This window comes from Burkholderia sp. MSh2, assembly GCF_000731655.1.
GTDB lineage: Bacteria > Pseudomonadota > Gammaproteobacteria > Burkholderiales > Burkholderiaceae > Burkholderia > Burkholderia paludis.
Genome location: NZ_JPGM01000073.1, coordinates 1 through 51767 on the forward strand (window position 1 = coordinate 1; position 51767 = coordinate 51767).

Below are 51767 nucleotides of genomic sequence, written 5' to 3' on the forward strand. Positions count from 1 at the left end.
GGGCGGCGTGACGGCGGGCGCGCATGCGTGCGCCGCGTGTCGTCGACGCGGGAGCGTATCCGCATCGTCGACGAAGGGCTTGGGGGGCGAGCGCCCCCCGGGATCTCAGGCGGAGACGAACTCGTGCACGAAGCGGTTGAACACGGCGGGGCTCGCCGCATTCATCCCGTGCGACGCGCCGGCAACGGTTTGCCGTTGCGCATTGCCGATCCACTGCGACAGCGTGTCGACGTTGTTGCGGAACATCTTCGGGCTGCGCTGGCCGTCGATCAGCAGCGTGCGGCAAGCGATGTCGCCGGCCGTGTGCTGCGAGTACGCGGGCAGCGGGTCGCGCAACTGCTTCGGCAGCGTGCTCGCGTTATCGATCGCCATCGTGCGGAAGCGCGACGTGCTTTTCTTCCATGCGCCGGGCAGGCTCACCGAATCGACGAACATCTCGAGGCCCGATTCGACGTCACCTTGCCCGATCAGGCTCACGGCCTTCGTGCGCAGCGCGATCGCGGCGGCCGGCAGCGCGGCTTCGCGCACGCCCGGCTGCTGCAGCGGGCCGCCCGGATCGGCGAGCGTCAGCGACTCGACGAGGTGCGGATGCTGGCGCGCGACGTTGAACGCGACGCTGCCGCCGCGCGAATGGCCGACCAGATGCACGGGGCCGAGATCGAGCGCATCGATGAATTCGGCGAGTTCGTCGACATGATTCTGCCAGCTGAAATCGTCCTGGATGCCCGCTTCGACGGCCGGCCAGTAGTGGCTGAGGCTCGGCGCGATGCAGCGGTAGTGGGCGGACAGCGCCGCGAGCTGCGGATCCCAGTAGCGGTAGTCGCACAGCGAGCCGTGCACGAACACCATCGGCGCACCGCTGCCCCGCTCGACATACGGCAGGCTGATGCCTGACGAAAGCGTCGCAAATTGCAGGTCGGGGTTCGCGAGCACGGACGGCTCGATTCGCATGTTCATGACTGAAAGACTCAAAGGTGCGTCAACACGACGCAACTATGCATCACGGCGACCTGCAAGGAAAACGCATAATTTTCATCGCGACGATCAATTTTATTGATGGATCGGCCGCAAACCCTTGTCGCGTGGGGGTGGGTGTCGATGCTTTCAATCGTCTGACGGTGGGGCGCGATGCCGGAAAGGCCAGGAAAGTGCGAGCGACGGCGCGTGCACGGGTGCATTTCCGGGGAAGAAAACGGACCGTGCGCGCGCCGCGCGGGCGGCCCGCGCGTCAGCGCGCCGTCGAGGCGGGCGCGGTCTGAAGCTCGACGGGGAGGTCGTTGTCGGCCGCGAACCGCATCGCGAAGTCGAATGCGTCCGCACACACGGTGCGCAATTCGTCCGACACGATCAGGCATTTGGCGCCGCCGTCGACGACCGGCATCGCGAGCCGCGACAGCGCGCACGGATAGCCGGGCCGCCGTTCGCCGACGAACAGCGTGATGACGCCCGCGAGGCGCTCGGGCCAGTCGCTCGGGCGGAAGGTCTTTTGCGCGCGCGTGACGCCGCGGATCAGGTGGCCGTCGACGCGGCCGTGGTCGGGGTGTTCGATGCGATCCATGCTGGTGTGCGTGTCCTCGTTCGCGTCATTCGCCGCCGTCGGCCGTCGCGTCGCCGCGCGCGGGAATCCGCAGGTTGCGCAGCTTGTGATAGAGCGTCTTCTTCGGCATGCCGAGCGCTTCGCTCGCGTCCGCGACGTTGCCGTGGTGACGCTGCAGCATGTCCTCGATCAGCATCCGCTCGAAATACGCGAGCTGCTCCGCGAGCGTGACGCCCGCGGCCGGCGCGCCGCCGGACGACAGCAAGCTGTCGCCGGTGAGCCCGAGCACGAAGCGGTCGGCCACGTTCTGCAGCTCGCGCACGTTGCCGGGCCACGCGTGCGTCATCAGTTCGGATACCTGCGCAGCCGTGACGACCGGCGCCGGCTGCCCGAAGCGCCGCGCGGCCGCGAGCACGAAATGCTCGAACAGCAGCGGCACGTCCTCGCGCCGCTCGCGCAGCGGCGGCAGCTCGATCTGCGCGACGTTGAGGCGGTACAGCAGATCGGCGCGAAAGCGTCCGTCGGCCGCAAGCCCGGCAAGATCGGCTTTCGATGCGGCGACCACGCGGCAGTCGACCGGAATCAGCTCGTTCGCGCCGAGCCGCTCGACCACGCGCTCCTGCAGCACGCGCAGCATCTTGATCTGCAGCGCGACCGGCATCGTCTCGATCTCGTCGAGGAACAGCGTGCCGCCGTCGGCCCATTCGATCTTGCCGATGCGTTTCTTGATCGCGCCGGTGAACGCGCCGGCTTCGTGGCCGAACAGCTCGCTCTCGAACACCTGCTCGGGCAGGCCGCCGCAGTTCAGCGCGACGAAATGCGCGTCGCGCCGGCCGCCGAAGTCGTGCAGGCTGCGCGCGATCAGCTCCTTGCCGGTGCCCGTTTCGCCGGTGATCAGCACCGACACGGCGGTGTCGGCGAGGCGCAGGATCTTCTTGCGCACGTCGGCCATCGCGGGCGACTTGCCGAGCACGAACGCCTCGATGCCCTGCCAGTTGTTCAGCGCCGCGCGCAGCCCCTGCACCTCGAGCGTCAGGCGGCGCTTCTCGACCGCGCGCGCGACGCGGCCCGCGATCAGGTCCGACGAGAACGGCTTCTCGATGAAGTCGTACGCGCCCACCTGCATCGCGCCGACGGCCGTCGAGATATCGGCATGGCCGCTGATCAGCACCACCGGAATCTGCGCGTCGATCGCCATCACGCGGTCGAGCAACTGCAGCCCGTCGATGCCCGGCATCCGCACGTCCGACACGATCACGACCGGCGCGCCGGGCGCGACGCGATGCAGCGCGTCGGCCGCCGACGCGAACGCGTCGACCGCGAAGCCGGCGAGCGCGACCGCCTGCTCCACGCCGATCCGGACGTTTTCATCGTCCTCGACGACCAGCACCCGAATCTCATCTTCCATGCTCTGTCCTTTGCAGCGTCGCCGCCGCGAATTCGATACTGAACTGCGCGCCGCCTTCGTCGCGGTTCGTCGCGGCGATCTTCGCGCCGAACGCCTCGACGATGCGCGACGTGATCGCGAGGCCGAGCCCGAGGCCCTGGCCGCGCGGCTTGGTCGTGACGAACGGCTCGAACAGGTGCGGCAGCACCTCGGGCGCGATGCCCGGGCCGCTGTCGGCGACCGTGAAGCGCACGCGGCCGGCTTCGTCCGGCCCGGCGGCCTCGATGACGATGCGGCGCACCGGCGCATCGTGCAGCGCGTCGAGCGCGTTGCCGAGGAGGTTCACGATCACCTGCTGCAACTGGCTCGATTCGGCCGATACCGCGGTGCCGGGCGCGATGTTCACGTCGAGCCGCACGCCTTCGTCGCGGATCCGGGCGTCGTAGATCAGGCGCGCATGCGCGACGGCCTCGTTCAGCGAGACCGCGACGCGCTCGACGTCGGGCTTGCGTGCGAAAGTCTTCAGCTCGCCGGTGAGCACGGCCATGCCGTCGACGAGCTTGCCGATCCGTTCGAGATTGGCGAGCGCCGGCGCCGGCTGGCCGCGCTCGAAGAAGGTGCGCGCGTTGTCGCACAGCGTGCGGATCGCGACGAGGGGCTGGTTCAGCTCGTGCGTGAGGCCGGCGGCCATCTGCCCGAGCACCGCGAGCTTGCCCGCGTGCACGACTTCCTGCTGCGACGCGCGCAGCCGCTGCTCGGTGCGCTCGCGCTCGACGATCTCGCGCTGCATCTGCTCGTTCGCGGCCGTCAGTGCGGCCGTGCGCTGCGCGACCGTCAGCTCGAGCCGGTCGTTCGCGCGGCGCAGCGCGTCCTGCGCGTTCAGCCGCGCGACGATCGCCCGGCGGCGCTGGATCGCGTAGCCGGCCAGCAGCGCGGCGATCAGGAACGCGCCGGTGACGAACACGAAGGCCGTCTGCTGCTGGCGCCGCGCGCCCGCGATGTCGAGCAGCACCATCAGCGAATCGCCTGCCTGCGGCGCGGGGCGCGACATCACGAGATAGCGGGTGGTGCGGCCGGCGTGGCGCGGATCCGGAAAGGTGCCGAACCACGCGGCCGAGCTGCGGTCGCCCATGCGGCGGTACGGCAGCGCGTCGACGGTGCGGCCCGCGTATTGGCGCGACGCCTGGATGTCGCGCTGCTGCTGCGCGGTGATCGGGCGCAGCGCGGTGAATTTCCACGCGGGCTCGGTCGAGATCACGACCACGCCGTTGCCGTCGACGACCATCGCGGCAACGCCCGGCGCGCGCCATGCCGATTCCAGCGAATCGACGCTGATCTTGACGGCGGCCACGCCGATCGGCGCGCCGTTGTCGCGCACCGCGCTGGCGAAATAGACGCCCGGCACGCCGGTGTTGGTGCCGATGCCGAAGAAGCGGCCGCCGCCGTGCGCGAGCGCGTCCTTGAAATACGGCCGGTACGACACGTTGGTGCCGATGAAGCTGAGCGCTTCGTTCCAGTTGCTGGCGGCGATCACGTCGCCCTGCAGGTCGATCACGTCGACCGCGCCGCTGCCCGCGTCGCGGTTCACCGCTTCGAGGTAGGCGTTCACCGTGTGCGTGAGCTCGGGCGCGTCGTGCGGCGCGGCTTTCAGCATCGCGCGCACGCCGTCCTGCCGTGCGACCAGGCCGGGCAGGATTTCGAAGCGGCCGAGCTCGCTCTTCAGGCTCGACGCATACAGGTCGAGGCGGTGCGTGCCGGTTTCCTCGAGCGCGTCGATCGCGCGCTCCCACGCGAAATCGACGGCCGCGGCCGCCACGCACCCGTACAGCACGGCGGCGGCCGCCCAGCCCCACCACGGAATACCCTTGAAGCTCTTCTGCACGTTCGCCCTCATCGAAGCCAGCTACCGGACGCCCGGAACGACACGCGCCGCGCGCCGGCGAGGCCGGCGGCGGCGCGTGCGATGCGGCCGGCGCGGCGGCGCGCGCGGCGGCGCGTCATCCGAAGTGCGCGACCAGGATCAGCGTCACCGTGACGACGATCGCGCCGCCGATGCGCGTCGCGATCTGCGCGAACGGCATCAGCTGCATCCGGTTCGCGGCGGTCAGGATCGCGACGTCGCCGGTGCCGCCTTGCCCGCTGTGGCAGGCGTTCACGATCGCGGTGTCGATAGGGTACATCTTCAGCAGGCGGCCGACCACGAAACCGGTGCCCATCAGCGTCGCGACGGTCGACACGATCGTCACGACGTTGACGACCGTAAACGCGGCGGTCAGCTTGTCCCACGGCGTCATCGCGACGCCGATCGCGAACAGCAGCGGATACGTGACGGCGGTCGAGAAGAACTTGTAGACGACGAACGCGCCTTCCTGCAGCGGCGGCGACACCGCGCGCGCGAGCTTCACGAGCACCGCGAGGAACAGCATCGCGACCGGCGCGGGCAGGCCGAACAGCTTGTGCGCCATCAGGCCGACCAGGTACAGCGTGATGGCCGTGATGCCTGCGCCGGCGATGTGCGAGACGTCGACGTGGCCGCGGATTTCCTCGTTCTCGGGCGTCATGTCGCCCGTTTCGCCGACCTGCAGGCGGCCGTTGCCGGTCAGGTGCGGCAGGCGCTTGCCGAGCATGTCGAGCGCGCCCGACAGGATGATCGCGGTCAGGCTGCCGAGCATCACCGGCGGCAGCACCATCGCGAACATCTCGCCCTGCGGCAGGTGCATCAGCTCCGAATAGCCGATCGACAGCGGAATCGCGCCTTCGCCGACGCCGCCCGCCATGATCGGCACGACGATGTACAGCAGCGTATGGCGCGCGCCCAGGCCGAGCGCGGTGCCGACCGCCGTGCCGACGATCGCCGCCGCCACCGAGCCGGCCGCGAGCGGGACGAAGATCTTCACGAAGCCCTGGATCAGCACGCGGCGATCCATGCTCAGGATGCTGCCGACGATGATCGACGCGATGAACAGGTACAGGAAGTTGGTCGACTTGGTGAATTCGACCGTGAGGTTCAGCACGGGCTTCGGCAGCACGTGGTAGTAGGTGAGCGCCGACGGCACGAAGGTCGCGAAGATCGCGGCCGCGCCGATGTTGCGCAGCAGCGGCAGACGCTTGCCGAGTTCCGCGCAGGTGAAGCCGAAGAACGCGAGCACCGCGATGGCCATCGAGATCTCGCCGGGCACCTTGCCGGTCACCGAGAAGCCGACGATCAGCGCGAGCAGGATGAAATAGACGGGCAGCGGAATGATGCCGATGCGGATTTCCATCAGTTTCCACCAGCCTTGCGGCCAGAAGCGTTCGCGCGGCGCGGCGACGCCGTCGGAAACCGGCTCCGGATGGGACGGGGTATGGATAGAGGTCTGCAAGACGTGTCTCCTGATGTTGGAATGTCCGCATGCGGCGCGGCATCGTGTGTCGGCTATTACGCAACCTCCGTGCCAGCCGCCCGGCCGCCGGGCGGATATGCAGGTCGTTGATTCGTAAGGGATTCGTTTCGTCTGCGGAAAGGCGCGCGCGCCGGCCGTTCCGAGATTTCGGAATTCGCGCGGCGCGCAGGCCGGGATTTCGGCCAACGGCCGGGCGGGCGCGTTCGCGCGCCATATCGCCGCGCGCGATTTTCTTCCCACAATCGCTTCGTAGACCGTCCGCGCGCCGCTCTCTATCATCGGCTGATCCTTTTCCGACGCGATGCCCACTGTCCGGAGAACGCCTGCGCGTTCGCCGCGCCGTCGCTCATCCGTCGATACCGTCTTTGGACAGGAGAGTGGTTCCCATGCTGCATGCCGTTTTTTCCGCCCGCTTTTCCTCCGGCCGTGTCGTCCGCCTGCTGGCGGCCGCGCTGCTCGGCGTCGCGCTCATGAACGGCGCGCGTGCCGACACCGCGCCGCTGAAGGTCGGCATTTCGACCAGCCCGCAGATCGAGGCGCTGAAGATCGCCGCGAAGGAGGCGAAGGCGCAGGGGCTCGACGTGAAGATCATCGAGTTCACCGACTGGAATACGCCGAACGCGGCGCTCGCGAACAAGGACATCGACGTCAATTACTTCCAGCACATCCCGTTCCTCGAGAACGCGAACAAGCAGGGCGGCTACAACTTCGTGTCGATCGCGCCCGGCACGATCATGAAGATCGGCCTCTATTCGAAGAAGGTGAAAAGCTTCAGCGAACTGAAGGACGGCGCGCGCGTCGCGATCGCGAGCGATCCGGTGAACGGCGGGCGCGGACTGCTGCTGCTGCAGCGCGCCGGCCTGATCACGCTGAAGCCGGGCGCCGACTACCGCGCGACGACGCACGACATCGTGTCGAATCCGAAGCACCTGAAGATCGTCCCGCTCGAGGCGTCGCAGCTCGCGCGTTCGCTCGACGACGTCGACCTGGCGCAGGGCTACCCGAGCTTCATCAAGCTCGCCGGCACGACCGACCCGAACAGCGCGCTGCTGTTCGACGGCACCGAGAACAAGATCTTCGCGATCCAGTGGGTCGTGCGGCCCGACAGCGTGAACGATCCGCGCATCCGCAAGTTCATCTCGATCTACCAGCACTCGCCGGCCGTGCGCCGTGCGCTCGACAACGCGTTCGGCTCGCTGTACGCGATCGCGTGGTGACGGAGGCGGCATGACGACGGCGAACCGCAAGAAGATCCTGCTCAACGCGTTCAACATGAACTGCGTCGGGCACATCAACCACGGGCTGTGGACGCATCCGCGCGACCGCTCCGCGCACTACACCGATCTCGACTACTGGGCCGACCTCGCGCGCACGCTCGAACGCGGCAAGTTCGACGGGATCTTCCTCGCGGACATCGTCGGCGTGTACGACGTGTTCGGCGGCGGGCCCGATGCCGCGCTGCGCGAATCGGTGCAGGTGCCCGTCAACGATCCGCTGCTGCTGGTGCCCGCGATGGCGCAGGTCACGCGGCATCTCGGCTTCGGCGTGACCGCGAACCTGACCTACGAGCCGCCTTACCTGTTCGCGCGCCGCATGTCGACGCTCGATCACCTGACGAAAGGGCGCGTGGGCTGGAACATCGTCACCGGCTATCTCGACAGCGCCGCGCGCGGCATGGGCCTCGCGCAGCAGATCGGCCACGACGACCGCTACGAACGCGCCGACGACTACATGGACGTCGTCTACAAGCTGTGGGAGCAGAGCTGGGACGACGACGCGGTGATCCGCGACGCGCAGGCGCGCGTGTTCGCGCAGCCGGGCAAGGTGCGGCGCGTGAAGCACGACGGGCCGTTCTACTCGGTCGATGCGATCCACCTGAGCGAGCCGTCGCTGCAGCGCACGCCGGTGCTTTACCAGGCCGGCTCGTCCGCGCGCGGCGTCGAGTTCGCGGGCCGTCACGCGGAATGCGTGTTCGTGAACGGGCAGAGCAAGGCCGCCGCCCGCGCCGCCGTACTCGATATCCGCGCGGCCGCCGCGCGCCAGGGGCGCGACCCGGCGTCGATCCGGATCTTCGCGGGCGTGAGCGTCGTGACGGCCGGGACCGAGCGGCTCGCGCGCGAGAAATTCGACGAATACCGGCGCTACGCGAGCCCCGAGGCCGGCCTCGCGCATTTCGCGAGCTCGACCGGCATCGACTTCGCGAAGTACGGCCTCGACGAGCCGATCTCGTACGTGAAGACCGATTCGATCCAGTCGGCTGTCGACGCGATCTCGCGCAAGAGCACGACCGGCACGTGGACCGTGCGGAGGATGCTCGAACAGATGTCGCTCGGCGGCCGCTATGCGCCGATCGTCGGCTCGCCGTCGCAGGTCGCCGACGAGCTGCAGTCGTGGATCGACGAGACCGGCATCGACGGCTTCAACCTGACGCGCACCGTGATGCCCGAGTCGTTCGAGGATTTCGTCGACTGGGTCGTGCCCGAACTGCAGAACCGCGGCGTCTACAAGGAAGACTACGATCCCGCGCCGACGCTGCGCGAGAAGCTGTTCGGCGCGGGCCCGCGCCTGCCCGCGTGGCACGCGGGCGCGCAGCACCGGCCGGCCGTCCGGCCCGAACCCGCGCATCCCGCGCATGCCTGAACGTGACGGAGCGAAGCGATGACGCAATTGTTCGATACGCTGGGTTTCATCGACGCGTCGGCCGCACGGGCCGGCACCGCCGCCGCGACGCATGACGACGCGGCCGCGCCGGCCGCCGGCGGCATCGCCGTGTCGCTGGAGCAGGTCGGCAAGGTGTTCGCGACGCCGCGCGGCCACGCCGCCGCGTTGCGCGACGTGACGCTCGACGTGCGGCGCGGCGAGGTCTTCGGGATCATCGGCCGCAGCGGCGCCGGGAAATCGACGCTGCTGCGGCTCGTGAACGGGCTCGAACGGCCGAGCTCGGGCCGCGTGCGCGTGCAGGGCGTCGACGTCGGCGCGCTCGACGAGGACGGGCTCGTCGCACTGCGGCGCCGCACCGGCATGGTGTTCCAGCATTTCAACCTGCTGTCCGCGAAGACGGTGTTCGAGAACGTCGCGCTGCCGCTGAAGATCGCCGGCGTGCCGAAGGCCGAGCGCGTGCGCAAGGTCGAGGCGCTGCTCGAGCTCGTCGGGCTCGCCGCGAAGCGCGACGCGTATCCGGCGAGCCTGTCGGGCGGACAGAAGCAGCGTGTCGGCATTGCGCGGGCGCTCGTCCACGATCCCGAGGTGCTGCTGTGCGACGAGGCGACCTCGGCGCTCGATCCCGAGACGACGCAGTCGATCCTCGCGCTGCTCGCCGACATCAACCGCCGCCTCGGGCTGACGATCGTGCTGATCACGCACGAGATGGAAGTGATCCGCGCGGTGTGCGATACGGTCGCGGTGATCGAACAGGGCGAAGTCGTCGAAACGGGCGCCGTGTGGCGCGTGTTCGGCGATCCGCGCCACGGCGCGACACGCGCGTTGCTCAGCACGCTCGTGCACGACCTGCCGGCCGAGCTGGCCGCGCGCGTGCGGCCGCTGCCCGAGCAGGCCGCGTTGCCCGACGGCGCACAGGTCGTGCTCGACGTCCGCTATACGGGCGAGAGCGGCGGCGAGCCGGACGTCGGCGCGCTTGCGGCGGCGCTCGGCGGCTCCGTGCGCTTCCTGCACGGCGGGATCGAGCGGATCCAGGGGCATGCGCAAGGGCGGCTCGTGATCGCGGCGGCGCCGCACGCGGACGACGCCGGCCGGCCGCCGGCACGCGGCGGCGCGGTGGCCGCGCTGCTCGAACGCGCGCGCCGCCATGCGAACCATGCGGAGGTGCTCGGCTATGTTTGACCTCTGGTGGCCCGAACTGCTCGACGCGATCCGCGACACGCTGTTGATGGTCGCCGCGTCGGCCGCGATCGCCGCGCTGATCGGCATTCCGCTCGCGGTGATCCTCGTGACGACCGCGCCCGGCGGGATCTACGAACGGCGCGGCGTCAATGCGGTGCTCGGCGCGCTCGTCAACGTGTTCCGCTCGACGCCGTTCATCATCCTGCTCGTCGCGCTGCTGCCGTTCACGCGCGTGCTGATCGGCACGACGATCGGCGTGTGGGCGGCCGTCGTGCCGCTGTCGATCGCCGCGATCCCGTTCTTCGCGCGGATCGCCGAGGTGAGCCTGCGCGAAGTCGATCGCGGGCTGATCGAGGCCGCGCTCGCGATGGGCGCGAAACGCCGCCACATCGTCTGGCACGTGCTGTTGCCCGAAGCGCTGCCCGGCATGCTCGGCGGCTTCACGATCACCGTCGTCGCGCTGATCGGCTCGACCGCGATGGCGGGCGCCGTCGGCGCGGGCGGGCTCGGCGATCTCGCGATCCGCTATGGCTATCAGCGATTCGACACGACCGTCATGGCGACCGTGATCGTGATCCTGATCGCACTCGTTTCGGCCGTGCAAATCACGGGCGACCGCCTGGTCCGACGCGTGACCCAGCGCACCTGAGCGACGCCACGAGCGTCCGCTCGCTTCATCAACGATCCTGAGAGACCGAACACATGACCTTGCCCATCGGCGCACCGCGCGAATGGAACGGACAATTCGAGGAGGCGCTGTTTCTCGACGTGGTGCGGCGCCATCGTCCGGATTTCCCGGACAAGCTGGCCACGCCGCCGCGCGAGCCGCGCGACGACGACGAACGGGCCGCCGTCGCCGACTACTACACGAAGATGGCGTCGCACGACCTGTTCATCGTGCAGGTGGTCGCGAAGGCGATCGACACGCTGTTTCGCGACGATCCGCATTTCCAGCTGATCCTGTCGCGCCAGCTCGGCGACGACGGCGCGCATGCGGTGATCGGCCGCGAGCGCGTGACCGAACTGACGGGGCGCGATCCGCTGCCGGAAGTCGACCGGCTCGTCGCTGCACACTGGGCGCGCATCGGCGACATCGCGGTGCGCGACGTCGCGGGCTTTCTCGCGTTCGAATGGCACTACGAGCTGCACATCCTCGCGAAGCTGTGGATCCAGCGCAAGACCGGCCGCATCGGCGACGGCGCGATGCGCGAGCACGGCGAGAACCGGATCCGGCCGGACGAGGAATGGCATCGCGTGCAGATCGTCCAGTGGTGGTTCGAGACGCTGAACGCGCTGCCGGCGGCCGAGCGCGACGCCCTGATCGATCGCGTGATCGCGGCCGACGAGGAAACGCAGGCGCGGCTCGACGGCTATCTGCACGACGAGTACGCGCATACCGCCCACGTGTTCGGCGCGGACATCGCCGAGTACCGCGCGATCTACGACGACTGGCGGCGCGAGATCCTGTCGCGGCTGACCGGCCGCCGGCTCGGTGCGCTCGTGCCGCTGTCCGGCGAAGCCGTGCTGCAGGAAGCCGTCGCATGAACGATCCGCGTGGCCCGGCGGCCTTCGCGCCGGAAACCGATGCGCCCGCCTTCGATCGCGCCGCGCTGGCGCGCGCGATCGACGCGTTGCGCACGACGGCCGCCGCGCGCGACCGCGCCGGCGGTCACGCGGCGCACGAAAAACAGTGGCTCGCCGATGCGGGCCTGCTGACGCTCGCGGTGCCGCGCGCGTTCGGCGGGCAGGAAGCCGCGTGGCCCGACATCTACGAGGCGATCCGGCAGATCGCGCGGGTCGACAGCGCGCTTGCGCATCTCGTCGGGTTCCAATGCCTGCAGGTGGTGAGCGTCGACGTCTGGGGCAGCGCCGAGCAGCGCGAGCGCTATCTGCGCGGCACGGTCGAGCAGCGCTGGTGGTGGGGCAATGCGGTCAATCCGCTCGACACGCGGCTCGTGGCGACCGCGACGCTGGACGGCGGCTACCGGCTCGACGGCGTGAAGGGCTTCTGCTCGGGCACGCGCGGCTCGCAGCGGATGACGGTGTCCGCGCACGATCCGGCCACCGGCCGCAGCGTGTTCGGCGTGGTGCCGACCGGGCGTGCGGGGATCACGGTCAACGAAGACTGGGATCCGATCGGCCAGCGCCAGACCGACAGCGGCAGCGTGCGCTTCGACGGCGTGACGCTCGCGGCGGACGAGGTGCTGCATCGTTCCGAGGCGCCGCCGACGCCGCGCGCGACGCTGCGCACGCTCGTGTCGCAACTGGTGCTGACCAATCTGTTCGTCGGGCTCGCGGAGGGTGCGCTGGCCGAGGCGCGCGACTACGTGCTGCAGCACGGCAGGCCGTGGATACAGTCGGATGTCGCGCAGGCGGGCGACGATCCGTACACGCTGCAGCGCTTCGGCGACATGCGCGTGCGGGCGCTTGCCGCGGCCGCGCTGGCCGATCGCGCGGCCGGCGCGTTGCAGCGCGCCTGGGCGCGGCAGGATGCGCTGACGGCGGACGAGCGCGCCGACGCGGCGCTGGCGGTATCGGAAGCGAAGATCGTCGCGCAGCGCGCGGCGCTCGAGAACGGCGAGGCGCTGTTCGACGCGTGCGGCGCACGCGCGACGGCCGCGTCGCTCGGGCTCGACCGCTTCTGGCGGAACGCGCGCACGCATACGTTGCACGATCCGCTCGACTACCGGCTGCGCGACGTGGGACGGTTCGCGCTGAGCGGGGAACGGCCGGCCGCGTCGCTCTATACGTAAGTGAGCGTGCGCTCCGTCATTGCTCGACGGAGGGCGGGCCTTCCGTCGGCGCGGGCCCGGGCGTCGGCGCCGGCGCCGGCGCCGGCGTGCCCGCCAGCGGGGTGCCGGCTTCGGTCCCGGCGCGCTGGTACGACGCCAGTTCGTTCGAATAGCGCGCCGTTCGCGTCCCGTTCACGTCGTAGTACTCCTCGACCGACTTGACCCAGCGGCCCACGGCCGGCACGTACCAGAACGCCTTGTAGGTCTTGCCGGTCTGTTCCGCCGTGCCGTTGTTGCGGCTCTGCATCACGATCGTCGAGCCGCCCGCGTTGCGCGATACGCCGGAGGTGATCGACTGTCCCGGCGCGGTCTCGGCCTTCCACGTGCCTTCGGCCTCGATCTTGATCGCATCGAACTTGCCGCCGGCCACGGTGACGGTGTCGGGGCCGACGACCTTGTAGTGCGTGTCGTACGCCTCCGATGCATGTTGCGGATTCGGATGCGACTCGCTGTAGCTCACCGTCCACGTCTTGCCGGCCTTCAGCGGAAACGCCAGCGGACGGTTCACCACGATTTCCGTGCCGTTGACGCTGCGCGAACGGCTCCAGTCCGTATCGACGATCAGTTCGCGCGGCGCCTGCGTCGTGCCGCTCTGCCGGGTCTCGACATAGAGGTGCTCGGCCGTCGCGCGCTGCACCGAAATCTGGTCGCGGGTCTGGCGCCAGCCGTTCGGGCCGATTTCGACGGTGTTGATGTAGGTCCAGGTATCGCCCGGCTTCAGCGTCGGGGCTGCGATCGACTGGGCGAGCGCGACGCCGGGCAGCGCGGCGCAGAGTGACAACGCGACAAGTATTTTCGTTTTCATGGTGGGAAGAGGGCCATCGGTCTCGCCGGCAAGCTTATCAACCCGACCTTTCAATCGGCATGCCATGCGCGGCGCCGCCGCACCGTGAATCGCCGCCGGACGACCGGCCTGCTGGACGTCCGAAATGATATGTTATATCGTTGCGATACAATATATCATTCGATCCTCAACGTTCTCTTCCGGAATCGCCCGATGAGCACCGCCCCCCCTCCGTCCACGCGGCTTCCCGTGACCGTCCTGTCCGGCTTTCTCGGCGCCGGCAAGACGACGCTGCTCAACCACATCCTCAACAATCGCGAGGGCCGTCGCGTCGCGGTGATCGTCAACGACATGTCCGAGGTCAACATCGACGCGGCGCTCGTCCGTGACGGCGGCGCGGGGCTGTCGCGCACCGACGAGAAGCTGGTCGAGATGAGCAACGGCTGCATCTGCTGCACGCTGCGCGAGGATCTGCTGATCGAGGTCGACCGGCTCGCGCGCGAAGGACGCTTCGACCAGCTCGTGATCGAGTCGACCGGCATCTCGGAGCCGCTGCCGGTGGCCGAGACGTTCACGTTCGAAGGCGAGGACGGCCGCAGCCTCGGAGAAGTCGCGCGGCTCGACACGATGGTGACGGTGGTCGACGCGTTCAACTTCCTGCGCGACTACGCGTCGCGCGACAGCCTGCGGTCGCGCGGCGAATCGATGGGCGACGAGGATGCGCGCACGGTGGTCGACCTGCTGATCGACCAGATCGAGTTCTGCGACGTGATCGTGATCAACAAGATCGACCTGATCGACGACGACGGCGCGCGCGAGCGGCTGGTCGCGCTGCTGCGCGGGCTGAACCCGCGGGCGCGGATCGAGATCGCCGCATTCGGCAAGGTGCCGCTCGAACGCGTGCTCGACACGGGCCTGTTCGATTTCGACGCGGCGTCGCGCGCGCCGGGCTGGCTGCAGGAGATGCGCGGCACGCACACGCCTGAAACCGACGAATACGGAATCCGCAGCTTCGTCTACCGCGCGCGGCGGCCGTTCCATCCGCAACGCTTCTTCGATCTCGTCGAAAGCGAATGGCCGGGCGTCGTCCGCTCGAAGGGGTTTTTCTGGCTGGCCACGCACCCGACCGTCGCAGGCTCGTGGTCGCAGGCCGGCGCGGTCGCGCGGCACGGGCCGGCCGGCCACTGGTGGGCGGCCGTGCCGCCCGAGCGCTGGCCGCAGGACGCCGAAGCCGTCGCGCAGATCCGCGCGCGCTGGGACGAGCGCGTCGGCGACGCGCGGCAGGAACTCGTGCTGATCGGCATGGACATGGACGAGCCCGCGCTGCGTACGCGCTTCGACGCGTGTCTGCTGACCGACGCCGAGATGGCCGTCGGCCCCGAACACTGGACCACGTGGGACAACCCGTTTCGCGACTGGTCCTGACCTGAACGCGCGCTGCCTGCTTCGATCCGGACGCAGACGGCGCGCCACCGGATTCCGAGCATGAATGCAGCCCTTCCCGACGTATCCCTGACCGATGCCGCACCGGGCCACCGCCCGCTCGAATGGGTCGGCATGCAGGGCATCGACCTGCCTGTCGCGGTGGCCGAGCCCGGCTGCCGGCGCGACGTGCACGCGCGCGCCGACGTACAGATCGACCTGCCCGAGCCGCACGTGAAAGGCATCCACATGTCGCGGCTGTACCGGCTGCTCGACTGGCTCGCGCAGGATGAGGCGCTGTCGCCCGCCGCGCTGCAGCGCGTGCTGCGCGCGATGGTCGACAGCCACCGCGATTGCGACACGCGCAGCGCGCGCGTGCGGTTGCGCTTCGACCTGCTGGCGCGCCGCGCGGCGCTCGTGACCGAGGGGCTGGCCGGGTGGAAGGCTTATCCGGTCCGGATCGATGCGATGCTGGCCGGCGACGCGCTCGAGCTGCGCGCGCAGGTGACGGTCGCCTATTCGTCGACGTGCCCGTGCTCGGCGGCGCTGTCGCGGCACTGGGTCGAGCAGGCGTTCCTGACGGCATTCGGCCGCGAGGACCGCGTGGACCCGGCCGCGGTTGCCGCATGGCTGAAACGGCATGCGACGGCCGCCACGCCGCACAGCCAGCGCAGCGAGGCCGTCGTGAGCGTCGGGTTGCCCGCCGACGGCGCGGCGCTGGGGCTGATCGACCTGGTCGACCGCGTCGAACGCGCGCTCGGCACGCCGGTGCAGACGGCCGTCAAGCGTGCGGACGAACAGGCGTTCGCGGTGCTGAACGGCGAGAACCTGATGTTCGTCGAGGATGCCGCGCGCCGCGTGCAGGCCGCGCTCGACGGCCGCCATGCGAGCCCGCGCGTTCGCGTGCGTCATCTGGAAAGCCTGCATCCGCACGATGCGGTGGCCTGGGCCGCACCGGTTCGCGAAGGCGCGCACGCATGCTGATCCGCAAGCTGTTCCGGTTCGAGAATGCGCACGTCGTGCGAGGCTGCAGCACGCGGCGCTGCTCGCATTCGATCCACGGCCATTCGTACCGTGTCGAGCTGCTGCTCGAGGCGCATGCGCTGGACCACGGCCAGATGGTCTACGACTTCGGGCTGCTCAAGGGCGACGTGCGCGACCTGATCGACGCATTCGATCATGCGGTGACGCTGTGGTCGGATGACGATCCGCGCTATGTCGAGGACATGCGCCGTCATTCGGAGCGCTGGGTGCTGCTGCCCGTGTCGCCGAGCGCGGAGCAGTTCTCGCGCGTGTTCTTCCGGCTCGTCGACGCGGCGCTGGGCGGTACACGCATGACGAACGGCGAAGCCGGCGTGCGGCTGCATTCGGTCATCGTGCACGAGACCGAGACCGGCTACGCGCAGTGCTTTCGCGGCGACGCATTCAATCCGCGCATGGGCCGCATCGAGCTCGACGCGATCGCGTTCGCGCCGGCCATTGCCGCGCAGTGGCGCGATCCGGGCCTGTTCGACCGGCTCAGGCGCATCGACTCCCTTTCCACGCAGGAATCCTCATGATCCGGAAGAACCCGCGCGGCGACCTGCCGCAGATTCACCCGAATGCATTCGTCGATCCGACCGCCATCCTGTGCGGGCTGGTGGTCGTCGAGGAAAACGTGTTCATCGGCCCGTACGCGGTGATCCGCGCGGACGAAACGGACGCGGACGGCCGGATCGCGCCGATCGTGATCGGCGCGCATTCGAACATCCAGGACGGCGTCGTGATTCATTCCAAGTCGGGCGCGAGCGTCACGATCGGCCGGCATACGTCGATCGCGCATCGCGCCATCGTCCACGGGCCGTGCAAGGTCGGCGACGGCGTGTTCGTCGGATTCAACAGCGTGCTGTTCAACTGCACGATCGACGACGGTTGCGTCGTGCGCTACAACGCGGTCGTCGACGGCTGCCACCTGCCGCCGGGCTTCTACGTGCGCTCGACCGAACGCATCGGGCCGGAAACCGATCTTGCCGCGTTGCCGCAGGTGACGGCCGACGCGAGCGATTTCTCCGAGGACGTCGCGCGCACGAACAATGCGCTGGTGCTCGGCTACAAGCACATCCAGAACGAGTTCTGAGCGATGGGCGAGTGGCTGCGATGTGAAGCGGACGACCGGGCGACGCGACGCCATGCCGACCTGCTCGTGCACGGCGGCACCGTGATGACGCCCGGCGGCGCGGAACGGCTCGACGTTGCGTGCGCGGAGGGCCGGGTGGTCGCGCTCGGCGCGCTGCGCGGCGCCTGGAGCGCCGACACGCTGCTCGATGCGGGCGGGCTGCATGTCCTGCCGGGCGTCGTCGACAGCCAGGTGCATTTTCGCGAACCGGGGCTGACGCACAAGGAAACCATCGAGGCGGGGACGCGCGGCGCGGTGCTCGGCGGCGTCACGACGATCTTCGAGATGCCCAATACGCATCCGCTGACACTCGGCGAGCAGGATCTGCAGGCGAAGCTGGATCTGGCGCGCGGGCGGGCGTGGTGCGACTACGCGTTCTATCTCGGCGGCTCGGCCGTGAACGCCGAACGGCTTCCGGCGCTCGAGCGCCTGCCCGGCTGTGCGGGCGTGAAGGTCTTCATGGGCAGTTCGTTCGGCGATCTGCTGGCCGACGACGAAACCGTATTGCGGCGGATCCTGCGCAACGGGCGGCGGCGCATGGCCGTGCATGCGGAGGACGAGGCGCGGCTGCGCGAACGTCGCGCGCTCGTGGAGGCGAGCGGCGACGTGCGCGACCATCCGCGCTGGCGCGACGAGGAAAGCGCGCTGGCCGCGACGCGGCGCATCGTCGGGCTGGCCGCGCAGGCGGGGCGCCGGCTGCACGTCTTGCACGTGTCGACGGCCGGCGAAATGGCGCTGCTTGCGCAGCACCGGCGGCACGTGACGGTCGAGGTCACCCCGCATCACCTGAGCCTGCATGCGCCCGATTGCTACGAGCGGCTGGGCACGCTGGCGCAGATGAATCCGCCGGTGCGCGAGCGGCATCACCAGCAGGCGCTGTGGCAGGCCGTGCGCGACGGCGTGGTCGACGTGATCGGCAGCGATCACGCACCGCATACGCGCGACGAAAAGCGCCGGCCCTATCCGCAGTCGCCGAGCGGGATGACCGGCGTGCAGACGCTGTTGCCGCTGATGCTCGATCACGTGCAGGCGGGCCGCCTGAGCCTCGAACGGCTGGTCGACCTGACCAGCGCCGGGCCGGCGCGCGTGTTCGGCATCGCGGGCAAGGGGCGCATCGCGGCGGGTTACGACGCCGATTTCAGCATCGTCGACCTGCGCGCGCGGCGGATCATCCGCGACGAATGGATCGCCAGCGTCAGCGGCTGGACGCCGTACGACGGATGCGCGGTCACGGGCTGGCCCGTGCATACGGTCGTGCGCGGGCACGTCGCCGTGCGCGACGGCGCGCTGAACGGCCGGCCGGCGGGGCAGGCCGTCACGTTCCTGGATGCCTGGCCTGCATAGGGAGCGCATGCGCGTGCCCCATGCAGCCCGACCCTAGATCGGCAGGCGAACCGTCTGCTTGATGCGCTTCAGCGGAATTTCGGTCTCGACGTTGCGCACGCCTTCGATCTGCGTGAGCGTTTCCATCTGGAAACGCTGGTAGTCGTCGAGATCCCGGGCGATCACGCGCAGCAGGTAATCGTAGCTGCCGGCCATCAGGTGACATTCGAGCACCTCGGGCGCCTGCTCGATCTCGCGCGCGAAGCGTTCGACGGTCGCCTTGTCCTGGCGCTCCAGCGTGACGCGCACGAACGCGGTGAACCGGAGGTCGACCGACGCGGGGTTCAGCAGCGCCACATAGGCGTCGATCACGCCCTGTTCCTCGAGCAGGTGAACGCGGCGCAGGCACGGCGTGGCCGACAGCCCGGCCTGCTGCGCGAGTTCGGCGTTCGTCTGGTTCGAATTCTGTTGCAACGCACGCAGGATGCGCCGGTCGATCGCGTCCAGTTTGATTGACATCTTTGACTACCGGTTGTGTGATTTGTAGAGAATAGCGCCAAATCACGCCGTCGAAATAGCCAAATACGCATCCAATCTCCATCCGAGGACGTCGATAATCTGACGACCGGCCGGCCCGTACGCCACGCTGCCGTTGCATCGGGCTTGCCATTCCCGCCCGCCGGCCTGTCCCTTTTCCGGAGCTTTCCCATGTCGCACGTATCCTGGTTGCCCTTCATCGCCACGTCGCTCCTGATCATCGTCACGCCGGGCCAGGACATGCTGCTGGTGATGTCGCGCACGCTGTCCGGCGGTACACGCGCGGGGCTCGTCACGGCCGCGGGCGTCAGCGTCGGGCTGCTCGTCCACACGACGCTCGCGACCCTCGGGCTGGGCGCGCTTCTTCAGGCATCCGAATGGCTGTTCACGGCGTTGAAGGTCGTCGGCGCGCTGTACCTGCTGTACCTCGGCATCGCGCTGCTGCGCTCGTCGGGAGAGTTGACGCTCGCGAGCGGCAGCGGCGGCGCGCGGGCCTCGCGGCTTCGCACGTTCGCGCAAGGCGCGTTGTCCAACGTCTCGAATCCGAAGGTCGCGCTCTTCTATCTGGCGTTCCTGCCGCAGTTCGTCCCGGCGGGCGCCGCGCATCCGATGCTGTCGCTGTTCGTGCTGGGTGCGACCTTTGCCGGCCTGACGTTCCTGGTCAAGGGGCCGGTCGCGCTGTTCGCCGGCCTGCTGTCGGCGTCGATCCGCCGCAACCCGCGCATCCTGACGCGCATGCACCGCGTCAGCGGCGTGGTGTTGCTGGCGCTCGGCGTGAAGCTCGCGTTCGAGCGCCGCTGACCGCGCATCGGGCCGGGCAGGTGTGGCGTCGAATGCGGCGCCGCGCCGTTCCCGGGCGCGTCGCGACACTGCGTTACCATAGCCCCCGTGCCAACTGAGAGACGACGCCGGACCCGCGCCTGAAGCGCACGGGCCGGTGCCGTGCATATTTACGACAAGGCATTCCAGGGGAATCCAACAATGAAAAAGCTTGCCGTCCGGCTCGCCTGCATGGCGACGCTCGCGTTCGCCGCGACCACCGGCCACGCGCAGACCGAAGCTGCGCAGGTGGAGATGAGGGCCGCCGCCGCGGCCGCCAACGAGGCGGTCGTGAAAGGCCCGACCGACATCGACGTGAAACACGAAGCCGTGCTGAAGCTGAAGGCCGGCGAATCGTTCGTGCCGGCCGCCGAAGCCGGCCGCTACCTGCGCTCGATGGGCAACTCGATCGACGAATCGAAGCTGGTCGGCCTCGTGCTGCCCGACGATCCCGACGCCGACTGGATCTCGGTCGTGTCGTTCGAGCCGAGCGGCTACATCCGCGACGACGACGCGAAGGACTGGAAACCCGACGAACTGCTGAAGAACCTGCAGGCCGGCACCGAGGAAGACAACCCCGGACGCAAGGAACGCGGGCTGCCCGAGACCGAGGTGGTCGGCTGGGCGAAGGCGCCCGCCTACGACGCGGCCACGCACCGGCTCGTCTGGTCCGCGATCATCCGCGACAAGGGCGCGGCGCCGAACGCCGAGAACGACGGCGTGAACTACCGGACGCTCGTGCTGGGCCGCGACGGCTACCTGTCGCTGACGATGGCGTCGACGCTCGCCGATCTGCCGAAATACAAGGCGTCGGCCGACGATCTGCTGTCGAGCATCAGCTTCAACGGCGGCAAGCGCTACGCCGATTTCAACCAGTCGACGGACCACGTCGCCGAGTATGGCCTCGCCGCGCTGATCGTCGGCGTCGGCGCGAAGAAGCTCGGCCTGCTCGCGCTGATCGGCGCGTTCGCGGTGAAGTTCTTCAAGGTCGGCGCGGTCGCGCTGCTGGCGGGCGGCGCGGCGCTGAAGCGCTTCTTCGGACGCAAGCCGAAGGCGGCCGCGGTGCCGGCCGTCGCGGATGCATCGGACGCGTCCGCCGCGGAGCGCAAGGAATGACGAAGCTGCTGCTGCTGATTTTCGGCGGCCTCAAGCTTGGCAAGGTGCTCCTGTCGGCGGGCACCATGCTGGCGTCGATCGCGGTCTACGCGCTGTTCTACGGCTGGCGGTTCGCGGCCGGCTTCGTCGCGCTGCTGCTGGTGCACGAGGCCGGCCACTACGTCGCCGCGCAGCGGCGCGGGCTCGATGTCGGGTTGCCGACCTTCATCCCGTTCGTCGGCGCGTGGATTCAACTGAAGGAGATGCCGCACGACGCGGAGACCGAGGCGTACGTCGGGCTTGCCGGGCCGTTCGTCGGCACGCTCGGCGCGCTCGCCTGCTATGCGGCCGCGCGCCATTACGACAGCAACCTGCTGCTCGCGCTGTCGTACACCGGCTTCTTCCTGAACCTGTTCAACATGATTCCGCTGTCGCCGTTCGACGGCGGCCGGATCACCGCGGTGCTGTCGCCGCGGATCTGGTTCGCGGGCGTCCCGGTGCTGATCGCGCTGTTCGTGTATCGCCCGAGCCCGCTGCTGATCGTGATGGCGCTCCTCGCGCTGCCGCAGTTGAAGCGCGCGTGGCGCTACGATCCGGACGCTCCGGAGAACCGCGTGTACTACGCGACGTCGATCGAGACGAAGACGACGTATGCGCTCTGCTACGTCGGCCTGCTCGCGTTCCTCGCGCTGATGACGTCCGGCGTGCACGACATGCTGCGCGTCGCGCATTCCGCGGCCTGACCCGTTGCCGCCGGGACGCGATGCAAGAACGGCGGCCGCCCGCGCGCGGCCGCCGTCGTTCCGTGCCGAAGCCGGCCGTCAGGCGTCGCGATGCCGCAGTTCGACGCGCCGGATGTCCTTCACGATCACGAGATAGCTGAACACGGTGACGAGCGCGTTGAGCCCGACGAACACGAGCGCGCCGTTGAACGAGCCGCTCGCGCCGACGAGGTAGCCGATCGCGATCGGCGCGACGATGCCGGCCGTGTTGCCGAACATGTTGAACAGGCTGCCCGACAGGCCGATCGCCTCCTTCGGCGCGGTATCGGCGACGACCGCCCAGCCGAGCGAACCGATGCCCTTGCCGAAGAACGACACGGCCATCAGCACGATCACCAGCGCCTCGCTGTCGACGTAGTTGCAGCCGATGATGACCATCGACAGCGCCATCCCGCCGACGATCGGGATCTTGCGCGCGAGCGTTAGCGACACGCCGCGGCGGATCAGCCCGTCCGACAGCATGCCGCCGAGCACGCCGCCCAGGAACCCGCAGATCGCGGGCAGCGAGGTCATGAAGCCGGCCTTCAGCAGCGACATCCCGCGCGCCTGCACGAGGTAGATCGGGAACCACGTGAGGAAGAAGTAGGTGAGCACGTTCACGCAGTACTGGCCGAGGTATACGCCGATCAGCATTCGGTTCGACAGCAACTGGCGCACGTAGTACCAGCCGGCCACGCGGCTGCCCCCGGACGCCGCGCCGGCGCCGTGCGGCGCGGATCGCACCAGCCCGCCGCCCTGCTCGATATGTTCGAGTTCCGCGCGGTTCACGGCCGGATGGTCGGCCGGGTCCTTCACGACCCGCAGCCACAGGAGCGCGAGCGCGATGCCCGCGAGACCGAGCCACAGGTACACGTGGTGCCAGCCGTACGCGTGCGTCAGCCACGCCATCAGCGGCGCGAACACCACGGCCGCGAAGTATTGCGCGGCGTTGAAGATCGCCGACGCCGTGCCGCGCTCGGCGGTCGGAAACCAGCTCGCGACGACTTTCGCGTTGGCGGGAAAGGCGGGCGCCTCGGCGATGCCGACAGCGAAGCGCATCGCGAACAGCGCGGCGACCGCGAACGCGGCGCTGCCGCCCAGGCCGATCGTGCTCTGCAGCAGCGTGAACGCCGACCACAGGAAGATGCTTGCCGCGTACACGCGCCGTGCGCCGAAGCGGTCGAGCAGCCAGCCGCTCGGCAGTTGCGCGAGCACGTACGCCCAACTGAACGCCGAGAAGATGTAGCCCATCGTCACCGGATCGATGCCGAACGCCTTGCGGATCGGCGTGCCGGTGATCGACAGCGTCGCGCGGTCCGCATAGTTGAGCGTCGTGACGACGAACAGCATCGCCAGGATCCAGTAGCGCATGGCGGTTCGCCGCGCGGTGTGCGCGAGGTCGTACGGAAGATCGCGAGGGGAGGTCTGATTCGGCACTTTAATGTACGTCGTCGTATGACATGTCGGCAGTTTATTGGCATTGCCTGGCCGCAGAAACCTCGGGTTTTCCCTTTGCGTGATCCTGTGAGAGGGTAATAAATACGGGGATATGCCGGATGCGAAAGGGTTTTGTGCGGGTCGGAACGAGCCCGGATGAGGATGTGAAATTTGATGTTTAGTGGGCGGACATCATATCTGTTGGGCTACAATGGGCGATCCATTCCCGAACCACGGAGCACACCCCATGCAACTGACAGGAGAGATGCTGATCGGCGCCGAAGCGGTGGCCGGCTCGGCCGGTACCTTGCGCGCGTTCGACCCGACGAAGGGCGAGCCGATCGATGCGCCGGCATTCGGCGTCGCGACGCAGGCCGACGTCGAGCGCGCGTGCGAACTCGCGCGCGATGCGTTCGATGCGTACCGCGCGCAGCCGCTCGCGGCCCGCGCGGCGTTTCTCGACGCGATCGCGGATGAAATCGTCGCGCTCGGCGACACGCTGATCGAACGCGCGCATGCCGAAACGGGCCTGCCCGTCGCGCGGCTGCAGGGCGAGCGCGGCCGCACCGTCGGCCAGCTCCGGCTGTTCGCGCGGGTCGTGCGCGACGGGCGCTTTCTCGCGGCGTCGATCGATCCCGCGCAGCCCGCGCGCACGCCGCTGCCGCGTGCGGACCTGCGGCTGCAGAAGGTCGCGCTCGGGCCCGTCGTCGTGTTCGGCGCGAGCAACTTCCCGCTCGCGTTCTCGGTGGCCGGCGGCGATACGGCGTCGGCGCTCGCGGCCGGCTGCCCGGTGATCGTGAAGGCGCACGAGGCGCATCTCGGCACGTCCGAGCTGGTCGGCCGCGCGATCCGCGCCGCCGTCGCGAAAACCGGGATGCCGGCCGGCGTGTTCTCGCTGCTGGTCGGTCCCGGCCGCGTGATCGGCGCGGCGCTGGTCAGCCATCCGGCGATCCAGGCCGTCGGCTTCACGGGGTCGCGGCAGGGCGGCATGGCGCTCGTGCAGCTCGCGAACGCGCGCCCGCAGCCGATTCCCGTCTACGCGGAAATGAGCAGCATCAACCCGGTCGTGCTGTTCCCGGCGGCGCTCGCCGCGCGCGGCGACGCGATCGCGACGGGCTTCGTCGATTCGCTGACGCTCGGCGTCGGCCAGTTCTGTACCAACCCGGGCCTCGTGCTCGCGATCGACGGCCCCGACCTCGACCGCTTCGAGGCCGTCGCCGCGCAGGCGCTCGCGACGAAGCCGGCCGGCGTGATGCTCACGCGCGGCATTGCCGATGCGTATCGCAACGGCCGCGGCACGCTGGCCGAACTGCCGGGCGTGCGCGAAATCGGCGCGGGCGAGGCGGCGCGGACCGAATGCCAGGCGGGCGGTGCGCTGTACGAGGTCGGTGCGCAGGCGTTCCTGGCCGAGCCGGCGTTCAGCCACGAGGTGTTCGGGCCGGCGTCGCTGATCGTGCGCTGCCGCGATCTCGACGAAGTCGCGCGCGTGCTCGACGCGCTCGAAGGCCAGTTGACGGCCACGCTGCAGATGGACGCCGACGACAAGCCGCTCGCGCGCCGGCTGCTGCCGATCCTCGAGCGCAAGGCCGGCCGCCTGCTCGTGAACGGCTACCCGACCGGCGTCGAGGTGTGCGACGCGATGGTGCACGGCGGGCCGTTCCCCGCTACCTCGAACCCGGCCGTCACGTCGGTCGGCGCGACGGCGATCGACCGGTTCCTGCGGCCCGTGTGCTACCAGGATTTCCCGGACGATCTGCTGCCGGAAGGGTTGCAGGAGAGGAATCCGCTCGGGATTCCGCGGCTGCGGGACGGGCGCGCGGAGTGACGGGCCGGATCGGCTGAAGGCGCGATACCCGGCGTCTGCGGAGGTGCGAGGGCACCGGCAGATGTCGGGACGCAAAAAGGCGGAAGGGGCGAGTGAGCCGCTTCCGCCTTTTTGCATCTCCCAGGCGTAGCGCAGTCGATTTCGACGGTGTTTCGATGCGCTTGTCGACCACGACACGTCCGGGCAGATCCTCGACGGCGAATCGAATGCGCGCACTTGTGCACGCACGCAAGGCCGGATCGAGGCTGGGTCAGGTCGGGATCGGGAACGTGCGCCACCGGATCGTCGGGATCATCGCGCGGATGTGACGAGGCCGGACGGCATGCGAGGCGAGGCGGCGTCGCGCACCGCGCTGCGCCGGAGGCGGCACGCATCGCGACGGATGCGTGCGCGGATACCGCGAACGATCGCGACACCGTCGAACCGGCGCGCGACGCGACAACCGGCCGGCGCGGCGCCGTGCCGCGCCGGCCGCGCCCGCTTACTGCGGGCCCATCTGCTTGATCAGCGCGTCGAGCTGCGCGACTTCGTCGTCGGCGAGATCGACGAGCGGCGCGCGCACCGGGCCCGCGTCGTGGCCGACGAGCTTCGCGCCCGCCTTCACGATGCTGACCGCATAGCCCGCGCGGCGATTGCGGATCTTCAGGTACGGCAGGAAGAACGTGTCGATCAGGCGGCCGACCGTAGCGTGGTCGTCCTTCGCGATCGCTTCGTAGAATTCCATTGCCGTCTTCGGGATGAAGTTGAACACGGCCGACGAATACACCGGCACGCCGAGCGCCTTGTAGGCGGCGGCATAGACTTCGGCCGTCGGCAGGCCGCCGAGGTACGCGAAGCGGTCGCCGAGGCGGCGGCGGATCGTGACCATGCTCTCGATTTCGCCGACGCCGTCCTTGAAGCCGATCAGGTTCGGGCAGCGGTCGGCGAGGCGCTCGAGCATGTCGGCGTTCAGCTTCGAATTCGCGCGGTTGTACACCACGACGCCGATCTTCAGCGCGCGGCACACCTGCTCGACGTGCTCGGCGATCCCTTCCTGGCTCGCTTCGGTCAGGTAATGCGGCATCAGCAGCACGCCGCTCGCACCGAGGCGCTCGGCTTCCTGCGCATATTCGATCGCGACGCGCGTCGCGCCGCCCGCGCCGGCGAGGATCGGCACCTTGCCCTTGCAGGTTTCCGTCGCCACGCGGATCACGTCCGAATACTCGCGCTGCGTGAGCGAGAAGAATTCACCGGTGCCGCCCGCCGCGAACAGCGCGCTCGCGCCGTACGGCGCAAGCCATTCCAGGCGCTCGGCATAGGTGGTCGGGCGGAAATTGCCGTCGGCGTCGAAATCCGTGAGCGGAAACGACAGCAGGCCGTGGGAGATGATCTGTTTGAGTTCTTGCGGTGAGGTCATGGTTGGGTCGTCCGTCTAGCGCGAGTGCTGGGTTCGTCGGGAACGGCATACGAGCCACATTGGCGATGTCGTTGTATGTCATCGTACAACGAGGGGAAAGGTGACGCAAGCGGTTTGCTGGTCGCTCGGGAGTAGGGTCTTTCCGGATAAGGGTTTACGCAGCATCGCGGGCGCAGGTTGAATGTCGTATGATGACTAACAATACGGCCGATAGCCTCAGGAATTCCGATGACTGCTTCCCCGCTTTATATCCGCGTGCACCCGAACGACAACGTCGCGATCGTCGTCAACGACGGCGGCCTGCCCGAAGGGGCGACGTTCGCCGACGGGCTGACGCTGCGCGAAGGCGTGCCGCAGGGGCACAAGGTCGCGCTCGCCGATCTGGCGGCCGGCGACCCGGTCGTCCGCTACAACGTGGTGATCGGTTACGCGCTGGCCGACCTGCCGCGCGGCAGCTGGGTCAACGAGCGCACGATGCGCATGCCCGAGCCGCCGGGGCTCGACGACCTGCCGCTCGCGACCCGCGCCGCGCCGCCGCTGGCGCCGCTCGACGGCTATACGTTCGAGGGCTTCCGCAACGCGGACGGCTCGGTCGGCACGCGCAACATCCTTGCGATCACGACCACCGTGCAGTGCGTGTCGGGCGTCGTCGAGCATGCGGTGAAGCGCATCAAGGCCGAGCTGCTGCCGCGCTATCCGAACGTCGACGACGTGGTCGGGCTCGAGCACACGTACGGCTGCGGCGTCGCGATCGATGCGCCCGACGCCGACATCCCGATCCGCACGCTGCGCAACATCAGCCTGAATCCGAACTTCGGCGGCGAGGTGATGACCGTGAGCCTCGGCTGCGAGAAGCTGCAGCCCGAGCGCCTGCTGCCGCCCGGCGCGATTCCGGTCGCGGCCGACGGCGCGACGGACAACGGCGGCGTCGTGTGCCTGCAGGACGCCGCGCATGTCGGTTTCAACTCGATGATCGACTCGATCATGAAGATGGCCGAATCGCACCTCGAGCGGCTCGACCGCCGCCGCCGCGAGACGTGTCCGGCGTCGGATCTCGTCGTCGGCGTGCAGTGCGGCGGCAGCGACGCGTTCTCGGGGCTCACCGCGAACCCGGCCGTCGGCTTCGCGGCCGACCTGCTGGTGCGGGCGGGCGCGACGATCATGTTCTCCGAGGTGACCGAAGTGCGCGACGGCGTCGCGCAGCTCACGTCGCGCGCGGCGAACGAGACGGTTGCGCGCGAGATCATCCGCGAGATGGACTGGTACGACCGCTACCTGCAGCGCGGCCGCGTCGACCGCAGCGCGAACACGACGCCCGGCAACAAGAAGGGCGGCCTGTCGAACATCGTCGAGAAGGCGATGGGGTCGATCGTGAAGTCGGGCAGCGCGCCGATCGCCGGCGTCGTGCGCCCCGGCGACCGCGCGCGGCAGAAGGGGCTGCTGTATGCGGCGACGCCCGCGAGCGACTTCATCTGCGGCACGCTGCAACTGGCGGCGGGGATGAACCTGCACGTGTTCACGACCGGCCGCGGCACGCCGTACGGCCTCGCTCAGGTGCCGGTGATCAAGGTCGCGACGCGCAGCGATCTCGCGCGCCGCTGGCACGACTTGATGGATCTCGACGCGGGGCGGATCGCCACCGGCGCGGCCACGATCGAGGAGACGGGCTGGGAGCTGTTCCGGCTGATGCTCGACGTCGCGAGCGGCAAGCGCCGCACGTGGGCCGAGCAATGGAAGCTGGCGAACGCGCTGACGCTGTTCAATCCGGCGCCGGTGACCTGACGCACGCGGTGGCGGCGGCAGACGACGCGGGCGCCTTCGGGCGCCCGTTTGCATGGCGGGGCGCGTAAGCGCGACGGACGGCCGTCACTCGATGCCGAGCGGCAGCGACAACCCGACCTTCACGCGCGACATCACGACCATCGTCTCGAAGTGGCGGATGTTGTGGTGCTGCCGGAACACGCGCGTCGAGAATTCCTCGTAGTGGTCGATGTCGCGCATCGCGATCATCAGCACGAAATCGGCGCGGCCCGTCACCACATAGCATTGCATGACTTCCGGCAGCGATTTCAGGAACCGCTTGAATTCGTCGAGCAGGTCGACCCGTTCGCGCTCGACCTGCACGAGCACGAGCATCGTCAACGGCAGGCCGACCTTGTTGGGATCGACGACGGCGACGTCCTGCTGGATATAGCGCTCGTCGCGCAGCCGCTTAACGCGGCGCAGGCACGCGGGCGGGCTCAGGCCGATCTCGGCGGCGAGCGCCTGGTTGGTGATCTGGTTGTCGTGCTGGAGGCGCGCGAGGATGCGCAGATCGAAGTCGTCGAGCGGCGCGGCAGTGGAATTCATCGGATTTCCTTGCGGAAGAAAAAACGAAACAAATTCACGAATCGATCCGCCCAATGTTTATCGGATTTCGCGATGGCTGTCGATAATCGTAGCATCCGTCAACGACAAAGCTGCGAGGAAATCGTCATGCGTTCCCGATGTCTGCTGCTGGCGCTTGCGCCGTTCGTACTGGCCGTTCCCGCGTTCGGCGCGGACACGGTCGTCGTGGGTTATGCCGGCGCGCTCACGGGCGCGCAGACGCATTTCGGCGAGGACAGCGCGCGCGGCATCCGGCTCGCGATCGACGAAATCAACGCCGGCCATCCGGAAATCGCCGGGCATCCGGTCACGTTCGCGCTCGACGCACAGGACGACCAGGCCGACCCGAAGGTCGCGACGACGGTCGCGCAGCGCTTCGTCGACACGCACGTCAGCGCCGTGATCGGCCATCAGAATTCGGGGACGTCGATCGCCGTCGCGCGGCTCTACGCGACGGCGAACATCGCGGAGCTCACGCCGTCGGCAACCAATCCGGCGTTCACGCGGCTCGGCTATCGCACCACGTTCCGCCTGCTCGCGAACGACGATTTCCTCGGGCAGGCCGTCGCCCGCTATGCGCTCGGGCAACTGCACGCGCGCCGCATCGGCGTCGTCGACGATCGCACGGCGTACGGGCAGGGCATCGCGGACGTGTTCGTCGGCGCGCTCGGCGCGTCGGGCGCGAGCGTCGTCGCGCGCGAATACACGACCGACAAGGCGTTCGACTTCGGCGCGCCGCTGACGCTGCTGAAAGGCAAGGCGCCCGATGCGATCTTTTTCGGCGGGATGGATACGCAGGGCGGCCCGATGCTCAGGCAGATGAGGAAATTGCGGATGGCCGCACCGCTGCTCGGCGGCGACGGCCTGTGCACGCACGAGATCCTGAAGCTGGCCGGCGAGGCGCTCGACGGCAACCTCGTGTGCGCGGACGGCGGCCGCAGTCTTGCGAAGATGCCCGGCGGCACGGCGTTCGCGGCGCGCTTCTCGCAGAAGTTCGGCGTACCCGTGCAGCTTTACGCGCCGTATGCGTACGACGCGATGATGGCCGTCTACCACGCGGTGATGCTCGCGCAGTCCACGGATCCCGCGAAGATCGTCGATGCGCTGCATCGCGTCGACTTCCAGGGGGTGACCGGCCGGATCGCATTCGACGCAAACGGCGAACTGCGTCATCCGGCCGCAACGATTTCGACGTTCAAGGGAGGCAACAAGGTGACTTTGTCGGAGGTAGTCAAATGAATACGCGGATTCTTCCCGTGGGCACGGCGTCGCTGCGCGACGTCGCCCGTCCGGTCGACGACGTCGGCGCGCCCGCGGTGCGCGAAGCCGCACGCGCATTGAATGCCGCGCTGCGCGCGTTTCGCGACGAGCACGGCTTCGGCCGCGCGGTCGCCGCGCCGCAGATCGGCATCGGGCAGCGGATGATCGCACTCGCGCTGGACGGCTGGCCGGACGTGATCGTGAACCCCGAGATCGTGTGGCGCAGCGACGCGCGGATGACGCTGTGGGACGACTGCATGTGCTTTCCGGAGCTGTTCGTGCGCGTCGAGCGCCACGCCTCCGTGAGCGTGCGCTACACGACGCTCGACGGCGAGTCGCATCGGCGCGACGCGTTGTCGCCCGACGTGTCGGAGCTACTGCAGCACGAGATCGATCATCTCGACGGCAAGCTGTCGTTCGATCGCGCGACGGGGCCGAATGCGGTCGTGCATCGCAGCGTGTTCGACGCCGACCGCGCATCGTTCGCCGCGCAGGTCGACCATGCGCCGGGTGTTCCCGAGGCGGCGCAAACCGCATCGCACGGCGCGCCGCCCGTCGAGGCGCTCGCGTTTCCGCGCGGCGCCGCGTACATGAACGGCCGCTTCATCCCGATCGCCGACGCGCGCGTGTCGGTGCTCGACTGGGGTTTCCTGCATTCCGATGTCACGTACGACACCGTGCACGTCTGGAACGGCCGCTTCTTCCGCCTGGACCAGCACATCGCGCGGTTCAGGCGCTCGCTGGCGAGGCTGCGGCTGAACGTGCCGCTGAGCGACGATGCGCTGCGCGACATCCTCGTCGAATGCGTGCGCCGCTCGGGCCTGCGCAACGCGTACGTCGAGATGCTGTGCACGCGCGGCGTGTCGCCCACCTTCAGCCGCGACCCGCGCGACGCCGTGAACCAGTTCATCGCGTTCGCGGTGCCGTACGGCTCGGTCGCGAACGAGCGGCAGTTGCGCGAGGGCCTGCACCTGCACGTGATCGACGACGTGCGGCGGATCCCGCCCGAATCGGTCGATCCGCAGGTCAAGAACTATCACTGGCTCGATCTCGTCACGGGGCTGATGAAGGGCTACGACGCGGGCGCGGAATCGGTCCTGCTGAAGAGCACCGACGGCGGCATCGCCGAGGGGCCGGGATTCAACGTGTTCGTCGTGCGCGACGGCCGGCTCCGGACGCCCGATCGAGGCGTGCTGCACGGCATCACGCGGCAGAGCGTGTTCGAGCTGGCGGCGTCGATGGGTATCGACGCGCAGGCCGCGCGCATCGACGATGCGCAACTGCGCGACGCGGACGAGGTGTTCATCACGTCGACGGCCGGCGGGATCATGCCCGTCACGCGGCTGAACGGCGCGGCGATCGGCGACGGCCGGCCGGGCCCGCTGACGCGTCGGCTGTTCGACGCGTACTGGGCGAAGCACGAGGATCCCGCGTGGAGCCTCGCGGTCGATTACGCGGCCGGCTGAGCGCGGCCGTGCCGGCGCGTTGCCCCGGCGGCCGCTGCCGCCGGGCGACGGAGGGCGATGCGTTCGGCGGGCCGCTGCGGTTCTCGCGGGCGCGGCGGCGTCCGGCGGCGCGGCGAGCTGACGGGCGCGGGCATCGGCGGCGGCAATGCGTCGGGCTGCCGCGCGACGGTCGCGGGGTGCATCGACGAGATGCCGGGCGCGGCGTCGTGACGCGAGCGACGGATGCCCGGCGGCTGCCGGGATCGGGTAACGTTATGCGATTCGTTCCTGATCCCGGAGACTAGCCGACATGCTGAAGAATCTCGATCCGCTGCTGCACGCCGACATCCTGCACACGTTGCGCGCGATGGGCCACGGTGACGAAATCGCGATCTGCGACGCGAATTTCCCGGCGGAATCCGTTGCGGAACACACGGTGGTCGGCCGAGCGTTGCGGATCGACGGCGCCGATTCGGCGCGCGTCGTGCGTGCGGTGCTGTCGGTGCTGCCGCTCGACACGTTCGTCGACACGCCCGCGTGGCGGATGGAAGTCGTCGGCGACGCCGCGGCGGTGCCGCCTGTCCAGCGCGAGGTGCAGGCCGAGATCGATCGCGCGGAAGGGCGCGCGGTGCCGCTCGCGGGGATCGACCGTTTCGCGTTCTACGAGCGCGCGCAGCAGGCTTACGCGGTGATCGTCACGGGCGAGCTGCGCGGTTACGGCTGCTTCGTCTTCAAGAAGGGCGTGCTGTTGAGCGACGCGGGCTAAACGCTCGATTCGTGCCGCCGCCTGTGGGGCGCGCGGCCGCCGCCGTGTAAAGATTTGCTACAACCTTTTTCTTGGACCCGGCCGCAACTCTGTCTATGCTGGCCCATTTGCCGCCGGCCCCGCGGGGCCGCGCGGCCGGCCGAATTGCATACGAGGAGAAAGGCATGATGCGTCCCGTCGATTCCGGCGTCATTTTTTTCGCGCGCCTGGCGCTGGCGGCGTTGTTCCTGTGGGGCGGCGTGATGAAGCTGCTCGGCTACGGCGATTTCATCGGTTACCTGCATGGGCTGAACGTGCCTTATCCGCAGGTGATCGGGCCGGTCGTCGTTGCGATCGAGGGGCTCGGCGGGCTGCTGCTGATCGTCGGCTACAAGGTCAGGCCGCTGGCACTGCTGATGGCGTTCTACACGGTGGCGACCGCGATGGTCGGGCACAATTTCTGGGACGCGACGGACGCCGCGATCCAGCACGACATGGTGATCCACTTCTGGAAGAACATCGCGATCGCCGGCGGTTTCCTGCTGCTGTTCGTCACCGGCGCCGGCGGCATGAGCATCGACGGCCTGCGCCGGCCGAGCTCGACGTACCGCGTGCTGCGCTGATCGGCACACCCGCCGTCGCGACGCCGCAAAACAAAAGGGCCGAACCCCTCGGGATTCGGCCCTTTGTTCATCGAGCGGGCGGGAGCGCCGGCGCTCAGTGTGCGTCCTGCACGTCCTTCGCATCCTTCGAGAACTGCACGGCGATCGCGCCGAGCACGCAGATCGCCGCGACATACACGACCGGCGCGAACGGGTTCGACTTCATCATCAGCGACACGATGACCGGCGTGAGTCCGCCGAAGATCGCATACGCGACGTTGTACGAGAACGAGATGCCCGAAAAGCGCACGACGGCCGGGAAGCTCCTGACCATCACGAACGGCACCGCGCCGATCGTGCCGACCATGAAGCCCGCGATCCCGTAGTAAAGCGGCAGCGTCGATGCGTCGGCCGCGACTTGGACAAACAGCAGGTAGTAGCACGCGGCCAGCCCGATGCCGCCGATGCCGAGCACGCGCTTCGCGCCGATCCAGCCGGCCAGCGAACCCGCGGTGATGCAGCCGGCCGTCAGGCACAGCGTCGCGACGCTGTTCGCGAACAGCGTCGTCGCGGGCGTCAGGTGGAACTGCTTTTGCAGCAGCGCGGGCGTCATCAGGATCACGACGACGATCGCGGCCGACAGCATCCACGTGAGCAGCATCGACACGATCACCGCGCGGCCATGGTCGCGCAGCACGGCCTTCAGCGGAATTTCGGCGGCGAGCGCCTTTTTCGCCTTCATCTCGGCGAACACCGGCGTTTCGTGCAGCCAGCGGCGCAGGTACACGGAGAACAGCCCGAACACGCCGCCGAGCAGGAACGGAATGCGCCACGCGAACGCGGCGACCTCGGCGGTCGAGTAACGGCTGTTGATGCCGGCGGCGACGAGCGAGCCGAGCAGGATGCCGGCCGTCAGGCCCGCTGTCAGCGTGCCGCACGCGTAGCCGATGTGGCGCGACGGCACGTGCTCGGACACGAACACCCACGCGCCCGGCACTTCGCCGCCCACCGCCGCGCCCTGCAGCACGCGGAACAGCAGCAGCAACACCGGCGCGAGGATGCCGATCGTGTCGTAGGTCGGCAGCAGGCCCATCAGCAGCGTCGGCACGGACATCATCAGCACGCTCAGCGTGAACATCCGCTTGCGGCCGAACAGGTCGCCGAAATGCGCCATGATCACGCCGCCGAGCGGACGCGCGAGATAGCCGGCCGCGAAGATGCCGAACGTCTGCAACTGGCGCAGCCAGTCGGGAATGTCGTGCGGGAAGAAAAGCTGTCCTATCGCCGGCGCGAAGAACACGAAGATGATGAAGTCGTAGAACTCGAGGGCGCCGCCAAGTGCGGCAAGGCCAAGGGTCTTGTAGTCGCCGCGCGAGAGCGGGCGTTCGGCGGCGCGAGGCGCGCCGCTCAATTCGGAAGCTTGCATGGTCAGGACGATCGGTATTCGAATGTTGTTGTCGGTGCTGCGTCTCCAGGGCCCGCTATCGGCATGGACTGGCAAGGCGCGGCTTGCGTCGTCGGAAGCGTGCCGCGTGCCGGATGGGGCGCGAGGCGCGCACCGCCGCACCGGGATGGGGCGCGGCGGGGACGATGCGTGAAAGCGGGTGGGAGGATTCTACAGGAGCGCGAAATGCGTGCGCGCGGATGCGCACCGAGGATCGTTTCGGACCGCGAAGCCGAAGCGCGCGGCGCCGGCGGCCGGTGGGCCGCAGGCGCGCCGCGCGGGCGGGTGCAGGCGTATCAGTTGCCGGCGATCGTATCGACCGGCTTGAACGCGCCGTGCTCGACCTTGTAGATCGTCACCGGCGCATCCTTCAGGTCGCCCTTCGCGTCATACGCGATGCTGGGGGCCGACACGCCCTTGATCGACACCTTGCCGAGATACGGCGTATAGACCTTCGGATCGGTCGAGTTCGCGTTCTTCATCGCGGTGAGCAGTGCGATCGTGCCGTCGTACGAGTAAGGCGAGTAAGTGATCACGTCTTCGTTGAAGCGCGCCTTGTAGCGCGCCGCGTAGCCGGCGAAGCCCGGCATCTTTTCCTTCGGCAGCCCGCCCATGTAGACGATCGCGCCTTCGGCCGCCTCGCCGCCCACCTTCAGGAACGTCGGCGAGCGCGACATCTCGCCCGTCACGAACGCCGACTTCATCCCGAGCTGGCGCATCTTGCGGATCATCGGCGACGATTGCGCGTCCCCGCCGCCGTAGAAGATCGCATCCGGGTTCATCCCCTTGAGGTTGGTGAGGATCGCGGAGAAATCGAGCGCCTTGTCGTTCGTGAAGTCGCGCTTGACGATCGTGCCGCCCGCCGCCTCCACGGCCTTCGCGAACTCGTCGGCGATGCCCTGGCCGTACGCGGTGCGATCGTCGATGATCGCGATGCGCTTGAAGCGCAGCGTCTTCACCGCATACGTGCCGACGATGCGGCCGGCCTGCGCGTCGCTCGTCAGCAGCCGGTAGGTCGTCTTGTAGCCGCGCGCCGTGTATTGCGGCGACGTCGCCATCGAGATCTGCGGCAGCCCGGCGCGATCGTACAGGTCGGACGCCGGAATGCTGGTGCCCGAGTTGAAGTGGCCGATGATCCCGCGCACGTTGTCGTCGATCAGCCGTTGCGCGACGGTCGTGCCCGTGCGCGGGTCGGCCTGGTCGTCCTGCGAGTCGAGCTGGAACGTGACGGGCTTGCCGTCGATCGTCGGACGCGTCGCGTTGAAATCCGCGATCGCGAGCTGCACGCCTTTCTGCATGTCCGTGCCGTAATTCGACTGCGGGCCGGTCAGCGGTGCGGCGAAACCGATCTTGACGACGTCGGCGGCGATGGCGTGCGCGCCCGACAGTGCGCAGGCGGCGGCCAGCGCGACGTGCGATACCTTCAGCTTCACTTTCACTTCCCCTTGATGGCGTGGTTGGGCTGCCGCCGGCATGCGGGCCGGCGGCCGGTGCGAGGGCCGCACGCCGTCCGCGAGCTGTGCCGGAATCGGCGTGCGCGATGACGGATGCGGCGAGCCGTGCGTGCCGATTGCTGCAGCGGCGGGATGTCGTCTCGTGACCGTGAAGCGAAGTCTAGATAGCGAAAATGTGGGCGTCTTGCGTGTTCGATGCGTGGCCGGCGACGATATCGGCATATCGTCGATAACCCTGATATATGCTGAAATCGTCACCTGGAATGCGCAAACGCGCCAAGACGCGGGGCGTCCGCATTTTTAGGATGGTGGGTTCGCGCGTGCGTGCGGCGCAGTGTGGCGGGCGGCAGGCCGGCAGCGGCGCATGCATGACGGCATGCGGCTTTCCGGCGGGTTCGTCGCCGCATGCCGGTTGCCGTACGCGCGACGCAGCGGTTGCACGCACAACATGTGCCGCGACGCGACGCAACGCCATCTGGCAGGCGGCGCGCCGACGCAACTGCCGCCCGCTTGCCCGCCTCCGGCGCACCGCGACCGGAGGGGCGCTTCTATAATCGACGCCATCTGCCACTCGCACTGCGGTTGCCGGGATGACGACCTTGCTTGCCGTACCGCCCATGAGCCTGCCCGAACCGTTGCGCTACCAGCCCGAGAATGCCGATTTCGGCGCGATGCTCGCGCACTTCCGCCTGCTCGAACCGGTGTTCGATGCGCTGCCGGACGTCGCGTTCTTCGTGAAGGACGAGAGCGGCCGCTATGCGATCGTCAACCGTACGCTGGCGATGCGCTGCGGCTACAAGGACAAGCGCGACCTGCTCGGCAAGACGGCCGACGCGGTGTTTCCGCGCCGCTTCGGCCGCAGCTATTTCGAGCAGGACATGGCGACGATCAACGCCGGCCAGCAACTGACGGACCAGCTCGAACTGCACCTGTACCCGGGCCGCCAGCCGGGCTGGTGCCTGACCTGCAAGGAGCCGCTGCGCGACGCCGCGGGCAGGGTGGTCGGCCTGGCGGGCATTTCGCGCGACCTGAAGGCGCACGAGGGATCGCACCCGGCGTACAGCCGGCTCGCCGACGTGGTCCAGCACATCCAGGATCACTACGTGCAGCCGCTGAACCTGAAGCATCTCGCGCAGATGGCCGGGATGTCGGTTGCGCAGCTCGAACGCTACTTCCACAAGGTGTTCCATCTGACGCCGCGCCAGGTGCTGCTGAAGACGCGGCTCGATGCGGCCACCGCGCTGCTCGTCACGCACGACAAGGTGACCGATGTCGCCGCGCTATGCGGCTATACGGATCACAGCGCGTTCACGCGCCAGTTCAAGGCGACGGTCGGCGTGACGCCGACGGAATACCGGTTGATGCTGCAGGAGCGGGCAGGGTGACGCGACACGCCGCAAGGGCCGGCGCGTCGCAGGGATCGGGGTGTGGCGGGGAAACGGGGAAGCCGGCGGCTCAGCGGTAGCCGAGGCCTTTCAGGATGGCCGTGCCGTCCGCGGTCAGCCGGAAGCTCGGGGCCGTATCGGCGTCGAGCCTGACCATCTCGACGAGGCCGGCTTCCTGCAGCGCAGGCAGTTCGGGTTTGGCGTTCGCGCCGATCGGTGCGTGCAGCAGCACCAGCAGCGTCGCGATTTCATGATGACTGAGCAGGCGGCGCAGCATCGTCTTCTTTGCAGGGGGCGCGGCCTGGCGGCCCGCGGGTGCTTCTACGGCGCTCATCGCTTTCCTCCTTTTCAAGATAACCATCGGGTACTGGTTCCGGATGGTGCCGTCGAAGACTTAAGCGATTCTTAAAACCGCGGCGGGAGATGCGATGTTGCGCTGCGGTATGGGTTACGGGATGTAACGCCAGGCGTGGCGCGGCTCCCGGCCGATCCCGGCCAGCCGCGCGGGCCGGTACGCGGCGGCGATATTCACCATCATGGTGCATATTTGATCGGGCCCTTTGAAGCAATCGCGGGTCGCGAGGCAATCCGGCCCGGCTGCCCTGATTCGACTCCTTCCCTTATTTCCTGCGCTGCGCCTGCGCGGCGAGCCGCACGGCCGCGTTCGCCGCGCCGTACCCGTCGTATCCGCCGCGCCGTTCGACGATCTCGAGCGAGAAGCGGTTGTCGACCAGCTCCGTATAGGCGTGCAGGAATTCGCCGCCGTGTTCGTCGCGGTCGTACAGCAGGTGATGGGTGCTCAGCGTGTCGACGAGGGCGTCCGGCAGCGCGTAGCGGGCGGCGAGATCGTCGTAGTAGTTGGGCGGAATGCGCAGGAACGGGATGCCGTCGGCCACGAACGCGGCGATCGTCTTCACGATGTCGTCGGTGCGGAACGCGACGTGGTTCAGCCCGGTGCCGTGATAGCGGTCGAGCGACTCGGCCACCGCCGTGTGGCGGTCGACCGACGCGTTCAGCGCGATCCGCACCGAGCCGTCGGCGCTGCGCACCGCGCGGCTGCGCATCAGCCCGTACGGGTCCGGCACGAGCCAGCTGCGCTCGGCCTCGAAGCCGAACGCCGTCTTGAAGAACAGGATCCATGTGTCGAGCGCGTCGGCCGGCAGCGCGAGGCACACATGGTCGATGCCCGTCAGCGGGCCGACTTCGCTCGGGCCGTCGATATCGGTCAGCGCGAAGTCCGATTCATAAAGCGTCGGCGCGTTCGGCGCTTCGTCGACGAAATACTCGAGGCTGCCGTCCGGCGCCTGCACGCCCGGCAGCACGCGCTCGTTCGGTCCGACGCGGCCGGAGAACGGCGCATAGCCGAAGCCGGCCGCGCGCTCGAACGCGACGTTCGCGTCGTCCACGCGGAACGCCGATGCGCACAGCGACAGCCCGTGGCGCTGGAAGAAGGCATCGGCGAACGAGTCGCGCTCCGCGTTCAGCACGATCGATGCGGCGCCGTGCTGGAACAGCGTCACGTCCTTCGAGCGATGCCGGCCGGCGAGCCGGAAACGCATCCGGCCGAGCCATTCGCCGACGGTCGCCGCCGCCTGCGCGTCGACCGCGAACTCGATGAACTGGAACCCGACGTGCGCGGGCGGCGCCGGCGGTGCGAACAGCGGCTGGGTGGCGGCCGGCGCCCGGCCGTCCCGGGCGAGCCGTTCGCGCGTCAGTTCTTCCAGATAGAGCAGCGAGCGATGGCCGTCGGCGGCCGTGATCGCGGTCGGCGCCGCGCGGAAGCCGTCGTTGAAGATCTCGAGCGACAGCGGCCCCGTATAACCCGACTCGATCACGCGCGCGGTGAAGCGCGCGAGGTCGAAGTCGCCCTGGCCCGGGAACGAGCGGTAGTGGCGGCTCCATTCGAGCACGTCCATTGCGAGCTTCGGCGCGTCGGCGATCTGCACGAAGGCGATGCGGTCGCCGGGAATGTCGGCGATCGCGTCCGGCGAATCGTCGAGCGACAGCGTGTGGAAGCTGTCGAGCGCGAGGCCGAGATGCGGGCTGTTCACGGCGTTCACGAGCTTCCACGCATGGCCGTACCGCTTCACGACGCGGCCCCACGCGAGCGCTTCGTACGCGGCGATCACGCCGGCCTGCCGCGCGGCTTCCGCGAGCGCGCCTAGCTGGTCGACGAGCAGCCCGTCGTCCGCGATCGTATCCGCCGACACATTGCTGCACACGAGGATGCGATCGGCGCCGAGCGCGTGCATGACGTCGAATTTGCGCTTGATGCGGTCGAGGTTGCGGGCGAGCTGGGCGGCGCTCACACCCTCGAAGTCGCGAAACGGCTGGAACAGCACGATGTCGAGGCCGAGGTCGGCGGCCATGCGCCGGACGTCGGCCGGCGATCCGTCGAAGTAGACGAGGTCGTTCTCGAAGATTTCGACGCCGTCGAAGCCCGCGGCCTGGATGGCGGCGAGTTTCTCGGCGAGCGTGCCGGACAGTGACACGGTGGCGATCGAGCGCTGCATGGGCGAATCCTGCGGATGAGCGGGGCATGGCGCCGGTCGTGCGGGCCCTGAATGAACCAGTCGTTGAATTCCGTACGCGCGCCATATCCCGAATTTACTGGGCTGGTGATGCGTATTGTACAAACTAACTAGGTGGTACAAATTAGCGAAAACCCGAAAAGACAGCCTCCCTGCACGGGCGCACACTAGCGTCAAATTCCGATGTCTTCGGGGCGGAAACGGTCACGGTCCGCCCCTGTTTCAGGAGCAGAATCACCATGAGCAAGCACAAGGTGCTGGTGCTGAACGGCCCCAACCTGAATCTGCTGGGCACACGCGAGCCCCATATCTACGGCGCGGAAACGCTCGCCGATGTCGAGCAGCGCTGCCGCGCGGCGGCGGCGGGGCTCGGTCTGGAGATCGACTTCCGCCAGTCGAACGCCGAGCACCAGCTGATCGACTGGCTGCATGCCGCGCGTCACGACACGCACGGCATCGTGATCAACCCGGCCGCCTACACGCACACGTCGGTGGCGCTGGCCGATGCGCTTGCCGCGATCGCGAAGCCGGTGATCGAGGTGCATATCTCGAACGTGCACCGCCGCGAGGCGTTCCGTCACCATTCCTACGTGTCGGCGGTCGCCGAAGCCGTGATCTGCGGCTGCGGCACCGAGGGCTACGTGTTCGCGCTGCAGCGTCTGTCGACCCTGTTCGCGCAGGGAGCCGCACGATGAGCCGGCCGTCGTTTCTGATCGGCCTGATCGGCCAGGGCATCGGCGGGTCGCTGTCGCCGGCGATGCACGAGGAAGAAGGATTCCGCCAGGGGTTCGGCTATGTCTATCGGCGCATCGATCTCGATGCGCTTGGCGTGACGGTCGATGCGCTGCCGCAGTTGCTCGATGCCGCGCAGCGGCTGGGCTACAACGGCCTGAACATCACGCACCCGTGCAAGCAGCGCGTGATCGAATACCTCGACGCGCTGTCGGACGACGCGCGCGCGCTGGGCGCGGTGAACACCGTGCTGTTCAAGGACGGCAAGCGGATCGGTCACAACACCGACTGGTCGGGTTTCGCGAAAGCGTTCGGCCGCGGGTTGCCCGGCGCGTCGCTCGAGCGTGTCGTGCAGCTCGGCGCGGGCGGCGCGGGCGCGGCCGTCGCGCACGCGGCGCTGCAGATGGGGGCGGCCGGGCTGACGGTCTTCGATGTCGACGGCGCGCGGGCCGCCGCGCTCGCGGACGAGCTGCAGTCGCGTTTCCCCGCGGCGCGGGTCGTCGCGGGCGGCGATCTCGCGGGCGCGATGCGCGCCGCGACGGGCCTGATCCACGCGACGCCGACCGGGATGGTCAAGCATCCGGGCCTGCCGTTGCCGGCCGAATTGCTCCATGCGGGCATGTGGGTGGCCGACATCGTGTATTTCCCGCTCGAAACCGAACTGCTCCGCGCCGCGCGCGCGGCCGGCTGCGCCACGTTGCCGGGCGGCGGGATGGCGGTCTACCAGGCCGTCGATGCGTTCGAACTGTTCACCGGACGCACGCCCGACGCCGAGCGGATGTTCGGGCACTTTCAGTCGCTCGTCACGCGCTGACCCCATCCAGAAAGAGAGACCAGGAGACGACCATGCAGCACACCACCCACACGAGCGCCGCGCCGGCGCAGGCGGCCGGCACGGTCCGGCGCACCTCGGCGCGTTACAGGATTCTCGCGCTGCTCGCGATCGGCACGATGATCAACTATCTCGACCGCACCGTGCTGGGGGTGGCTGCGCCGCAGCTCACCAGGGAGCTCGGCATCAACGCGGCCGTGATGGGCATCATGTTTTCCGCGTTTTCGTGGACCTACGTGGCCGCCCAGGTGCCCGGCGGCCTGTTCCTCGACCGCTTCGGCAGCAAGATCACCTATTACTGGTCGATGACGCTGTGGTCGCTGTGCACATTCCTGCAGGGCTTCGTGCCCGGCGTCGCGACGCTGCTCGCGTGCCGTCTCGGTCTCGGCGTCGCGGAAGCGCCGTGCTTCCCGACCAACAGCCGGGTCGTCGCCACCTGGTTTCCGCAGAACGAGCGCGCGATGGCGACGGGAACCTATACCGTCGGCGAGTACATCGGCCTCGCGTTCTTCAGCCCCGTGCTGTTCGCGCTGATGGGCGCGTTCGGCTGGCGCTCGCTGTTCTGGGTCGTCGGCACGGTCGGCATCGTGTTCGGCTTCGTCTGGTGGAAGTTTTATCACGAGCCGCGCAACCATCCGGCCGCGAATTCCGAGGAACTCGCGTATATCGAGGCGGGCGGCGGCCTCGTGCACGGCGTGCGCAAGGACGGCGGCAAGGGCAGGCAGACGTCGTTCAGCTGGGCGATGGCCGGCCGGCTGCTGAAGAAGCGCCAGCTTGCGGGCATCTGCCTCGGCCAGTTCGCCGGCAATTCGACGCTCGTCTTCTTCCTGACCTGGTTCCCGACCTACCTCGCCACCGAGCGCCACATGGGCTGGCTGAAGATCGGCTTCTTCGCGGTGATGCCGTTCATCGCCGCGTCCGTCGGCGTGATGTTCGGCGGCTTCTTCTCCGACTGGCTGCTGCGCCGCGGCAAGTCCGCGAACCTCGCGCGCAAGCTGCCGATCATCGCCGGCCTGCTGCTCGCGTCGACGATCATTCTCGCGAACTACGTGCAGAGCAACGAAGCCGTGATCGCGATCATGTCGGTCGCCTTCTTCGCGCAGGGGATGGCCGCGCTAGGCTGGACGCTCGTGTCCGACATCGCGCCGGACGGCCTGCTCGGCGTCACGGGCGGTATCTTCAACTTCGCGGCGAACCTCGCGGGAATCGTCACGCCGCTCGTCGTCGGCTTCATCGTCGCGTCGACCGGTTCGTTCGTCGGCGCGCTCGTGTTCATCGGCGTGATCGCGCTGGTCGGCGCGCTGTCGTACATCTTCGTCGTCGGCGACATCAAGCGGATCGAGCTGTAGGCGTCGCTTCCACGCACGTCTCGTGCGTTGGCCCGGCGGCCGAAGGGCCGCCGGGCTTTTTTGTCGGTGCGCCGCCCGGCGTGCCGGTCCGTACTCCGGGTCGCGCGCGGCTTCAGGCGCGCTGCACGGCGATGCCGAGCGATTCGACCGCCCGCGCGATCGCGGCGACCGCGCGCCGGATATCGTTCGCGTCGATCGCGCCGATGCAGCCGACGCGGAACGTCTCGAGCTGCGTGAGCTTGCCCGGATACAGGATGAAGCCCGCGTCGCGCACCGCGTCGTAGAAGCGGCGGAAATCGTAGGCCGGATGGGCGGGCGCGTGGAACGTGACGATCACCGGCGCCTGCACGCTCGCGTCGAGGAACGGCGCGAAGCCGAGCGCGCGCATCGATTCGACCAGCGTCCGGCAGTTGTCGGCATAGCGCGCGCCGCGCGCCGGCTGGCCGCCTTCGGCGAGGTACTGGTCGAGCGCGGCGCGCAGTGCGGCGATCACGTGCGTCGGCGGCGTGAAGCGCCACTGGCCCGTCTTGCGCAGGTACGCGTACTGATCGTGAAGATCGAGCGCGAGCGACGGCGAGTTGCCTTCGCTCGCGTCGAGCGCGTCGCGCCGCACGATCGCGAATCCCATCCCCGGTACGCCTTCGAGGCATTTGCCGCTGGCCGAGATCAGCGCGTCGATGCCGCTGTCCGCCAGTGCGATCGGCAGCGCGCCGAACGAACTCATCGCATCGACGATCAGCCGCTTGCCGTGACGCCGGCACACGGCGGCGATCGCGTCGAGCGGGTTCAGGATGCCGGCGCTCGTCTCCAGATGCACCTGCGCGACGTGCGTGATGCGCGGCTCGCGCGCGAACGCGGCTTCGATCGCGGCCGGATCGACGGCTGCGTCCTCGCCGAACGGCAACGCGATCGCTTCGATGCCGAGCCGGCCGAGGATCTTCAGGATGCGCGCGCAGTACGCGCCGTTGTCGGGCACGAGCACCACGCCGTCGCGCGGCACCAGCGTGCCGAGCGCGGCCTCGACCGAGAACGTGCCGCTGCCCTGCATCGGCACGCACACGTACTCGCCGCCGCCGTGCGCGATGGCGACGAGATCCGCGCAGACGCTGGCCGTCAGTTGATTGAAAGCGGCATCCCAAGAGCCCCAGTCATGTTGCATTGCGTGGCGGGTCGTGGCGGACGTGGTGAGCGGGCCGGGCGTGAGAAGGATCGGATCGGACATGGTTTTTCCTTGCAAAGGTAGGACGAAACACCGGGCGGCATTTCTGAATGGCTTGCATGATATTGGCAAAATGTGTCATTTTTTGGAAATTGTGGGAATCGTCACGGGTTTGTCATCGAACGCTGTGATCCTTCGCTTGCCGCGAGAAACCACCCACTGCGCGGCAGCGAGGCGAGGCCGGTTGTCGGCCTGCCCGGATAACAGGCCTTGCACGGGGCAGGAGTCGGCGCCGAAGCGCCAGCTCCGGCCGACAGAGCCGGTGTGCCCCCGGCCATTTGGTGTTCCGCCTACGGAGAAGTGAGATGACACTGCAGAAATCCTCGCGCGCCGCTGCCGGCGCGTTCCGCAAGCTTGCGCTGGCCGCCAGCGTCGCCGGCCTGATGGGCGCCGCGTTGCCCGCGCACGCGGCGAGCGCGGTCGTGCTCTATACGGCAGACGGCCTCGAGAATCTCTATCGCGATGTGCTGCCGGCGTTCGAGAAGAAGGAAGGCGTCAAGGTCAACATCGTGACGGCAGGCAGCGGCGAGGTCGTGAACCGCGCGAACATCGAGAAGAATTCCCCGAAGGCGGACGTGATCGTCACGCTGCCGCCGTTCATCCAGCAAGCTGGCCAGATGGGCCTGCTGCAGCCGTACCAGAGCGTGAACTACAAGAACGTGCCGGCCATCGCGAAGGCCGAGGACGGTACGTGGGCGACGTTCGTGAACAACTACTTCTCGTTCGCGATCAACCCGGACGTCGTGAAGAGCCAGCCGAAGACGTTCGCCGACCTGCTGTCGCCGGCCTACGCCGGCAAGGTCGCGTACTCGAACCCGGCCACGGCCGGCGACGGCATGGCCGTGCTGATCCTGACGACTTCGCTGATGGGCGAGGACAAGGCGTTCGACTACCTCGCGAAGCTGTCGCAGAGCGTGAAGTTCCATACGAAGGGCACCGGTTACCTGAACGTGCTGCTGTCGCGTAACGAGATCAGCGTCGCGAACGGCGACCTGCAGATGGATCTCGACGACGCGGAACACGGCGCGCTGTCCGTCAAGCCGATCTTCCTGGCCGCGAAGGACGGCGACCAGCCGACCACGTTCCAGCTCCCGTACGGCATCGGCCTGATCAAGAGCGGCCCGAACCAGGACGTGGGCAAGAAGCTGATCGACTACCTGATGTCGACGGACGTGCAGTCGAAGGTGCCGGACATGTTCGGCATCCCGGGCCGCACCGACGTGCCGCTGACGGGCAAGAACGGCGAGGCGGTCAAGAAGGCGATTGCCGGCGTGAAGCTGATTCCGGTCGACTGGTCCCAGGTGATGGCGAAGAAGCCGGTGTGGATCGAGCGCTGGAAGAAGGACGTGATCGGCAGCTCGGGCAAGCAGCTCGACGTCGTCAAGCCGAAGTGATCGGCGCGCGCCGCCTGTATTCGTGAGCAAGAGGATGAACCCGGTGGAAACCGCCCTGACCCATCCCGGCGCATTCGGCGCCGCCGAACCGCAAGCGACGCTGCGGTCCGGCGCGCCGGGCGGCGTGCAGATCGAACACCTGAGCGTGCGCTACGGCGCACGCACGGTGCTGGAAGATTTGTCGCTGTCCATCGGCGCCGGTGAATTTCTGACCGTGCTCGGCAAGAGCGGCTGCGGCAAGACCACGCTGCTGCGTTTCATCGCCGGGTTCGTGAAGGCCGACGGCCTGACCGGCACGCTGACCGTGGCCGGACGCGACCTGACCTATGCGCCGCCGCACAAGCGCAATCTCGGCCTGCTGTTCCAGAACTACGCGCTGTTCCCGCACCTGTCGGTGTTCGAGAACGTCGCATTCGGGCTGCGCGCACGCGGCATGGCGTCGTCGGAAGTGACGCGCCGCGTCGCCGACGCGCTGAAGCTCGTGCAGCTCGGCGACGCGGGCCATCATCTGCCCGCGCAACTGTCGGGCGGGATGCAGCAGCGCGTCGCGCTGGCACGCGCGCTCGTGATCGAGCCGGACGTGCTGCTGCTCGACGAGCCGCTGTCGGCGCTCGACGCCAACCTGCGCGCGTCGGTGCGCAGCGAACTGAAGGCGCTGCACGAGCGCCTGCCGAACCTGACCGTCGTCTGCGTGACGCACGACCGCGACGACGCGCTCGTGCTGTCCGACCGCGCGCTGCTGATGCGCGACGGCCACATCGCGCAGCTCGGCACGCCGCAGCAGTTGTACGACGCGCCGCGTGACGGCTACGTCGCCCGCTATCTCGGCCCCGCGAACCTGCTGCCGCCGCACGTGATCTTCCCGCTAGGCGATCCGCGCCACGAAGTGCGCGGCAAGGTGGCCTGCGTGCGCCCCGAGCGCCTGACCGTGATGCCGCCCGCCGCGGGCGGGCTGCACGGCACGGTGTCGTCGGTCGAATGGCAGGGCGCGGACCTGTCGATCGCGGTCACGATCGATGCGGCGCCCGACGAGCCCGTGCGCGTGACGATGCAACGCGGCCGCGGCGCGGCCCCCGAGCGCGGTGCGCGCGTTTCCCTGCATTGCGAGGCAGACGATGTCGTCCTTATCGAGCCCTGAAGCCGGCCTGCCGCCGCACGTGCTTGCGTCGGCCGCCGCACATGCCGCCGCCGCGCGCCGCCGCAAGCGCATGGGCGACCTGCACCTCGCCGCGCTTGCGATCGTCGTGCTCGGCCCGCTCGTCGTCTATCCGCTGGTGCGGCTGGTGCTGCTGAGCGTGTCGGGCGATCACGGGCTGAGCCTGGCCGCGTACCGCACGTTCTTCGGCAACCCCGATACGCGCGACGTGCTGGTGATGACGCTCGGCGTGCTGTTCGCGAGCGCCGGCACGGCCTCCGTGCTCGGCGTGCTGCTGGCCGCGCTGCTGTTCTTCAAGCCGTTTCCCGGCGCGTCGCTCGTCACGCGCTTCCTGGAGCTGTACGTCGCGTTCCCGTCGTTCCTGGTCGCGTTCACGCTGATTTTCCTGTACGGCTCGCAAGGGTCGATCAGCATCGCGCTGCAGCACCTGTTCCACCTGGAGGAGCCGCCGCTGAACTTCCTGTTCGGCATCGGCGGCGTGATTCTCGCGCAGACCGTGTTCTATACGCCGTTCGTCGTGCGGCCGACGCTCGCGTCGTTCGCCACGCTCGACCTGCGGCTGATCGAAGCCGCGCGCAGCCTCGGCGCGTCCGGCTGGATGCTCGCGCGCCGCGTCGTGCTGCCGATCGCGTGGCCGGGCATCGCCGCGGGCACCGTGCTGTGCTTCCTGCTGACGCTGAACGAGTTCGGGATTCTGCTCGTGCTGGGCAGCGCGCGGCTCGTTACGCTGCCGGTCGCGATCTACAGCAGCGCGACCGTCGACCTCGATTTGCCGACCGCGTCGGCCGGCGCGGTCGTGATGCTGGCGTTGTCGCTGGCGCTTTATGCGGTTTATCGCCGGGTGAACCGGCGTGCGACGGGAGGGAACGATGGCCGCTGAATTCCGTATCGGGCAAGCCGTGCCGCGCCACCGGATCGGCTGGAGCGACACGCTGCTCAAACATGCGTCGCGCGTGGCGCTCGCGCTGGCCGCGTTCGCGTGCTTCTGGTTGTTCGTGCTGCCCGTCGTCGTCGTTGCGCTGTCGAGCGTGTCGACGCAGTGGTCGGGCACGATTCTGCCGGCCGGCTACAGCCTGCGCTGGTTCGAGCGGCTCGGGTCGCCGGAATACGATGCGCTGCTGACGAGCCTCGAGATCGGCTTCGGCGTGTCGGCGTTCGGCACGATGCTCGGGCTGTGGCTCGCGCTTGCGCTCGAAGGGCGCGACCGGCGCGGCCTGGGCGCGGTGGTCGACGCGCTGGTGATGGTGCCGAACGGCGTGCCGAGCGTGGTGCTCGGGCTGGCGGTGCTGATTGCGTATCACCAGAAGCCGCTCGACCTGTCGAGCTCGGCGGCGATCGTCGTGCTCGTGCAGCTCGCGCTGATCCTGCCGTTCTGCTATCGCTGCGCGGCCGCCGCGCTGCGGCCGGAGTTGACCGTGCTGCGCGAAGCGGCGGCGAGCCTCGGCGCGCCGCCCGCGATGGTGCTGCGCCGCGTGCTGCTGCCGCAGCTCGTGCCGGCGCTGCGCGCGAGCCTCGCGCTCGGTTTCGCGCTGTCGCTCGGCGAGCTCGGCGCGACGCTGACGGTTTATCCGCCCGGCTTCGCGACCGTGCCGATCGTCGTGATCGGTCAGGTGGAGCGGGGGTATTACCTTCCGGCATCGGCGCTGTCGCTGCTGATGCTCGGCGCGTCGCTCGCGGCGCTGCTGCTGATCGCCGCGCGTGTGCCGCGCGGCAAGCGGGCGGCATCATGAACGCCGCGTTCGCATTGCGCCAGCCCGGCGAAGCGGGCGCGACCGGCGCATCGACGGAGCTTGCGGGACGTTCCGTCGACGTCAACGGCCGGCATTACCGGCTGCCGATCGAACCGACCGTCGTCGTCTGCGTCGACGGCTGCGAGTACGACTACCTCGAACGTGCCGTGGAAGCGGGCGTCGCGCCGTTCATCGGCCGGATGATCGCGGAAGGCACGGCCTGGCGCGCCGATTGTGTCGTGCCGACCTTCACCAACCCGAACAACCTGTCGATCGTCTGCGGCGTGCCGCCGTCGGTCCACGGGATCTGCGGCAACTATTTCTGGGATCCGGCCGCCGACGGCGGGCGCGGTGCCGAAGTGATGATGAACGACCCGGCCTACCTGCGGGCCGGCACGCTGCTCGCGGCGGCGTCCGACGCCGGTGCGCGGGTGGCCGTCGTGACCGCGAAGGACAAGCTGCGCCGGCTGCTCGGCTGGCAGCTGAACGGCATCTGCTTCTCCGCCGAGAAGGCCGCGCAGGCGAATCTCGCCGAAAACGGCATCGTCGACGTGCTCGACTGGGTCGGCCTGCCGTCGCCGGACGTCTACAGCGCGGCGCTGTCCGAGTTCGTGTTCGCGGCCGGCGTGCGGCTTGCGCAGACGCGCCAGGTCGACCTGATGTACCTGTCGACCACCGACTACGTGCAGCACAAGTGCGAGCCCGGCAGTGCCGGCGCGAACGCGTTCTACGCGATGATGGACGGCTATCTCGCGCAGCTCGACGCGCTCGGCTGGGCGATCGGGCTCACGGCCGACCACGGGATGAATGCGAAGCACGATCCCGCGACGGGCCGGCCGAACGTGATCTACCTGCAGGATGCGTTCGACGGCTGGTACGGCGCGCAGGCGGCGCGCGTGATCCTGCCGATTACCGATCCGTACGTCGTGCACCATGGCGCGCTGGGTTCGTTTGCGACGATCTACCTGGCTACGGGCGTCGACCGGGCCGAGGCGATGTGGCGCGTGGGCGGCCTCGACGGCGTCGAGCTCGTGCTCGACAACGCGGAAGCCGCCGCACGCTTCGAATTGCCGGCCGACCGGATCGGCGATCTCGTCGTGATCGGACGCCGCGACATGACGCTCGGCACGCGCGAGCGCGAACACGACCTGTCGGGCCTCACGGTGCCGTTGCGCTCGCATGGCGGCGTGTCGGAGCAGGAAGTGCCGCTGTTGTTCAATCGCCGTATCGAGCGGGACGATCCCGCGCGTCGCCCGCGCAACTTCGACGTGTTCGATTTCGTGCTGAACCGGGTCGCGACATGATGGCTCATCCCCGACACGATCACCCGGCGTTCCGCGCCGAAACGCTACGCTGGTGCGGCACGCGCGCGGCGCGCGAACGCACGCTCGACGTCATGGACCCTTACACGGGCACGCGCGTCGGGACGGCGCCGCTGGCAAGCGTCGACGACGTGCGCGCGGCGTTCGACTACGCGATGGCGTACCGGCCGACGCTGACGCGCTACGAGCGTTCGCAGATCCTCGAGCGTGCGGCCGCGCTGCTGCGCGAGCGTACCGAGGAAGCGTCCGACCTGATCACGCTCGAATCGGGGCTGTCGAAACAGGATTCGCGCTACGAGATCGGCCGGGTTGCCGACGTGCTGAAGTTCGCGGCGGTCGAGGCGTTGCGCGACGACGCGCAAAGCTTCTCGTGCGACCTGACGCCCCACGGCAAGGCACGGCGCGTGTTCTCGCAGCGGCAGCCCCTCGACGGGGTGATCGTCGCGATTACCCCGTTCAATCATCCGATGAACCAGGTGGCGCACAAGATCGCGCCGGCGATCGCGACCAACAACCGGGTGATCGTGAAGCCGTCCGAGAAGGTGCCGCTGTCGGCGTTCTATCTGGCCGACCTGCTGTACGAGGCGGGGTTGCCGGAGCCGATGCTGCAGGTGCTGACCGGCGATCCGCGCGAGATCGCGGACGAGCTCGTCACCCATCCGCATGCGTCGCTGATTACATTTACGGGCGGCGTGGCGATCGGCAAGGCCATCGCCGCGCGGGCCGGCTACCGCCGCATCGTGCTGGAACTGGGCGGCAACGATCCGCTGATCGTCCTCGAGGATGCGAATCTCGAGCGCGCGGCGTCGCTGGCGGTGCTCGGGTCGTACCGGAATTCGGGCCAGCGCTGTACGGCCGTCAAGCGCATGCTGGTGCAGCGCTCGATCGCGCCCGCCTTCACCGAGTTGCTGGTCGAGAAGACGCGCGCATGGAAATACGGCGATCCGTTCGATCCCGCGAACGAAATGGGCACGGTGATCGACGAAGAGGCGGCGCGGCTGTTCGAGGCGCGGGTCGGGGAGGCGGTCGCGCAGGGCGCGCGCCTGCTGACCGGCAACGTGCGGCGCGGCGCGCTGTATGCGCCGACCGTGCTCGACAACGTCGATCCGTCGATGACGATCGTGCGCGAGGAGACTTTCGGCCCCGTTTCGCCGGTGATCACGTTCGACACGATCGACGACGCGATCCGCATCAGCAACGGCACGGCGTTCGGGCTGTCGTCGGGGGTCTGTACGGACAGCACGGCGGCGGTCGTGCGGTTCGTGAACGAGCTGAACGTCGGTACGGTGAATGTGTGGGAAGTACCCGGATACCGGATCGAGCTGTCGCCGTTCGGCGGGATCAAGGATTCCGGGCTCGGTTACAAGGAAGGCGTGCAGGAGGCGATGAAGAGCTTCACGAACCTGAAGACGTTCTCGCTGCCTTGGGAGTAGACGAATGGCATTGACGGTGGAAGAGATCCACGGGCTGTATCGCGAGCATGGCCATGTGGCCTATAGCGGCGAGCCGGTCACGCAACTCGAACATGCGCTGCAGAGCGGCTTGCTGGCGGAAGAGGCGGGCGCCGGCGAGGCGCTGGTCGCGGCGGCCTTTCTGCACGATCTCGGTCATCTGCTGAATCGCCAGGGTGAAACGCCGAGCGCGCGCGGGATCGACGATCTGCATCAGTACTATGTGCTGCCGTTTCTGCGGCCGCTGTTTTCCGACGCGGTGCTGGAGCCGATCCGGCTGCACGTCGACGCGAAGCGCTGCCTGTGCCGCACGGACGCCGGCTACTTCGAGAGCCTGTCGCCGGATTCGGTGCGCAGCCTCGCGCTGCAGGGCGGCGTCTTCAGCGAGGAGGAGACGGCGGCGTTCCTGCAGCGCCCGTTCGCGGCGGACGCACTGCGTCTGCGCCGCTGGGACGATACGGCGAAGGAGGAAGGCAAGACGACGCCGGATCTCGATCACTATATGGAGATCGTCGCGCGCCAGGCGCGCGCGGCCTGACGGTTCGGCCTCGTCTTTATGAAGCCCCGCACGCGGCAGCGTGCGGGGCTTCATATTTTTTGAGAAACCCCTTGCGCGATTCGAGGCAGGTACCTACAATCACGCCTCTTTCGCGCTAACGGAAACACGGCGCGGAAGGGGAAGCGAAGCTGGTGGTGTGCTGCAGTCCGGAGTGCGCAACTGGCCCAGGAAGTTGAACCCCGCAGTCGCAACGAAGCAGTAAAAAAGTTGTTGACGAGCTGCGAAACACGGTTCATAATCTCGCTTCTCTGCTGCTGAAAACGCAGCGCTGCTGAGAAACACGAAGTTCCTCGCAGA

At 68.6% G+C, this 51767-nt stretch carries 47 protein-coding genes; 31 read left to right on the forward strand and 16 right to left on the reverse strand.

Annotated features, from left to right (window positions below):
* Positions 1 to 105 precede the first annotated feature (105 nt).
* From GQ57_RS32495 to GQ57_RS32515, 5 genes are all read right to left on the reverse strand, one after another.
* Positions 106 to 957: an alpha/beta fold hydrolase gene (locus tag GQ57_RS32495; RefSeq protein ID WP_031402693.1), complete on the reverse strand. Its 852-nt coding sequence runs from the start codon at positions 955 to 957 to the stop codon at positions 106 to 108.
* A 271-nt stretch (positions 958 to 1228) separates the two neighbouring features.
* Positions 1229 to 1558: a DUF3579 domain-containing protein gene (locus GQ57_RS32500; RefSeq protein ID WP_031402694.1), complete on the reverse strand. Its 330-nt coding sequence runs from the start codon at positions 1556 to 1558 to the stop codon at positions 1229 to 1231.
* Positions 1559 to 1583: 25 nt separating this feature from the next.
* A complete protein-coding gene (locus GQ57_RS32505) occupies positions 1584 to 2945 on the reverse strand; it encodes a sigma-54-dependent transcriptional regulator (RefSeq protein WP_031402695.1) in 1362 nt (453 codons plus the stop codon).
* Entirely contained in the window at positions 2935 to 4818 is a 1884-nt protein-coding gene (locus GQ57_RS32510) for a sensor histidine kinase (protein WP_034200017.1), read from the reverse strand. The genes GQ57_RS32505 and GQ57_RS32510 overlap by 11 nt, the downstream gene beginning before the upstream one ends.
* Positions 4819 to 4921: 103 nt before the next feature.
* On the reverse strand, positions 4922 to 6286 hold the full coding sequence (locus tag GQ57_RS32515; protein ID WP_031402697.1) for a 2-hydroxycarboxylate transporter family protein: 1365 nt from the start codon (positions 6284 to 6286) through the stop codon (positions 4922 to 4924).
* Between the two features lie 407 nt (positions 6287 to 6693).
* On the opposite strand from GQ57_RS32515, the gene GQ57_RS32520 reads away from it, so the two are divergent.
* From GQ57_RS32520 to GQ57_RS32545, 6 genes are read left to right on the forward strand one after another with little or no spacing between them, the layout of a single operon-like run.
* Complete coding sequence (locus GQ57_RS32520) at positions 6694 to 7524, forward strand: MetQ/NlpA family ABC transporter substrate-binding protein (protein ID WP_031402698.1); 831 nt, start codon at positions 6694 to 6696, stop codon at positions 7522 to 7524.
* A 10-nt stretch (positions 7525 to 7534) separates the two neighbouring features.
* Entirely contained in the window at positions 7535 to 8947 is a 1413-nt protein-coding gene (locus tag GQ57_RS32525; protein WP_031402699.1) for an LLM class flavin-dependent oxidoreductase, read from the forward strand.
* A gap of 18 nt (positions 8948 to 8965) precedes the next feature.
* Positions 8966 to 10147, forward strand: a complete 1182-nt coding sequence (locus GQ57_RS32530; protein ID WP_031402700.1) for a methionine ABC transporter ATP-binding protein — start codon at positions 8966 to 8968, stop codon at positions 10145 to 10147.
* A complete protein-coding gene (locus tag GQ57_RS32535) occupies positions 10140 to 10796 on the forward strand; it encodes a methionine ABC transporter permease (RefSeq protein WP_034200018.1) in 657 nt (218 codons plus the stop codon). Before GQ57_RS32530 ends, GQ57_RS32535 begins: the two co-directional genes overlap by 8 nt.
* Positions 10797 to 10849: 53 nt before the next feature.
* Positions 10850 to 11692, forward strand: a complete 843-nt coding sequence (locus tag GQ57_RS32540; RefSeq protein ID WP_034200019.1) for a hypothetical protein — start codon at positions 10850 to 10852, stop codon at positions 11690 to 11692.
* Positions 11689 to 12900 carry an acyl-CoA dehydrogenase family protein gene (locus GQ57_RS32545; RefSeq protein WP_034200020.1) on the forward strand — a complete coding sequence of 404 codons (1212 nt, stop codon included), beginning with the start codon at positions 11689 to 11691 and terminating at the stop codon, positions 12898 to 12900. The genes GQ57_RS32540 and GQ57_RS32545 overlap by 4 nt, the downstream gene beginning before the upstream one ends.
* A gap of 16 nt (positions 12901 to 12916) precedes the next feature.
* On the opposite strand, the gene GQ57_RS32550 is transcribed toward GQ57_RS32545, so the two are convergent.
* Positions 12917 to 13744 carry a hypothetical protein gene (locus tag GQ57_RS32550; protein WP_034200021.1) on the reverse strand — a complete coding sequence of 276 codons (828 nt, stop codon included), beginning with the start codon at positions 13742 to 13744 and terminating at the stop codon, positions 12917 to 12919.
* A gap of 192 nt (positions 13745 to 13936) precedes the next feature.
* On the opposite strand from GQ57_RS32550, the gene zigA reads away from it, so the two are divergent.
* The 5 genes from zigA to GQ57_RS32575 are packed head-to-tail and all read left to right on the forward strand — an operon-like array spanning position 13937 to position 18644.
* A complete protein-coding gene (zigA, locus tag GQ57_RS32555; RefSeq protein ID WP_174923316.1) occupies positions 13937 to 15148 on the forward strand; it encodes a zinc metallochaperone GTPase ZigA in 1212 nt (403 codons plus the stop codon).
* Positions 15149 to 15208: 60 nt separating this feature from the next.
* Positions 15209 to 16129, forward strand: coding sequence for a GTP cyclohydrolase FolE2 (gene folE2, locus GQ57_RS32560; protein ID WP_031402705.1), 921 nt, complete (start codon positions 15209 to 15211; stop codon positions 16127 to 16129).
* The gene (locus GQ57_RS32565) at positions 16123 to 16704 is read left to right on the forward strand and encodes a 6-pyruvoyl trahydropterin synthase family protein (RefSeq protein ID WP_034200023.1); all 582 of its coding nucleotides are present in this window, start codon (positions 16123 to 16125) and stop codon (positions 16702 to 16704) included. The genes folE2 and GQ57_RS32565 overlap by 7 nt, the downstream gene beginning before the upstream one ends.
* On the forward strand, positions 16701 to 17261 hold the full coding sequence (locus GQ57_RS32570) for a gamma carbonic anhydrase family protein (protein WP_034200024.1): 561 nt from the start codon (positions 16701 to 16703) through the stop codon (positions 17259 to 17261). Before GQ57_RS32565 ends, GQ57_RS32570 begins: the two co-directional genes overlap by 4 nt.
* Before the next feature lie 3 nt (positions 17262 to 17264).
* On the forward strand, positions 17265 to 18644 hold the full coding sequence (locus GQ57_RS32575; RefSeq protein ID WP_034200025.1) for a dihydroorotase: 1380 nt from the start codon (positions 17265 to 17267) through the stop codon (positions 18642 to 18644).
* A gap of 33 nt (positions 18645 to 18677) precedes the next feature.
* On the opposite strand, the gene GQ57_RS32580 is transcribed toward GQ57_RS32575, so the two are convergent.
* Positions 18678 to 19142: an Lrp/AsnC family transcriptional regulator gene (locus GQ57_RS32580; protein WP_034200026.1), complete on the reverse strand. Its 465-nt coding sequence runs from the start codon at positions 19140 to 19142 to the stop codon at positions 18678 to 18680.
* A 189-nt stretch (positions 19143 to 19331) separates the two neighbouring features.
* Here GQ57_RS32580 and GQ57_RS32585 point away from each other — a divergent pair, with 189 nt between their 5' ends.
* From GQ57_RS32585 to GQ57_RS32595, 3 genes are all read left to right on the forward strand, one after another.
* On the forward strand, positions 19332 to 19961 hold the full coding sequence (locus GQ57_RS32585; protein WP_034200027.1) for a LysE family translocator: 630 nt from the start codon (positions 19332 to 19334) through the stop codon (positions 19959 to 19961).
* Positions 19962 to 20141: 180 nt separating this feature from the next.
* Complete coding sequence (locus GQ57_RS32590; protein WP_031402711.1) at positions 20142 to 21095, forward strand: DUF2167 domain-containing protein; 954 nt, start codon at positions 20142 to 20144, stop codon at positions 21093 to 21095.
* Positions 21092 to 21817, forward strand: a complete 726-nt coding sequence (locus tag GQ57_RS32595; RefSeq protein WP_031402712.1) for a site-2 protease family protein — start codon at positions 21092 to 21094, stop codon at positions 21815 to 21817. Before GQ57_RS32590 ends, GQ57_RS32595 begins: the two co-directional genes overlap by 4 nt.
* Before the next feature lie 78 nt (positions 21818 to 21895).
* Here the strand turns inward: GQ57_RS32595 and GQ57_RS32600 are convergent, their stop codons facing one another.
* Positions 21896 to 23272 carry an MFS transporter gene (locus GQ57_RS32600; protein ID WP_034200028.1) on the reverse strand — a complete coding sequence of 459 codons (1377 nt, stop codon included), beginning with the start codon at positions 23270 to 23272 and terminating at the stop codon, positions 21896 to 21898.
* A gap of 247 nt (positions 23273 to 23519) precedes the next feature.
* Between GQ57_RS32600 and GQ57_RS32605 the strand changes: the two genes are divergently transcribed.
* Positions 23520 to 25097, forward strand: a complete 1578-nt coding sequence (locus GQ57_RS32605) for an aldehyde dehydrogenase (NADP(+)) (RefSeq protein ID WP_034200029.1) — start codon at positions 23520 to 23522, stop codon at positions 25095 to 25097.
* 481 nt (positions 25098 to 25578) lie between these two features.
* Here the strand turns inward: GQ57_RS32605 and kdgD are convergent, their stop codons facing one another.
* The gene (gene kdgD / locus GQ57_RS32610; RefSeq protein WP_034200030.1) at positions 25579 to 26493 is read right to left on the reverse strand and encodes a 5-dehydro-4-deoxyglucarate dehydratase; all 915 of its coding nucleotides are present in this window, start codon (positions 26491 to 26493) and stop codon (positions 25579 to 25581) included.
* Between the two features lie 228 nt (positions 26494 to 26721).
* Here kdgD and garD point away from each other — a divergent pair, with 228 nt between their 5' ends.
* On the forward strand, positions 26722 to 28275 hold the full coding sequence (gene garD, locus GQ57_RS32615; protein ID WP_034200031.1) for a galactarate dehydratase: 1554 nt from the start codon (positions 26722 to 26724) through the stop codon (positions 28273 to 28275).
* Between the two features lie 84 nt (positions 28276 to 28359).
* Here the strand turns inward: garD and GQ57_RS32620 are convergent, their stop codons facing one another.
* Entirely contained in the window at positions 28360 to 28842 is a 483-nt protein-coding gene (locus tag GQ57_RS32620; RefSeq protein WP_031402717.1) for an Lrp/AsnC family transcriptional regulator, read from the reverse strand.
* Positions 28843 to 28968: 126 nt separating this feature from the next.
* On the opposite strand from GQ57_RS32620, the gene GQ57_RS32625 reads away from it, so the two are divergent.
* From GQ57_RS32625 to GQ57_RS32640, 4 genes are all read left to right on the forward strand, one after another.
* The gene (locus tag GQ57_RS32625; protein ID WP_034200032.1) at positions 28969 to 30099 is read left to right on the forward strand and encodes a branched-chain amino acid ABC transporter substrate-binding protein; all 1131 of its coding nucleotides are present in this window, start codon (positions 28969 to 28971) and stop codon (positions 30097 to 30099) included.
* Positions 30096 to 31586: an aminotransferase class IV gene (locus tag GQ57_RS32630; protein WP_081896820.1), complete on the forward strand. Its 1491-nt coding sequence runs from the start codon at positions 30096 to 30098 to the stop codon at positions 31584 to 31586. The genes GQ57_RS32625 and GQ57_RS32630 overlap by 4 nt, the downstream gene beginning before the upstream one ends.
* Before the next feature lie 289 nt (positions 31587 to 31875).
* Positions 31876 to 32331: an RbsD/FucU family protein gene (locus tag GQ57_RS32635; protein WP_031402719.1), complete on the forward strand. Its 456-nt coding sequence runs from the start codon at positions 31876 to 31878 to the stop codon at positions 32329 to 32331.
* A gap of 164 nt (positions 32332 to 32495) precedes the next feature.
* Positions 32496 to 32933: a DoxX family protein gene (locus GQ57_RS32640; protein WP_031402720.1), complete on the forward strand. Its 438-nt coding sequence runs from the start codon at positions 32496 to 32498 to the stop codon at positions 32931 to 32933.
* A gap of 94 nt (positions 32934 to 33027) precedes the next feature.
* On the opposite strand, the gene GQ57_RS32645 is transcribed toward GQ57_RS32640, so the two are convergent.
* Together GQ57_RS32645 and GQ57_RS32650 are read right to left on the reverse strand one after the other, a co-directional pair.
* The gene (locus GQ57_RS32645) at positions 33028 to 34338 is read right to left on the reverse strand and encodes an MFS transporter (RefSeq protein WP_031402721.1); all 1311 of its coding nucleotides are present in this window, start codon (positions 34336 to 34338) and stop codon (positions 33028 to 33030) included.
* Between the two features lie 314 nt (positions 34339 to 34652).
* Positions 34653 to 35831 (reverse strand): branched-chain amino acid ABC transporter substrate-binding protein, encoded by a 1179-nt coding sequence (locus GQ57_RS32650; protein ID WP_052001551.1) that lies wholly within the window; start codon positions 35829 to 35831, stop codon positions 34653 to 34655.
* Between the two features lie 569 nt (positions 35832 to 36400).
* Here GQ57_RS32650 and GQ57_RS32655 point away from each other — a divergent pair.
* Positions 36401 to 37195 (forward strand): AraC family transcriptional regulator, encoded by a 795-nt coding sequence (locus GQ57_RS32655; RefSeq protein WP_031402723.1) that lies wholly within the window; start codon positions 36401 to 36403, stop codon positions 37193 to 37195.
* Between the two features lie 70 nt (positions 37196 to 37265).
* On the opposite strand, the gene GQ57_RS32660 is transcribed toward GQ57_RS32655, so the two are convergent.
* Together GQ57_RS32660 and GQ57_RS32665 are read right to left on the reverse strand one after the other, a co-directional pair.
* Positions 37266 to 37529: a hypothetical protein gene (locus GQ57_RS32660; RefSeq protein ID WP_031402724.1), complete on the reverse strand. Its 264-nt coding sequence runs from the start codon at positions 37527 to 37529 to the stop codon at positions 37266 to 37268.
* 286 nt (positions 37530 to 37815) lie between these two features.
* A complete protein-coding gene (locus tag GQ57_RS32665) occupies positions 37816 to 39708 on the reverse strand; it encodes a bifunctional sugar phosphate isomerase/epimerase/4-hydroxyphenylpyruvate dioxygenase family protein (protein ID WP_034200033.1) in 1893 nt (630 codons plus the stop codon).
* Positions 39709 to 39965: 257 nt separating this feature from the next.
* Between GQ57_RS32665 and aroQ the strand changes: the two genes are divergently transcribed.
* The 3 genes from aroQ to GQ57_RS32680 are packed head-to-tail and all read left to right on the forward strand — an operon-like array spanning position 39966 to position 42639.
* A complete protein-coding gene (gene aroQ, locus GQ57_RS32670) occupies positions 39966 to 40421 on the forward strand; it encodes a type II 3-dehydroquinate dehydratase (RefSeq protein WP_031402726.1) in 456 nt (151 codons plus the stop codon).
* Positions 40418 to 41272: a shikimate dehydrogenase gene (locus GQ57_RS32675; protein WP_031402727.1), complete on the forward strand. Its 855-nt coding sequence runs from the start codon at positions 40418 to 40420 to the stop codon at positions 41270 to 41272. Before aroQ ends, GQ57_RS32675 begins: the two co-directional genes overlap by 4 nt.
* Before the next feature lie 32 nt (positions 41273 to 41304).
* Positions 41305 to 42639 (forward strand): MFS transporter, encoded by a 1335-nt coding sequence (locus tag GQ57_RS32680; protein ID WP_031402728.1) that lies wholly within the window; start codon positions 41305 to 41307, stop codon positions 42637 to 42639.
* 112 nt (positions 42640 to 42751) lie between these two features.
* On the opposite strand, the gene GQ57_RS32685 is transcribed toward GQ57_RS32680, so the two are convergent.
* Positions 42752 to 43861, reverse strand: coding sequence for a 2-aminoethylphosphonate--pyruvate transaminase (locus GQ57_RS32685; RefSeq protein WP_034200034.1), 1110 nt, complete (start codon positions 43859 to 43861; stop codon positions 42752 to 42754).
* 302 nt (positions 43862 to 44163) lie between these two features.
* Between GQ57_RS32685 and phnS the strand changes: the two genes are divergently transcribed.
* From phnS to GQ57_RS32720, 7 genes are read left to right on the forward strand one after another with little or no spacing between them, the layout of a single operon-like run.
* Positions 44164 to 45252: a 2-aminoethylphosphonate ABC transporter substrate-binding protein gene (gene phnS, locus GQ57_RS32690; RefSeq protein WP_031402730.1), complete on the forward strand. Its 1089-nt coding sequence runs from the start codon at positions 44164 to 44166 to the stop codon at positions 45250 to 45252.
* A gap of 34 nt (positions 45253 to 45286) precedes the next feature.
* Entirely contained in the window at positions 45287 to 46390 is a 1104-nt protein-coding gene (gene phnT, locus GQ57_RS32695; RefSeq protein ID WP_031402731.1) for a 2-aminoethylphosphonate ABC transport system ATP-binding subunit PhnT, read from the forward strand.
* Complete coding sequence (phnU, locus tag GQ57_RS32700) at positions 46368 to 47288, forward strand: 2-aminoethylphosphonate ABC transporter permease subunit (protein ID WP_034200035.1); 921 nt, start codon at positions 46368 to 46370, stop codon at positions 47286 to 47288. The genes phnT and phnU overlap by 23 nt, the downstream gene beginning before the upstream one ends.
* Positions 47278 to 48138, forward strand: coding sequence for a 2-aminoethylphosphonate ABC transport system, membrane component PhnV (gene phnV / locus GQ57_RS32705; protein ID WP_031402733.1), 861 nt, complete (start codon positions 47278 to 47280; stop codon positions 48136 to 48138). Before phnU ends, phnV begins: the two co-directional genes overlap by 11 nt.
* Positions 48135 to 49442, forward strand: coding sequence for a phosphonoacetate hydrolase (gene phnA, locus GQ57_RS32710; RefSeq protein WP_034200036.1), 1308 nt, complete (start codon positions 48135 to 48137; stop codon positions 49440 to 49442). Before phnV ends, phnA begins: the two co-directional genes overlap by 4 nt.
* A complete protein-coding gene (gene phnY / locus GQ57_RS32715; protein ID WP_034200037.1) occupies positions 49439 to 50893 on the forward strand; it encodes a phosphonoacetaldehyde dehydrogenase in 1455 nt (484 codons plus the stop codon). Before phnA ends, phnY begins: the two co-directional genes overlap by 4 nt.
* A gap of 4 nt (positions 50894 to 50897) precedes the next feature.
* The gene (locus GQ57_RS32720) at positions 50898 to 51449 is read left to right on the forward strand and encodes a phosphonate degradation HD-domain oxygenase (protein ID WP_034200038.1); all 552 of its coding nucleotides are present in this window, start codon (positions 50898 to 50900) and stop codon (positions 51447 to 51449) included.
* A gap of 99 nt (positions 51450 to 51548) precedes the next feature.
* On the opposite strand, the gene GQ57_RS43970 is transcribed toward GQ57_RS32720, so the two are convergent.
* Positions 51549 to 51767 (reverse strand): hypothetical protein (locus GQ57_RS43970; protein WP_235215164.1); only part of this gene is annotated, 219 nt, incomplete at its 5' end.

Coding starts and splice junctions, on each gene's coding strand:
- GQ57_RS32675 (WP_031402727.1), top strand. CDS start 40,418: ATGAGCCGGCCGTCGTTTCTGATCGGCCTGATCGGCCAGGGCATCGGC.
- GQ57_RS32525 (WP_031402699.1), top strand. CDS start 7,535: ATGACGACGGCGAACCGCAAGAAGATCCTGCTCAACGCGTTCAACATG.
- GQ57_RS32580 (WP_034200026.1), bottom strand. CDS start 19,142: ATGTCAATCAAACTGGACGCGATCGACCGGCGCATCCTGCGTGCGTTG.
- GQ57_RS32665 (WP_034200033.1), bottom strand. CDS start 39,708: ATGCAGCGCTCGATCGCCACCGTGTCACTGTCCGGCACGCTCGCCGAG.
- phnT (WP_031402731.1), top strand. CDS start 45,287: ATGAACCCGGTGGAAACCGCCCTGACCCATCCCGGCGCATTCGGCGCC.
- kdgD (WP_034200030.1), bottom strand. CDS start 26,493: ATGACCTCACCGCAAGAACTCAAACAGATCATCTCCCACGGCCTGCTG.
- GQ57_RS32545 (WP_034200020.1), top strand. CDS start 11,689: ATGAACGATCCGCGTGGCCCGGCGGCCTTCGCGCCGGAAACCGATGCG.
- phnU (WP_034200035.1), top strand. CDS start 46,368: ATGTCGTCCTTATCGAGCCCTGAAGCCGGCCTGCCGCCGCACGTGCTT.
- GQ57_RS32660 (WP_031402724.1), bottom strand. CDS start 37,529: ATGAGCGCCGTAGAAGCACCCGCGGGCCGCCAGGCCGCGCCCCCTGCA.
- GQ57_RS32585 (WP_034200027.1), top strand. CDS start 19,332: ATGTCGCACGTATCCTGGTTGCCCTTCATCGCCACGTCGCTCCTGATC.
- GQ57_RS32720 (WP_034200038.1), top strand. CDS start 50,898: ATGGCATTGACGGTGGAAGAGATCCACGGGCTGTATCGCGAGCATGGC.
- GQ57_RS32575 (WP_034200025.1), top strand. CDS start 17,265: ATGGGCGAGTGGCTGCGATGTGAAGCGGACGACCGGGCGACGCGACGC.
- aroQ (WP_031402726.1), top strand. CDS start 39,966: ATGAGCAAGCACAAGGTGCTGGTGCTGAACGGCCCCAACCTGAATCTG.
- GQ57_RS32645 (WP_031402721.1), bottom strand. CDS start 34,338: ATGCAAGCTTCCGAATTGAGCGGCGCGCCTCGCGCCGCCGAACGCCCG.
- GQ57_RS32625 (WP_034200032.1), top strand. CDS start 28,969: ATGCGTTCCCGATGTCTGCTGCTGGCGCTTGCGCCGTTCGTACTGGCC.
- GQ57_RS32535 (WP_034200018.1), top strand. CDS start 10,140: ATGTTTGACCTCTGGTGGCCCGAACTGCTCGACGCGATCCGCGACACG.
- GQ57_RS32570 (WP_034200024.1), top strand. CDS start 16,701: ATGATCCGGAAGAACCCGCGCGGCGACCTGCCGCAGATTCACCCGAAT.
- GQ57_RS32680 (WP_031402728.1), top strand. CDS start 41,305: ATGCAGCACACCACCCACACGAGCGCCGCGCCGGCGCAGGCGGCCGGC.
- phnY (WP_034200037.1), top strand. CDS start 49,439: ATGATGGCTCATCCCCGACACGATCACCCGGCGTTCCGCGCCGAAACG.
- GQ57_RS32640 (WP_031402720.1), top strand. CDS start 32,496: ATGATGCGTCCCGTCGATTCCGGCGTCATTTTTTTCGCGCGCCTGGCG.
- GQ57_RS32590 (WP_031402711.1), top strand. CDS start 20,142: ATGAAAAAGCTTGCCGTCCGGCTCGCCTGCATGGCGACGCTCGCGTTC.
- GQ57_RS32495 (WP_031402693.1), bottom strand. CDS start 957: ATGAACATGCGAATCGAGCCGTCCGTGCTCGCGAACCCCGACCTGCAA.
- GQ57_RS32620 (WP_031402717.1), bottom strand. CDS start 28,842: ATGAATTCCACTGCCGCGCCGCTCGACGACTTCGATCTGCGCATCCTC.
- GQ57_RS32595 (WP_031402712.1), top strand. CDS start 21,092: ATGACGAAGCTGCTGCTGCTGATTTTCGGCGGCCTCAAGCTTGGCAAG.
- GQ57_RS32605 (WP_034200029.1), top strand. CDS start 23,520: ATGCAACTGACAGGAGAGATGCTGATCGGCGCCGAAGCGGTGGCCGGC.
- GQ57_RS32635 (WP_031402719.1), top strand. CDS start 31,876: ATGCTGAAGAATCTCGATCCGCTGCTGCACGCCGACATCCTGCACACG.
- GQ57_RS32510 (WP_034200017.1), bottom strand. CDS start 4,818: ATGAGGGCGAACGTGCAGAAGAGCTTCAAGGGTATTCCGTGGTGGGGC.
- garD (WP_034200031.1), top strand. CDS start 26,722: ATGACTGCTTCCCCGCTTTATATCCGCGTGCACCCGAACGACAACGTC.
- folE2 (WP_031402705.1), top strand. CDS start 15,209: ATGAATGCAGCCCTTCCCGACGTATCCCTGACCGATGCCGCACCGGGC.
- GQ57_RS32520 (WP_031402698.1), top strand. CDS start 6,694: ATGCTGCATGCCGTTTTTTCCGCCCGCTTTTCCTCCGGCCGTGTCGTC.
- GQ57_RS32565 (WP_034200023.1), top strand. CDS start 16,123: ATGCTGATCCGCAAGCTGTTCCGGTTCGAGAATGCGCACGTCGTGCGA.
- GQ57_RS32540 (WP_034200019.1), top strand. CDS start 10,850: ATGACCTTGCCCATCGGCGCACCGCGCGAATGGAACGGACAATTCGAG.
- GQ57_RS32630 (WP_081896820.1), top strand. CDS start 30,096: ATGAATACGCGGATTCTTCCCGTGGGCACGGCGTCGCTGCGCGACGTC.
- GQ57_RS32505 (WP_031402695.1), bottom strand. CDS start 2,945: ATGGAAGATGAGATTCGGGTGCTGGTCGTCGAGGACGATGAAAACGTC.
- GQ57_RS32500 (WP_031402694.1), bottom strand. CDS start 1,558: ATGGATCGCATCGAACACCCCGACCACGGCCGCGTCGACGGCCACCTG.
- phnS (WP_031402730.1), top strand. CDS start 44,164: ATGACACTGCAGAAATCCTCGCGCGCCGCTGCCGGCGCGTTCCGCAAG.
- GQ57_RS32655 (WP_031402723.1), top strand. CDS start 36,401: ATGACGACCTTGCTTGCCGTACCGCCCATGAGCCTGCCCGAACCGTTG.
- zigA (WP_174923316.1), top strand. CDS start 13,937: ATGAGCACCGCCCCCCCTCCGTCCACGCGGCTTCCCGTGACCGTCCTG.
- phnA (WP_034200036.1), top strand. CDS start 48,135: ATGAACGCCGCGTTCGCATTGCGCCAGCCCGGCGAAGCGGGCGCGACC.
- GQ57_RS32530 (WP_031402700.1), top strand. CDS start 8,966: ATGACGCAATTGTTCGATACGCTGGGTTTCATCGACGCGTCGGCCGCA.
- GQ57_RS32550 (WP_034200021.1), bottom strand. CDS start 13,744: ATGAAAACGAAAATACTTGTCGCGTTGTCACTCTGCGCCGCGCTGCCC.
- GQ57_RS32650 (WP_052001551.1), bottom strand. CDS start 35,831: ATGCCGGCGGCAGCCCAACCACGCCATCAAGGGGAAGTGAAAGTGAAG.
- GQ57_RS32685 (WP_034200034.1), bottom strand. CDS start 43,861: ATGTCCGATCCGATCCTTCTCACGCCCGGCCCGCTCACCACGTCCGCC.
- phnV (WP_031402733.1), top strand. CDS start 47,278: ATGGCCGCTGAATTCCGTATCGGGCAAGCCGTGCCGCGCCACCGGATC.